General features: G+C 30.6%; 63 protein-coding genes (2 of these 63 running past the window's edge). 20 read left to right on the forward strand and 43 right to left on the reverse strand.

Going from position 1 to position 57671, the window contains the following annotated elements:
* Positions 1-1042, reverse strand: the 5' portion of a protein-coding gene (locus tag IM744_RS16735; RefSeq protein ID WP_194509319.1) for an efflux RND transporter periplasmic adaptor subunit. 35 nt of this gene lie to the left of the window's left edge; 1042 of the gene's 1077 nt are visible here — the first part of the coding sequence; the start codon lies at positions 1040-1042; its stop codon lies off the left edge, out of view.
* Between the two features lie 11 nt (positions 1043-1053).
* On the reverse strand, positions 1054-2361 hold the full coding sequence (locus IM744_RS16740; protein ID WP_194509320.1) for a TolC family protein: 1308 nt from the start codon (positions 2359-2361) through the stop codon (positions 1054-1056).
* 458 nt (positions 2362-2819) lie between these two features.
* Between IM744_RS16740 and IM744_RS16745 the strand changes: the two genes are divergently transcribed.
* The 3 genes from IM744_RS16745 to pncA all read left to right on the forward strand — a co-directional run bounded on the left by IM744_RS16745 (position 2820) and on the right by pncA (position 5925).
* Complete coding sequence (locus IM744_RS16745; protein WP_194509321.1) at positions 2820-3818, forward strand: metal-dependent hydrolase; 999 nt, start codon at positions 2820-2822, stop codon at positions 3816-3818.
* Between the two features lie 33 nt (positions 3819-3851).
* On the forward strand, positions 3852-5249 hold the full coding sequence (locus IM744_RS16750; protein ID WP_194509322.1) for a nicotinate phosphoribosyltransferase: 1398 nt from the start codon (positions 3852-3854) through the stop codon (positions 5247-5249).
* A 70-nt stretch (positions 5250-5319) separates the two neighbouring features.
* Positions 5320-5925 (forward strand): bifunctional nicotinamidase/pyrazinamidase, encoded by a 606-nt coding sequence (gene pncA, locus IM744_RS16755; protein ID WP_194509323.1) that lies wholly within the window; start codon positions 5320-5322, stop codon positions 5923-5925.
* 328 nt (positions 5926-6253) lie between these two features.
* On the opposite strand, the gene IM744_RS16760 is transcribed toward pncA, so the two are convergent.
* From IM744_RS16760 to IM744_RS16785, 6 genes are all read right to left on the reverse strand, one after another.
* Positions 6254-7711 carry an NAD(P)/FAD-dependent oxidoreductase gene (locus IM744_RS16760; protein WP_194509324.1) on the reverse strand — a complete coding sequence of 486 codons (1458 nt, stop codon included), beginning with the start codon at positions 7709-7711 and terminating at the stop codon, positions 6254-6256.
* Positions 7712-7819: 108 nt separating this feature from the next.
* Positions 7820-9433, reverse strand: coding sequence for a T9SS type A sorting domain-containing protein (locus IM744_RS16765; protein ID WP_194509325.1), 1614 nt, complete (start codon positions 9431-9433; stop codon positions 7820-7822).
* Positions 9434-9514: 81 nt separating this feature from the next.
* Positions 9515-9823 (reverse strand): hypothetical protein, encoded by a 309-nt coding sequence (locus IM744_RS16770; protein WP_194509326.1) that lies wholly within the window; start codon positions 9821-9823, stop codon positions 9515-9517.
* Between the two features lie 15 nt (positions 9824-9838).
* Positions 9839-10912, reverse strand: coding sequence for a cytochrome d ubiquinol oxidase subunit II (gene cydB / locus IM744_RS16775; protein ID WP_194509327.1), 1074 nt, complete (start codon positions 10910-10912; stop codon positions 9839-9841).
* A 3-nt stretch (positions 10913-10915) separates the two neighbouring features.
* Positions 10916-12247, reverse strand: a complete 1332-nt coding sequence (locus IM744_RS16780) for a cytochrome ubiquinol oxidase subunit I (protein WP_194509328.1) — start codon at positions 12245-12247, stop codon at positions 10916-10918.
* A gap of 110 nt (positions 12248-12357) precedes the next feature.
* Complete coding sequence (locus IM744_RS16785; RefSeq protein WP_194509329.1) at positions 12358-13080, reverse strand: peroxiredoxin; 723 nt, start codon at positions 13078-13080, stop codon at positions 12358-12360.
* 198 nt (positions 13081-13278) lie between these two features.
* Between IM744_RS16785 and IM744_RS16790 the strand changes: the two genes are divergently transcribed.
* Both IM744_RS16790 and IM744_RS16795 read left to right on the forward strand, forming a co-directional pair.
* On the forward strand, positions 13279-13656 hold the full coding sequence (locus IM744_RS16790) for a hypothetical protein (protein ID WP_194509330.1): 378 nt from the start codon (positions 13279-13281) through the stop codon (positions 13654-13656).
* 66 nt (positions 13657-13722) lie between these two features.
* A complete protein-coding gene (locus tag IM744_RS16795) occupies positions 13723-15825 on the forward strand; it encodes a TonB-dependent receptor (RefSeq protein WP_194509331.1) in 2103 nt (700 codons plus the stop codon).
* A gap of 118 nt (positions 15826-15943) precedes the next feature.
* On the opposite strand, the gene IM744_RS16800 is transcribed toward IM744_RS16795, so the two are convergent.
* From IM744_RS16800 to IM744_RS16835, 8 genes are all read right to left on the reverse strand, one after another.
* The gene (locus IM744_RS16800; RefSeq protein WP_194509332.1) at positions 15944-16150 is read right to left on the reverse strand and encodes a YgaP family membrane protein; all 207 of its coding nucleotides are present in this window, start codon (positions 16148-16150) and stop codon (positions 15944-15946) included.
* Between the two features lie 34 nt (positions 16151-16184).
* Complete coding sequence (trxA, locus tag IM744_RS16805) at positions 16185-16481, reverse strand: thioredoxin (RefSeq protein ID WP_194509333.1); 297 nt, start codon at positions 16479-16481, stop codon at positions 16185-16187.
* A gap of 15 nt (positions 16482-16496) precedes the next feature.
* Positions 16497-17513 carry a c-type heme family protein gene (locus IM744_RS16810; protein ID WP_194509334.1) on the reverse strand — a complete coding sequence of 339 codons (1017 nt, stop codon included), beginning with the start codon at positions 17511-17513 and terminating at the stop codon, positions 16497-16499.
* A 10-nt stretch (positions 17514-17523) separates the two neighbouring features.
* Positions 17524-17793: a heavy-metal-associated domain-containing protein gene (locus IM744_RS16815; RefSeq protein ID WP_194509335.1), complete on the reverse strand. Its 270-nt coding sequence runs from the start codon at positions 17791-17793 to the stop codon at positions 17524-17526.
* A gap of 7 nt (positions 17794-17800) precedes the next feature.
* The gene (locus IM744_RS16820) at positions 17801-18160 is read right to left on the reverse strand and encodes a rhodanese-like domain-containing protein (RefSeq protein ID WP_194509336.1); all 360 of its coding nucleotides are present in this window, start codon (positions 18158-18160) and stop codon (positions 17801-17803) included.
* A gap of 123 nt (positions 18161-18283) precedes the next feature.
* Positions 18284-19699 carry an MBL fold metallo-hydrolase gene (locus IM744_RS16825; RefSeq protein WP_194509337.1) on the reverse strand — a complete coding sequence of 472 codons (1416 nt, stop codon included), beginning with the start codon at positions 19697-19699 and terminating at the stop codon, positions 18284-18286.
* 135 nt (positions 19700-19834) lie between these two features.
* On the reverse strand, positions 19835-20632 hold the full coding sequence (locus tag IM744_RS16830; RefSeq protein WP_194509338.1) for a sulfite exporter TauE/SafE family protein: 798 nt from the start codon (positions 20630-20632) through the stop codon (positions 19835-19837).
* 68 nt (positions 20633-20700) lie between these two features.
* The gene (locus IM744_RS16835) at positions 20701-21333 is read right to left on the reverse strand and encodes a Crp/Fnr family transcriptional regulator (RefSeq protein WP_194509339.1); all 633 of its coding nucleotides are present in this window, start codon (positions 21331-21333) and stop codon (positions 20701-20703) included.
* Positions 21334-21450: 117 nt separating this feature from the next.
* Between IM744_RS16835 and IM744_RS16840 the strand changes: the two genes are divergently transcribed.
* Complete coding sequence (locus tag IM744_RS16840) at positions 21451-22083, forward strand: hypothetical protein (protein WP_194509340.1); 633 nt, start codon at positions 21451-21453, stop codon at positions 22081-22083.
* 41 nt (positions 22084-22124) lie between these two features.
* On the opposite strand, the gene IM744_RS16845 is transcribed toward IM744_RS16840, so the two are convergent.
* The 23 genes from IM744_RS16845 to IM744_RS16950 all read right to left on the reverse strand — a co-directional run bounded on the left by IM744_RS16845 (position 22125) and on the right by IM744_RS16950 (position 38775).
* Positions 22125-23048, reverse strand: coding sequence for a mechanosensitive ion channel family protein (locus tag IM744_RS16845; protein WP_194509341.1), 924 nt, complete (start codon positions 23046-23048; stop codon positions 22125-22127).
* A gap of 10 nt (positions 23049-23058) precedes the next feature.
* On the reverse strand, positions 23059-23355 hold the full coding sequence (locus IM744_RS16850) for a chaperone modulator CbpM (protein ID WP_194509342.1): 297 nt from the start codon (positions 23353-23355) through the stop codon (positions 23059-23061).
* Between the two features lies 1 nt (position 23356).
* On the reverse strand, positions 23357-24241 hold the full coding sequence (locus IM744_RS16855) for a DnaJ C-terminal domain-containing protein (RefSeq protein ID WP_194509343.1): 885 nt from the start codon (positions 24239-24241) through the stop codon (positions 23357-23359).
* The gene (locus tag IM744_RS16860) at positions 24241-24453 is read right to left on the reverse strand and encodes a hypothetical protein (RefSeq protein ID WP_194509344.1); all 213 of its coding nucleotides are present in this window, start codon (positions 24451-24453) and stop codon (positions 24241-24243) included. Before IM744_RS16860 ends, IM744_RS16855 begins: the two co-directional genes overlap by 1 nt.
* A gap of 255 nt (positions 24454-24708) precedes the next feature.
* The gene (locus tag IM744_RS16865; protein ID WP_194509345.1) at positions 24709-25557 is read right to left on the reverse strand and encodes a restriction endonuclease; all 849 of its coding nucleotides are present in this window, start codon (positions 25555-25557) and stop codon (positions 24709-24711) included.
* Positions 25558-25571: 14 nt separating this feature from the next.
* Positions 25572-26465 carry a hypothetical protein gene (locus IM744_RS16870; RefSeq protein ID WP_194509346.1) on the reverse strand — a complete coding sequence of 298 codons (894 nt, stop codon included), beginning with the start codon at positions 26463-26465 and terminating at the stop codon, positions 25572-25574.
* Positions 26466-26485: 20 nt separating this feature from the next.
* Entirely contained in the window at positions 26486-27064 is a 579-nt protein-coding gene (locus IM744_RS16875) for a cytochrome b/b6 domain-containing protein (protein WP_194509347.1), read from the reverse strand.
* 16 nt (positions 27065-27080) lie between these two features.
* Positions 27081-27476, reverse strand: coding sequence for a hypothetical protein (locus tag IM744_RS16880; RefSeq protein WP_194509348.1), 396 nt, complete (start codon positions 27474-27476; stop codon positions 27081-27083).
* Positions 27466-28230: an LOG family protein gene (locus tag IM744_RS16885; protein WP_194509349.1), complete on the reverse strand. Its 765-nt coding sequence runs from the start codon at positions 28228-28230 to the stop codon at positions 27466-27468. Before IM744_RS16885 ends, IM744_RS16880 begins: the two co-directional genes overlap by 11 nt.
* Before the next feature lie 11 nt (positions 28231-28241).
* Complete coding sequence (locus IM744_RS16890) at positions 28242-29363, reverse strand: ABC transporter permease (protein WP_194509350.1); 1122 nt, start codon at positions 29361-29363, stop codon at positions 28242-28244.
* A gap of 96 nt (positions 29364-29459) precedes the next feature.
* On the reverse strand, positions 29460-30566 hold the full coding sequence (locus IM744_RS16895; protein ID WP_194509351.1) for an ABC transporter permease: 1107 nt from the start codon (positions 30564-30566) through the stop codon (positions 29460-29462).
* A 137-nt stretch (positions 30567-30703) separates the two neighbouring features.
* Complete coding sequence (locus IM744_RS16900) at positions 30704-31432, reverse strand: ABC transporter ATP-binding protein (RefSeq protein ID WP_194509352.1); 729 nt, start codon at positions 31430-31432, stop codon at positions 30704-30706.
* 41 nt (positions 31433-31473) lie between these two features.
* A complete protein-coding gene (locus IM744_RS16905) occupies positions 31474-32376 on the reverse strand; it encodes an ABC transporter ATP-binding protein (protein ID WP_194509353.1) in 903 nt (300 codons plus the stop codon).
* A 6-nt stretch (positions 32377-32382) separates the two neighbouring features.
* Complete coding sequence (locus IM744_RS16910) at positions 32383-32841, reverse strand: OsmC family protein (protein ID WP_194509354.1); 459 nt, start codon at positions 32839-32841, stop codon at positions 32383-32385.
* A 20-nt stretch (positions 32842-32861) separates the two neighbouring features.
* The gene (locus IM744_RS16915; protein WP_194509355.1) at positions 32862-33770 is read right to left on the reverse strand and encodes an HlyD family secretion protein; all 909 of its coding nucleotides are present in this window, start codon (positions 33768-33770) and stop codon (positions 32862-32864) included.
* Between the two features lie 10 nt (positions 33771-33780).
* Positions 33781-35031 carry a TolC family protein gene (locus tag IM744_RS16920; protein ID WP_194509356.1) on the reverse strand — a complete coding sequence of 417 codons (1251 nt, stop codon included), beginning with the start codon at positions 35029-35031 and terminating at the stop codon, positions 33781-33783.
* A 1-nt stretch (position 35032) separates the two neighbouring features.
* Positions 35033-35647 carry a TetR/AcrR family transcriptional regulator gene (locus IM744_RS16925; protein ID WP_194509357.1) on the reverse strand — a complete coding sequence of 205 codons (615 nt, stop codon included), beginning with the start codon at positions 35645-35647 and terminating at the stop codon, positions 35033-35035.
* Positions 35648-35821: 174 nt separating this feature from the next.
* Entirely contained in the window at positions 35822-35944 is a 123-nt protein-coding gene (locus IM744_RS20815) for a hypothetical protein (RefSeq protein WP_262893015.1), read from the reverse strand.
* Positions 35945-35946: 2 nt separating this feature from the next.
* On the reverse strand, positions 35947-37032 hold the full coding sequence (locus IM744_RS16930; RefSeq protein ID WP_194509358.1) for a site-2 protease family protein: 1086 nt from the start codon (positions 37030-37032) through the stop codon (positions 35947-35949).
* A gap of 3 nt (positions 37033-37035) precedes the next feature.
* The gene (locus tag IM744_RS16935) at positions 37036-37668 is read right to left on the reverse strand and encodes a WG repeat-containing protein (protein ID WP_194509359.1); all 633 of its coding nucleotides are present in this window, start codon (positions 37666-37668) and stop codon (positions 37036-37038) included.
* A 9-nt stretch (positions 37669-37677) separates the two neighbouring features.
* The gene (gene trxA / locus IM744_RS16940; RefSeq protein ID WP_194509360.1) at positions 37678-37974 is read right to left on the reverse strand and encodes a thioredoxin; all 297 of its coding nucleotides are present in this window, start codon (positions 37972-37974) and stop codon (positions 37678-37680) included.
* The gene (locus IM744_RS16945; RefSeq protein WP_194509361.1) at positions 37964-38362 is read right to left on the reverse strand and encodes a DUF302 domain-containing protein; all 399 of its coding nucleotides are present in this window, start codon (positions 38360-38362) and stop codon (positions 37964-37966) included. The genes trxA (IM744_RS16940) and IM744_RS16945 overlap by 11 nt, the downstream gene beginning before the upstream one ends.
* Before the next feature lie 2 nt (positions 38363-38364).
* Positions 38365-38775, reverse strand: a complete 411-nt coding sequence (locus IM744_RS16950) for a hypothetical protein (protein ID WP_194509362.1) — start codon at positions 38773-38775, stop codon at positions 38365-38367.
* A 159-nt stretch (positions 38776-38934) separates the two neighbouring features.
* Between IM744_RS16950 and IM744_RS16955 the strand changes: the two genes are divergently transcribed.
* The 13 genes from IM744_RS16955 to IM744_RS17015 all read left to right on the forward strand — a co-directional run bounded on the left by IM744_RS16955 (position 38935) and on the right by IM744_RS17015 (position 50841).
* The gene (locus tag IM744_RS16955; protein WP_194509363.1) at positions 38935-40437 is read left to right on the forward strand and encodes a sensor histidine kinase; all 1503 of its coding nucleotides are present in this window, start codon (positions 38935-38937) and stop codon (positions 40435-40437) included.
* The gene (locus tag IM744_RS16960; RefSeq protein ID WP_194509364.1) at positions 40437-41489 is read left to right on the forward strand and encodes a response regulator; all 1053 of its coding nucleotides are present in this window, start codon (positions 40437-40439) and stop codon (positions 41487-41489) included. Before IM744_RS16955 ends, IM744_RS16960 begins: the two co-directional genes overlap by 1 nt.
* An 85-nt stretch (positions 41490-41574) precedes the next feature.
* Positions 41575-42417, forward strand: coding sequence for a universal stress protein (locus IM744_RS16965; protein ID WP_194509365.1), 843 nt, complete (start codon positions 41575-41577; stop codon positions 42415-42417).
* Between the two features lie 13 nt (positions 42418-42430).
* Positions 42431-42817 carry a hypothetical protein gene (locus IM744_RS16970; protein WP_194509366.1) on the forward strand — a complete coding sequence of 129 codons (387 nt, stop codon included), beginning with the start codon at positions 42431-42433 and terminating at the stop codon, positions 42815-42817.
* Between the two features lie 489 nt (positions 42818-43306).
* Positions 43307-44155, forward strand: a complete 849-nt coding sequence (locus IM744_RS16975; protein WP_194509367.1) for a universal stress protein — start codon at positions 43307-43309, stop codon at positions 44153-44155.
* Positions 44156-44173: 18 nt separating this feature from the next.
* Entirely contained in the window at positions 44174-45019 is an 846-nt protein-coding gene (locus IM744_RS16980; RefSeq protein ID WP_194509368.1) for a universal stress protein, read from the forward strand.
* A gap of 75 nt (positions 45020-45094) precedes the next feature.
* The gene (locus tag IM744_RS16985) at positions 45095-45928 is read left to right on the forward strand and encodes a universal stress protein (protein ID WP_194509369.1); all 834 of its coding nucleotides are present in this window, start codon (positions 45095-45097) and stop codon (positions 45926-45928) included.
* Between the two features lie 70 nt (positions 45929-45998).
* Entirely contained in the window at positions 45999-46853 is an 855-nt protein-coding gene (locus IM744_RS16990; protein ID WP_194509370.1) for a universal stress protein, read from the forward strand.
* A gap of 13 nt (positions 46854-46866) precedes the next feature.
* Positions 46867-47274, forward strand: coding sequence for a hypothetical protein (locus IM744_RS16995; RefSeq protein ID WP_194509371.1), 408 nt, complete (start codon positions 46867-46869; stop codon positions 47272-47274).
* Positions 47275-47315: 41 nt separating this feature from the next.
* Positions 47316-48155 carry an ATP cone domain-containing protein gene (locus IM744_RS17000; RefSeq protein WP_194509372.1) on the forward strand — a complete coding sequence of 280 codons (840 nt, stop codon included), beginning with the start codon at positions 47316-47318 and terminating at the stop codon, positions 48153-48155.
* Between the two features lie 15 nt (positions 48156-48170).
* Positions 48171-49544, forward strand: a complete 1374-nt coding sequence (locus tag IM744_RS17005) for an MBL fold metallo-hydrolase RNA specificity domain-containing protein (RefSeq protein WP_194509373.1) — start codon at positions 48171-48173, stop codon at positions 49542-49544.
* A gap of 174 nt (positions 49545-49718) precedes the next feature.
* The gene (locus IM744_RS17010) at positions 49719-50168 is read left to right on the forward strand and encodes a hypothetical protein (protein WP_194509374.1); all 450 of its coding nucleotides are present in this window, start codon (positions 49719-49721) and stop codon (positions 50166-50168) included.
* Positions 50169-50184: 16 nt separating this feature from the next.
* Positions 50185-50841, forward strand: a complete 657-nt coding sequence (locus IM744_RS17015; protein WP_194509375.1) for a hypothetical protein — start codon at positions 50185-50187, stop codon at positions 50839-50841.
* A gap of 108 nt (positions 50842-50949) precedes the next feature.
* Here IM744_RS17015 and IM744_RS17020 read toward each other — a convergent pair whose 3' ends face one another.
* Together IM744_RS17020 and IM744_RS17025 are read right to left on the reverse strand one after the other, a co-directional pair.
* The gene (locus IM744_RS17020) at positions 50950-51786 is read right to left on the reverse strand and encodes a universal stress protein (RefSeq protein WP_194509376.1); all 837 of its coding nucleotides are present in this window, start codon (positions 51784-51786) and stop codon (positions 50950-50952) included.
* Positions 51787-51917: 131 nt separating this feature from the next.
* Positions 51918-52862 (reverse strand): alpha/beta hydrolase family protein, encoded by a 945-nt coding sequence (locus IM744_RS17025; protein WP_194509377.1) that lies wholly within the window; start codon positions 52860-52862, stop codon positions 51918-51920.
* Positions 52863-52899: 37 nt separating this feature from the next.
* Here IM744_RS17025 and IM744_RS17030 point away from each other — a divergent pair, with 37 nt between their 5' ends.
* Positions 52900-54021 carry a threonine aldolase family protein gene (locus IM744_RS17030; protein ID WP_194509378.1) on the forward strand — a complete coding sequence of 374 codons (1122 nt, stop codon included), beginning with the start codon at positions 52900-52902 and terminating at the stop codon, positions 54019-54021.
* Here IM744_RS17030 and IM744_RS17035 read toward each other — a convergent pair.
* Entirely contained in the window at positions 54018-55373 is a 1356-nt protein-coding gene (locus tag IM744_RS17035; RefSeq protein WP_194509379.1) for an amidohydrolase family protein, read from the reverse strand. The two genes, IM744_RS17030 and IM744_RS17035, sit on opposite strands and share 4 nt — an antisense overlap.
* A 60-nt stretch (positions 55374-55433) precedes the next feature.
* Positions 55434-57671, reverse strand: the 3' portion of a protein-coding gene (locus tag IM744_RS17040) for a transglycosylase domain-containing protein (protein WP_194509380.1). The gene runs 84 nt beyond the window's last position; only the last 2238 of its 2322 coding nucleotides appear in the window; its start codon lies beyond the right edge, outside the window; its stop codon occupies positions 55434-55436.

The raw sequence follows: 57671 nt of genomic DNA on the forward strand, positions 1-57671 counted from the left end.
TTCCTTCAGCAGAAACAATATAAGTTTCATCTGCATTTAAACCAGATAACACTTCTACTTGGTTTCCAAAGGTTCTCCCTATACGCAACCATCTTAACATAGCTGTATTGCTTTGACTTGGTGTATAAACTCCAGATAATTGTCCGTTGGTAACTATAGCTTCCGTAGGAATTAAAACCATTGCAGATTTTGCTTTTCTTTCTACAGGAAATTGTACTGACGTAAACATGCCAGACAGGATCTTAGCATCTGTTTTGTCTAAAGCTATTTTTACTAAATATTGTCCTCCTGTATTTTTAGCAGATGTACTTACTTCAGTTACTTTTCCTTTAATAGTTTGGTTAATAGATTTCACCAAAACATCTACACTAGTTTCTTTTTTAATATCTGAAATTTCAGTTTCAGGCACCATTGCCATCACTTCAAAATTTCCAGGAGTCTCCATACTGATTAAAGTCATTCCAGGATTAGCCATATTACCAGCTTCTACATTTTTGCTAGTAATTGTACCATTAAAAGGTGCAGTAATATTACTATATGCAAATTGAGCGTTCACTTCGTTTTTCATTTGGTTTGCAGACTCTAGACGCGCTTTTGCCATTTCAAAATTTGCAGTCATATCATCCATTTCTTTTTGGGACGCACTGTTATCTGCAAACAAATTTCTAAAACGGTCGTAATCTTTTTGCGCATTATTAAAAGCAGCTGTTGCTTCAGTAATTCCTGCATTTACTTGTGCTCGTTTTGCTTGTAAATCGGTATTATTAATAGATACTAATAATTGTCCTTTAGTTACTTTATCGCCTACATTGACATGTACTTTATTGATGTAACCCATCATTCTAGTACTTAAATCTGCACTATTGGTTGCTTGAATTTTTCCGCTTACACTTAAAAACGGACTGTTACCATTCGCTTCTACCTGACTTACTTTCACGCTAATAGCTGGTGAATTATCTGCAATTGGCTTTTTGTCTTCACTACCACAACTAGCTAATAATAAAGCTATAGAAAAAGTAAGGGTTGTATATATTTTTTTCATATTAAAAATTATTATTTAGTTAAAAATTGTAAGTATGCTTGTGCGTAATTGTATTCAAAAACGGTTTGATAATATTCAAGCTGCTTTCGTGCATATTGAGTTTCAGCAATTAAAAGATCTGATGTTTTCTCAAGTCCTTCTCCAAATCTATTAGTTCTAATTCTTAAAGATTCTTTAGATTGTTCTAATGCTAATACTGTTAACTTAAGTCTATTTTCAGCATCTAAAAGCATCCGCTTTGCTTTATTGAATTCTAACTGACTTTGAGAGACGTATTGTTCATATTGTAGCTTAGATTTATTATATTCAGCTTTACTTTTTTGAGCTTTTCCAAAACGTTTAGACCCTTGAAATAAATCCCACTTTAATTGCGCACCAAACAGATAACCATTGGCATCACCTTGAAAAATTTGATCGTCATACAACTCATAACTTCCAAAAGCATTTAAGGTTGGCAGAAACGCCATTTTATCTGCTTTATACATAGTTTGATATGCATTAGATGCTAATTCCATTGCTTTGATATCTGCTCTGTTTTCTGATACTTTTTTATCATCTAAACTTAAAATTGCTATCTCTAAACTATCAGTAGGTTGATACACTACATCTACTTTTTCATTCATTAAAAAAGACATATAGTTTGAAGCGTTTTGCACATTACTTTTTGCAGATTGCAATTGATTTTTGACTTCGGTAACACGAACCTCAACAGATAATACATCTGCACGTTGTAAATACCCTTGCTTAAAACTGTTATCAGCTAATTTCTTATTAGCTAAAGCAGCTTCTAATGCTTTTTCAAGTACATCAACTGCTTTATGAGACAACTGTAATTGCATGTAGGCTTTATCAACTTCAAATGCTAAATAATCTGAAGTACGCTCAGTTTGCAAAGCCATAGCATTCATCTTTGTTTTGGCTGCCTTACGTTGATACATACCATCTATATTTATAAGTGGCTGTTGTATTTCAAACTTAGTAGCATAATTCTCTATTTGAGAAGGATTGTTTAACATTGCTGGATTAAAATCACTAGCTGTTAAAATCTCCTGATTTAATTTAGAACCAAAAGCCATCAATGGATTCGTGGTTGCTATTGCTGTATGAGATGCTGAAATATTTGGCAAAAAAACTGCGTTAGTTTGTCTATAATCTGCTCTCGCTTGATTAAATTCTTCTTCGGAAATTTTAATACTCGTATTATTCTCTGAAACTTTAGTTTGGACTTCTGCTTTTGTAATTGGAACTAATTCTTGCCCTTGCAAAAACATAGTGCCAATACATAAATTAAGCATTAATAAGTATATTGTTTTTTTCATTCTATATAATTTTCTGATACAAAAGTACGCTAGTAAATAACCGAAGTCAGTAACAAAGGTTACTTAAGAATTAAGTAACATATTGACATATTATAGTTCTATAAAACTAAGCCTATATCATCTTAATTACACTGATATTCATCATGTTTAGCAACATAAGATTCTTAAAAAATAAAAGGCATTCTTATAAAAAACGCCTTTTAACTAACCAACCAAAATACTGACAACCACATCAGTTTACTTTTCTAGTGACTCCATGTCCTCCAGCTACAACTAACATTATTTTATACTTAAATAAATTTGAAGAACTGGATGATAGGATTCATCTATTATTAATTTATAATACAAATGTACATTAGATAAACACCAAAGTCAGTAACATAAGTTACCAAGCAAAAGTGACTAAAAAACAAAGTATTGTTATAAATATAGTGTTATCACTTACTTTTGTATGCTATATGGATTCATTAACACAAATAGTATTAGGAGCAGCTATTGGAGAAGTTGTTTTAGGTAAAAAAGTTGGCAATAAAGCGATGCTTTATGGAGCTATTGCTGGCACTATACCAGATCTAGATGTATTTGCTTCTTATTTTACAGATACAGTTACAGCGCTTTCAATACATCGAGGGTTTACTCATTCTATTGTATTTTCTATACTATTTGCTCCTATTTTTGGCTGGATAGTATCGCGTTACGAGACTTTTAAAAATTTTAAAAGCTGGTCTTGGTTATTCTTTTGGGCATTTGTGACGCATCCAATTTTAGATGCACATACAACTTGGGGAACACAATTATTTTGGCCTTTTGATTTACGATTGGCATTCAAGACCATATTTGTTATTGATCCTATTTACACCTTACCTTTTTTAGTCTTTTTAATTCTTACCATAAGGCAAAAACGTACATCTAAAAAACGTAATTTTTACAATAAGATGGGATTACTAGTGAGTTCCTCTTATTTAGTACTTACCTTTCTTTTGAAATGGATTGCGTTTAATCAATTTGAATCTGCTTTAGAAACTCAAAACATAGCGTATTTACAATTAGACACAAGACCTTCACCTTTAAATACAATACTTTGGAGTGCTAATGTAGAAACCAAAGATGCATATCTACTTGGTAATTATTCGTTTTTTGATTCACAGCCAATTACATTTGAAACCTATCCTAAAAATCATGAACTCTTAGGTGATCTTGTTATAAATGAAAAAGTACAACGTATGATTAAAATTTCCGAAGGTTGGTACACAATCACTAAAAAAAATGAAAGCCTTTATTTTAATGATTTACGATTTGGACTTTTAAGTTTAACACCAAAAGCTCAAAATTTTGTTTTTCAATTTAAAATAGATGTAGATAACTCAGGCAAGGTTGAATTTATAGAAGCTCCTAAGGACACACGTGATGGCAAAAAATTGCTTTCGGAATTATGGATTCGCTTAAAAGGAAATTAAACAAAAAATCTTGACAAATTAAAACCAAACCCCATGAATATTACAGCAACATATACAGATCTCTATCAACTCACCATGGCTCAAGTCTATTTTAATACTAAACCCAATGGACGAGCGGTATTCGATTATTATTTTCGTCACAATCCTTTTAATAGTGGCTACTCCATTTTTGCTGGATTAGAAGATGTATTGGATATTCTTGAAACACTCGAGTTCTCCTCTTCTGATATTGCATATTTACAACAACATGGATTTGAAAATGATTTTTTAGAATATTTAAAGAATTTTCGTTTTAAAGGAACTATTTTTTCTAGCAAGGAAGGCGATGTTGTTTTTCCAAACCGTCCCATCTTACAGGTCGAAGCTAATATTATAGAAGCACAAATCATTGAAACACTTTTACTAAACATTCTAAATTTCCAGACGTTAATCGCTACAAAAGCTAGCAGAATACGACGAAGTGCGAAAGATGAAATCTTATTAGATATGGGCTTACGTCGCGCACATGCAACTGGTGGATATTACGCTTCAAGAGCAGCAGCAATTGGTGGATTTGACAGTACGAGCAACGTGAAAGCAGCCGAAGATTATAACATTCCGTGTTCTGGTACAATGGCACATTCCTTTATACAAAGTTATGAGGATGAATTACAAGCATTTCGTGATTTCGCAAGAATACGACCTAAAAATTGCGTGCTTTTGATAGATACTTATAATTCTCTAAAAAGTGGATTACCAAATGCTATTACAGTTGCCAAAGAAATGGAACAAAGAGGAGAACAATTGTTAGGAGTTCGTTTAGACAGTGGTGATTTAGCATATTTATCTAAAAAAACTCGAACCATATTGAACGATTCCAATTTGGGTTACGTTAAAATTGTAGCTTCGAACCAATTGGATGAATATGTAATAAAAAGTCTGAAGGAACAAGGAGCGCCAATTGATATTTTTGGTGTTGGTACAAATCTGGTGACCGGAAAACCAGATGCTGCATTGGATGGCGTCTATAAATTATCGGAATTTAATGGAGATCCCAGAATCAAGCTTTCTGAAAATATTAGTAAAGTATCGCTCCCTTATAAGAAACAAGTCTACAGAATGTTGGATAACAATGGTATGTTTTATGGTGCAGATGCAATAGCGATGTTTACAGAAGGTAAAGTAACTAAAATAGAGCATTCTTTTGATGCTACAAAAAGTTTAGATCTTAACACTTATAAGCATGAACCCTTACTTGAAAAGGTAATGAAAGATGGTGAAAGAGTTTTAGCACCAAGAACTGTTGCCGAAATTTCAAAATATTCGAAGTCTCGTTTAGAGCAACTTCCATATGAATACAAACGTTTTCAAAATCCGCATATTTACAAAATTGGTCTTAGTATACAACTCAAACAAGAACGCGATAAATTAGTTCAAAAACATAAATTCTAGATTGAATATTTAATACGTTAAAGGTTGCTGTATATATCACTATTTGATAGCATCTTAAAACAAAAAAAACATGAAAACACTTCTGATAATTGATGTACAGAACGACTTTATGCCAGGTGGCGCACTTCCCGTTCCAGATGGAGACAAAATAGTCCCAGTCATCAATTCGATGCAACATAAATTTGATTTGGTGGTCGCTACACAAGATTGGCATTCCAAAGATCATGCAAGTTTTGCTTCAAATCATAAAGGCGCATCTATTTTTGATGAAATAGAAATTCACGGTAAGCCACAAACATTATGGCCAGACCACTGTGTACAAGGAACTAAAGGAGCTGAATTACATCCCAATCTCGAAACACTAAAATTTGAAGCTATTTTTAGAAAAGGAACAGATAAAGAAATAGACTCTTATAGTGCTTTTTACGATAATAGCCATTTAAAGTCTACAGGACTCACTGGTTATTTAAAAGAGAAAGGAACCTCTCAACTTTTCATATGTGGCTTAGCATCTGATATTTGTGTTTATTATTCCATTTATGATGCCTTTAAAGAAGGTTTTGCCTGTTTTTTTATTGAAGATGCCTCTAAACCATTAAATACTGAAGAATTTAAGGAGATTAAGAAGAAAATGATTAATCTGGGAATCCAGATGACTTCATCAAAATCTATTTAATCCCATTTTTTAGTGGAATATATTTTATCCAAAATAAGATATGCTATTAAACAAGAAAAGCACTCCTGTGAAAGGAGTACTTTTCTTTTACCAACCAATAATCACTGACAACCACATCAGTTTACTTTTCGCGTGCCTCCATGTCCTCCAGCTACAACTAACATTATTTTTATACTTAAATAAATGAATTTGAAAAACTGAATGACAGGATTCATCATTTTAAATCTTTGATATTTTGATATTCTTTGTGTCATTTTGTTGTTTTTAAAAGTTTTAAACTTCTATACTTTTTTTACTGTTTTCTTATGACTGTAACTGAAGACTTATTTTACTCAGGAATCAACCACCAAAAAGGTTTCATTTTTGCTTTATAAATAAAGGCGTAATGCAAAGCCAATTTTAACCAATGACCTGCTAAACCTATTTCTCCGAAGGTTTTCCCTAATTGTCTCCCTTGTGTGTTTGGATATTTTTCGTAATCTGGAACAATTGGGTAGGTCGTAATACTTACACCACTCCCTTTTGTCATACCAAAACCAGCAGAAGCAATACAAGCTGCTCCCATGTTTCCCATAGAACCTTTATGATGTAAGGATTCTTTTCCGTTTTTAATAGTATCAATAATATTGTCTGCTACCAATTTTGCAGTAATACCAGAAGGCATTCCCGTTCTTGGTGGTGCAGGTGAAATATCTGTACCATTTTTATTTTTTCTTGGTTTTGAGATTGCATGTGGTGGTGCAAAGGCAATTCCTGGAGCAAAAATGTTTTTATAACTTGGATTTTGATAGGTTTCTGGCCAATCTTTAACCGACCATTCTTCGTAAGGTTTTGGCGTGTAATCTGCATCAACAATCATGAATCCTTTGAAGAGTTTTTCTGTGATGTCATTTTCGTTTTTATCATAGGCTTTAAAACCATGTCCAGAAAACGAAGGAATTAGCATTCCAAAATCATAGGCTTCTGTTTTATATTCACCTTCAAGGTTTTCATAATGTGCTACGCCATCTTCAATTTTGTTAACACCTGCACCCAGGATCCATTTTATATCTCTGTCTTCAAAAATCATTTCAACCATCTCGCTTGATTTCATAGTCATACTACCATAACTCAATAGCATACCATCCATCCCAAAATCGCCTAATTTGTGCTCATTTGCTATCCAAGTGACTTCTGCCATATCGCGTACATTATGACGACGCAATTCTTGTTCAACATTTAATATGTATTCAAAAGCAGCTCCTTGGCACGTCGATTTTGCATGTCCAGTACCAATTAAAATTTTAGCTTTTTTACCTGCTTTCATTTGTTGGATGACTTCATTTAAGCCTTCCCATGCATGATCTGCATGTGTATAGGTACAAACAGAATAGGTTTTATTTTTTCCTGGAATTAAACCTTCAGTTGCTTCAAAATTTAGTTTTGGTCCTGTTGCATTAATCAAATAATCGTATGTTATTTTTTCTTGCTGCCCTTTATTATTCCCTACTACATATTCAGCTAAAACATATGGTTTTTCTTCACTTTTATCTCCTTCAGGATGAAACGAAATCGCTTTAGCTTGTTTATAACCAATACCTTTCTTTTTATATAAAGGTGCTAATGGGAATAATATTTCCGAAGATTTCATTCTACCAATTCCTACCCAAATATTTGATGGAATCCATTGGTAATTACTGTTTGGTGACACGACAACAACTTCGTGTTTTCTTGGAAGTTTTCTACGTAAATGTGCTGCTGCAACATGACCAGAAATTCCTGCTCCTAAAATGACTATTTTAGACATATTATATGATTTTAATTAAAGGTAAGTTCAATAAAAAATATACACAGCAACTTATGTTACACAACGTTTTCTTTTTAAAAAATTGATTAAATAAAACTGATAACTAAATCAATATTTTATTATTTTCCTTTCAATAAGATTTGCATTATTTTTAAATACTAACATGTATTCTCCAGAAGCCATTTTTGTTAAATCCAAAGAAATTGTTTTCAATCCAATAGATTTATCAATACTAACTGATTTCACTTTCTTACCTAAAAGGTCAAAAATTTCTAATGAGTTTTTTTCAGTATTGGGAATAAAAATTTCAATTAAAAAAACACCTTGAGAAGGGTTTGGAAACACTTTCAAATTATAGATATTATTTGGACTAAGTTCAACTTCATTTACACTTAAAGTCGATTTATTTATAAATACTTTAAACGCTAAATTACTTGCGCTACTTTGTGTACCATTATTAATAAAAAAAATATTTTCTTGGGTGCTTTCAATACCTCCAAAAATATAACCAACTTGTGTTACACCTTCTTGTAAATTATTGATGTCTACTATTTCATTAGTTAAATAATTTGAATTATTATTTAATGGAATAAACTCTGCTCCGGAACCTAAAAATGTTGGCATTTCTATATCCAGACTACTTTCTACCATTGATCCATCACTATACCTTGAAACTTTACTTATAGTTTTCACAAATGGAATGTTATCATCTTGAATTAAATTATCATTTGCATCTAATTTATATTGACTTATTCCGCCAAAAAATATGGTATGCATTACATTATTTGAAGTATCATAAATTGGCGTTTTAGCACTGTGATATTGACTTAAATATTGATTAAAAGTATTGTTTACAGCGTATCCAGAAGCTGTAACATCTACTGTATTTAACCATGGCAAATTTGCTGTATGTTGAAAAACTCCACTAAACATAGTAAAACCAGGCGTTCCATCAGGAAAAATTTGAGGCGCCATATTATAGTCTCTTCTATGTAAATTATTAGAATCGTTTTGAGCAGAATAATTTACTATTGACAGATTTGCACCATCATCATTAATTTCAAAAGTTCTTATTTCATCTGTATAATTTTGAATAAACCCAGGTCCATTATTTGGTCCCATTGGGTTATACCTACCTTCAAAATATTGTCCTCCACACAAATAAAACACATCATTTAAAAACCCTAAATGTCCTCCAGTAACTGCAAGATTTGTACTTGATATTTGTCTAAAAAAAGAAATAATACTTGTATTATTTATAACTGCATTGGCTAATCCATCTATATCTACAGCAGTTAATTTATCATAAGTGATATGATCGTTTTCCGAAGTACTAAAGCCATAACCACCAATTATGTATAACATATTTCCTCTTTGATAAAATTCTTGATTTGTAGATTGTAATTGTTCAAATAAAGATGCTTGCAATACATTAATGGAAGTACTCCATGTTTGGTTTGCTACAGGATCTATAACATAAACACTTTTGTTGTTGTCATTTTCTTGAAAGGCAGCAAATGGTTGTCTTTGGTGCAATCCATCAATTCTTCCTCCTAAAACTACCCATTTGCCATCTGTAGTTTTTCCCCAAGAAAAAGAATGGATGTTTGGTGCATTTGTAATGATTAAAGGTTCTATTTGAACTGTAAATTGATCTTGAGATAATACCCTATTTGATATTAATAGTGTTAAGAAAATTGAGAATAATAATTTAATTTTCATAATTATTGAATTTTATTACTTAATCAAAAGTCCGAAAATATAATATCAATTTATGCAACTTATGTTACACAAAAAAAGCAGCTAATTAGCTGCTTTTTTATTCATTTTATTATGTAAATATTTTATAAACAAGAGTCCTAAAACACCTCCTAAAACGGAGACTAAACAATTGGTTATAAATAATCCAATGTGGAATGTTTCATTTTGCATTATTGACCAAGGATCAAAACCTAGCCTTCCAAAAGATTTAATTAAAAATATGCTTCCAAAAACACCAGCAATAGTGTTTCCTAAAAAACCAAATGAGTGTTTTTTAAAAATAAAACCTATACTGTTAGTTGAAATTATTCCTAGAACAATACTGATTAATGATATTAATGTTCCTGTCATAATCGTATTTTTACACTAATGTCCATAATCCATATTATCAATTTTTCCTCCCATGAGTCTTTTTTGAATAATCATGTAAACAAAAAGAAGAATGAAACCAATAATTCCCCAAGTTAATGCTACAGATAAACCATATTCTGAAGCAGCTGTATTATAAATAGTTAAATGCTCATGAGTATCATTAACTGAAGGTAATATTACTGGAAATAAAGATGCCAATGATGATGTAATTCCTCCAACTATTAGTAAAGTTGATAATACAAAAGCATGGCTATTTTTTTTGATTTTTTTAATAAAGAACAAACCAATTAATCCTGTAAAATAAACAATAGGAAATACAATTAGATAAGGTTTATCAATGAAATTATCTAAAGAATTAGGGTTTACTATTTGCCATACAAATAAAGAAAAAATCGTAAGAATTGTTAATGCAATATTTAGTTTAAAAATGACACCTTTAAGCTTGCTATTTATTGATGAATTGGTTTTTAAAATCACCCAATTAGCACCATGAATTGACAAAGTCACAACAGATATTAATCCAATAATAATTGTAAACCAATCTATAACACCAGGTGTTTCACTCAATGGACTAAAACTACTATCCCATAAGGGTAAGAAAAAATAATGACCTTCATGAGCAGAAACTCCATTTTCAACACTACCTAAATTTACGCCTCTAACGATGTTACCTAAAGCAATACCAAAAAACAAGGCTAATAAGAAACTGGAAACACCAAACGATGTATCCCAAATATCTTTCCACATTTGATATTTGAATTGACCTCTAAATTCTAACCCAATAGCTCTAAAAACAATTAACCACAAAACGATAATTAATGGTAAATAAAAGCCACTAAAAACAGAGGCGTAAAACGTTGGAAAAGCCATAAAAAGCATTCCTCCAGCAGCCACTAACCAAACTTCGTTGGAATCCCAAAACAGTCCTGCTGATTTTGCAATAACTTCTTTATCTTTCTCTTTTTTAGCAAAGAATAAATGAATGATTCCTGTGCCAAAATCATAGCCATCTAAAACAAAAAACACAGCTAAAACAACAGCTATTATTACGTACCAAAATATTTCCATAATTTAATGTATTTGAGGTTTTGGACCTTGATTAATAGTTTTACCAACTAAGACTAAAAACAACAAACCTAGTAGCATATACAAAGCAACAAAACCTAGTAAAGTAAATAAGGTATTACCAGATGAAACTGTAGGCGAAATACCATCGCTCGTTCTTAATAATCCATAAACCAAATACGGTTGTCTTCCTAATTCTGCAGTGTACCAACCCGTAAGGTTTGCTATATAAGGAAATGGGACTAAAAACATAATAGTCCAAAGCAATGGTTTTATGTTATACAATTTTTTTCGCCATAAAAAGAAAAGTGCTAAAGCCATGACACCTATAAATATGGTCCCTAAACCAACCATTATATGATAGGAATAATAGAGTGCAGGAATATTATCTGGTAATTCATCTTCTTCGAACTGATCCATTCCAGTAATTTGTTTATCCCATTCTTGATACGTCAAGAAACTTAATATATTAGGTACTGCAATTTTATTATCTAGCTTTTTTTCAACCATATTGGGTTGTCCAATCAATACAATTTCGGCTCCTGCGTCTTCTGTTTCAAAAATACCTTCCATAGCTGCAAAAGCTGCTGGTTGATATTTTGCAACATTTTTTGCATTCCAATCTCCTGTTGGAAAAGCTACTAAAACACTAGAAATCAAACCAAAAATAACACCTGTTTTTAAAAACAGTTTTCCGTAATCAGTTTGCTTATTCCTTAACACATAAAAAGCACCTATACTTGCTACCACAAAAGAAGAGGTTACAACTGATGCTAATTGATTGTGCAAAAATGCTGGTAAAAGCCATGGATTAGTAAAAATAGCTGAGAAGTTTTCTAATACAAATTTACCATTATCTAAAATTTCATAGCCTACAGGATGTTGCATCCAAGCATTGGTAGCTAAAATAAACCAACCACTTGCCCAAGAACCCAAAAACACTAGAAAACCTGTTAAGAAATGTAATTTTTGTCCCATTAATTTTTCTCCAAAAATGAATAATGCTAAAAATGAGGATTCCAAAAAGAAAGAAAACATACCTTCCATGGCTAAAGTTTGACCTATAATTCCACCTGTTAGCTCAGAAAATTTTGCCCAATTGGTACCAAATTGAAATTCCATTGGAATCCCTGTTACCACTCCCATTGTAAAATTAATAGCAAAAATTTTCATAAAAAATTTTGCAGCATTATTATATTTTTCAATATTATTTCTTAAATATCTCCACTTAAAATAGACGATCAATAATGATAATCCCATTGTTAATTGCGGAAATATGTAGTGAAATGTGATAGTGAATGCGAACTGCAACCTATCATAAAAGAGCATGTCTTCCATATTCTGGTTTTTAGATTATAAAAATACGACACAGATAACAAACACTGTGTAACTTTTATTACAAAAAAGCCTCAAAAAGAGGCTTTTTATATTATTGATTAACTATCTAATTATTTTTTAAGAATGCTATCTAAAACTAAATCTTTTTCTAATTTTTTAGTACAGAAAAACCAATCTTTACAATCTAAATCTTCGGTAGATGTCATGCGTTCTTCTGCGACACCACAAGATCCAGCTGGAGATACAATAACATCGTCTCCAGGATTCCAATCTGCAGGAGTTGCAACATTAAACTTATCAGAAGTTTGCATAGCAATTAAAGCTCTATATAACTCATCAAAATTACGACCTAAACTTAATGGGTAATATATAATTGCTCTAACTGTTTCGTTTGGATCTACAAAAAAAACAGCTCTTACTGCTTGTGTTTTGCTTTCTCCTGGTTGAATCATTCCATATTTTTTTGCAACTTCCATTGAGATGTCTTCAATTAAAGGAAACTTAACTTCAATGTTTTTCATTCCGTTAAATTCAATTTTATCTTTAATGGTTCTTAACCATGCAATATGACTATATAAACCATCAATAGACAAACCTATAAGACTACAATTTGCTTTTTCAAATTTTTCTTCCAAATGTGCAAATGTCATAAACTCGGAAGTACAAACAGGCGTGAAATCTGCTGGATGACTAAATAATATAGACCACTTTCCTTTATAATCTGAAGGATAATTAATATCTCCTTGTGTAGTTACTGCTGTAAATTGAGGTGCTTTATCACCAATTCTTGGCATTGCAAATGTTTCTTGTTGTGTTGTTTCTGAAGTATTCATAATATTAATAGTTTTAAATTATTTATAGTATAAAATTACTTTAGAACTACATTTTGGTTTGTAACATTTGTCACTTAAACTATATAAAAAGCGTATATCATTATAAGGATTAACAATAATGGATAAAAAAGTCCTAATTAATTCGAAACATGATAAAAATCATCTTTAATAAAATTATGAGTTATTATTTTTGTGAGTATGAAAATAAGCACTTTTCTTTTTTCTATTACGTTAACATCTCTATTGCTTTTTAACAGCACAAGAGTATCGTTAAATTATGCTTATTACAATTTAGATCCTGTTAGTTTTATTGAAGCCTTTTGCGAAAATCAAGACAAACCCGAACTAAAATGTAATGGAAAATGTCATTTAAATAAAGTCGCTAAATCTCAAGATAAAGATCAAAAAACACCAGAAAGTATTGTAGACTTTAAAGAGCTTATTTTATTTACAAATACTTTTGAACCTTTTATATTTCAGCAAAAAAAACATCTTAAAAAACAAAATATAACAGCTTACCAAAATCTATATTCCTACAATAATATAAACGATTGTTTTCATCCTCCTCAAGTATAATTTTCCTTCTGTTAATGGTAGTTGAAGCTACCACAAATACTAAAGTTAAATACAAAATTACTATACATGAAAACATTATATAGTGTGTTGTTATGCACACTCATTACAGTCATGTCTTTTGGTCAAGAAAAAAAGGAAACCAAAAAAGACACTACCAAACAAAAAATCACCAAACTTGATGAAGTTATAGTTACTGGAAACATTAAAAATGACCCAGTACTAACAGTTGTTGCTAATAAATATGACGAAAAAATTGTGCAACCTAAAAATGTAGCCGATTTATTTAATAACATCAACGGTTTTTCGGTTATAAAAAGAGGTAATTATGCAATAGACCCTTCGTTTAGAGCTGCGCAATATGAGCAATTAAATATTCAATATGATGGTGGCACAAAAGCAATGCATGCTTGCCCAAATAGAATGGATCCTATAACAACTCATATTATCCCTGAAGAAATCGCGAAAATTGAAATTATAAAAGGACCATATACAGTGCGTTATGGAGCAACCTTTGGAGGTATTGTAAATTTGGTAACACAAAAACCAGATTATGAAGATTATGGTTTACACGGAAAAGTTTCTGCTGGATACGAAAGCAACGGAAACTCTTTAGTGAATTTAGCACAACTACAATACATTCAAGAAAAATATGATATCGTTGCTAATGCTGGTTACAGAGATTTTGGTAATTATGAAGATGGTGATGGTATAGAAATCCCTTCGTCATTTAGAAGTACCGACTACGGAGTTAAATTTGGTTATAATTTCTCTGACGACCAACGTTTACAAGCACATTGGAGACAATCTTTTGGTCGCGATGTGTTACATGCAGCTTTACCAATGGATACGGAGTATGATAATAGTAGTATTTTATCTTTAGACTATAAATTAGATCATATTGGTAAAGTAGTAAAATCATTAACTGCAAAAGCCTATTATAGTTATGTGGACCATTTAATGACCAATGACAATAGACCTTCTTTTATGATGATGGAAGCATCTTCTGCAGTAGATGCAACAACCACTGGTGGGAAATTAGAATTGAATTGGAAACCCTTAGAAAAGCTAAATGTATTTTCTGGATTAGATGCGATGCATATTGCTAGAGATGGTGGGAGAACTAGATTGGTTAAAATAATGAATGGCAATCCATTACCAATGCCAATGACTTTTAATGACAAGGTTTGGCAGGATTCATATATTACAGATTTAGGAGTCTTTACGGAAGCAAAATATTCTATTAATTCTAAAACGATATTTACAGCTGGTATTCGTTATGATAATGTCACATCAGACATACAAGACCCAGAAGCCGATTTTGCAGAAATGTATGATTTAGAAAAACGTACAGAACATAATGTGAGTGGAACTGTTTCGGTTAAAAACAGAGTATCTGATAATTTCACTTTAGAAGCTGCTTATGGTCGTGGAATTCGTTCTGCTAATATGATTGAGCGTTTTATTAATCATTTCACAGTTGGTCAAGATCCTTATGAATATATTGGAAACCCTAATTTAAAAGCAGAAGTAAACAATCAATTTGAAATTGGATTTAAAGGCAGAGAGCCTTTAAAAAATGGTTTTGATAGCTTTACATACGAAACGTCTTTTTATTATTCATTCTTTGAAAACTATATTGTTGGTGTGATAGACCCAACCATTTCAAGAAAATTTAATCCTACAGCAGATCCTACAAGTGTAAAAGTGTTTCAAAATATAGACGAAGCTTACAAAACTGGCTTTGAAGCTATGGCTCAAGTAGATTTCTTAAAAGACTACTATTTTAAAACAGAATTTGCTTATGTCTATGCAAAAAACAAAGATTTAGCAGAGTCTTTACCTTTAACTCCTCCTTTTACTACAAAACTGAGTTTAGGTTTTCAAAAAGAAAAATTTTGGGGGAACATACAATATAATCTAGTATCTAAACAAGATAATATTTCTAGAAGTTTTGGTGAAACTGAAACAGATGGTTATCAAACTTTAGATTTACGTTTTGGCGTAAAACCTATAAAGAATATTACTTTAGGTATTGCTGTGATTAATGCTTTAGATGAAGCTTACAATAACCATTTAAATTTCTCTTTCACTAATCAAGCAGATTTTGGAAGAACTCCAATTACAGAACCAGGTCGTAATTTCTCTGCTTTTTTACAGTATAAATTCTAAAACATTTATAGTTTAAATTAAAAAAGGAGCGCATTTAAATGCGCTCCTTTTTTAATATTGAATATTTCACTAATATGAGAATGTTTTTAAGTTGATTTTTTAATTAAAAACAAAAAGCCTACTTCTTTACTTTACAAGTATTAGTGCCAAATAATGTATATAGTGGACAAAAACTAATTAGACTAGTCAAAACAAATATTGCAGATAAAGCTAAAAGTATATATGCGAGAGTTCCTTCAATAATTCCTTGCCAATAAAGTACTGCAATAACAATTGCTATTACAATTCTTATGACTTTATCATTTTTTCCCATGTTTACTTTCATATCGTTTATTTTAAACTATTGGATCATATATAAATTAACTATTAGCTGTAATAATGTTAATAATTTCATCTTTTTGAAGTACTCCAGATTGTCGCCAAACTTGTTTCCCATTCTTAAACAAAAGCATGGTTGGCACACCTCTAACTTGATATTTTGATGCTAGTTCTTGATTTTTGTCAACATCTATCTTTATAATAGAAACCCTATCTTTTAAATTATCTTTAACTTGTTTTAAAATTGGACTCATCATTTTGCATGGACCACACCATTCTGCAAAAAAATCGACTAAAACCGGTTTATCTTGATTTATTATTTCTGAAAATTTGCTCATACCTGACTTTATTTATTATTCATAAAAAGTAACACTCCAAACACCTCTCACTTCATTAACTCCATAACCTAAAGCATTATCATTTGGATAAAGTTTTTTTAATTCTTCAAGAATAGGTCTTTTAACATCCTGCTCTGGTTTACCATGACATTGTAAGCACATTGTGTTAGTCGTAATAGGATAATATACTTGCGCTTTATTATCCACTTGATCTACAATTGGCTTTGGTTCAAAACCATTTTTAATATCCTTTTTAAAAGAATTAATATACGTTAATTCTTTTTTATTTGCTTGATTATTTTGATTTCTAGGTTTATCTGAAACTCGTTTTATATCTGCATTATGTAATACAGACATACTATCTGTTAATGGATATGCTTTTTCATTACAAAAAGCTAAAGCTTCTAGAGTTCCTTTTTTTTGAATAGTTCCCATTAAATTTTTACCCAAAACCGCTTTTGTACTTAAAGCATATTTTAAACCACGTTCTCCATAAGCTAAAGTGTCAAAATTGGTTTGAGCTTGTTGCTTTTGCATACCTTGACCTTGACCCTTTCTATTTCCTTTTCCTTTTCCTTTTCCTTTTTGATTTCCTTTTTCTTCATTAAAATGGTCTTCAAACCATTCTGGTTGCTCAATATCAAATTGATACATATAGTCTGCTATTTGCTTGATGGTTTCTTCTGGATATGCTTGTTTAGGCATCACTCCAAAGCGTCTTACTGCTCCAAACATTTTAGCGTCTTCTGCATTTGGATTTTTAATCCAAGATTGTATTGCTGCTATAAACTGCTCTTTTGTAGTATCGTCATTTAAGTAATGTTTTTTAATAGCTATCATTGGTGGACCAATTCTATCCTCTTGACTAGCAGAAGGACTATGGCAAGTATAACAATTGGTTTCCATAAGCTTTTTACCTGGATGCTTATTGGCTTCCTGATTTTTTTCTAATGCTGAATATTCTTTATTTTTAGAATTATTACAGCTAAAAATCAATACTGAAAAAATTAATAATATTAAGAGCTTTTTCATTTTATACCTTTTATTTTGAAATCTTACCTGTTGCGCAACTCACAAATGATTTTGCTTTAGACACCAAACTATTATCATCATCTATTGAAGGATAACCTAAATTTTTAAGTTTATCTTTTACAGCCAAAGCATCTGAGTCTTTAATAAAATTAAATGAAACTCTACTTTCATCTATATCGATATGGATATCTGAAATATTTTCAATTTCAGAAATTTTATTGGTGATTGTGTTAGCACAACCACCACATTTTAAGTTTTGTACTATTATTGAAGTATGCATTTGATAATTATTTATAGTTTAAAAAGCCTCCATTTAAATCATAGATTTCAGTGAATCCGATAGCTTCCAATTTGTTTGCTGTTTTTCTACTTCTACTTCCGCTTCTGCAATACACATAGACAGGTTGTTCTTTGTCTAATTTATTAAATTCTACGTTAAACTTTCCGGAGAAAAAATCTATGTTTTTTGCATCTTTTATATGCCCAGAGTTAAACTCATCTGGTGTTCTAACATCTATTAATTGCACTTTTTTATTTTCGGTATGTTCTTTAAATTCTGTTAAAGACAATACTTTAATAGCATTGGTTTGAAAAGTATTTACACCAAATAATGCTGTGAAAAATGATATAATAATTACGTATTTCATTGATTCGTTTATTTATTATAAAATTAATTTAAAATTGCATGTTAATTGGTAACCTATGTTACATAAAAAAGCACGTATTACATTAATGCAATACGTGCTTTCACGAACTAATAAACTAATTTTTTATTTTAATGTTGTCGGACAGACATAGGCTGTTCTTGGTACTGATGTATTTTTAATGGCTCCATAACCTCCTGCAACATCTATTAGATTATGTATACCTCTACTTTTTAAAATGGAAGCTGCAATTACAGATCTATAACCTCCTGCACAATGTATGTAAAAAGGTTTATTCTCTGGAAATTCACTTAAATGATCATTAAGCGTATTTAAAGAGGTAAGTTTTGCTCCCTCAACATGCTCTGCAGTATACTCTCCATCTTTTCTAACATCAAAAACTACGTCTTTATTATCTGCATAACGATTTGCAAATTCTTCGGCAGAAATTGAAGTTAAGGTATCATAATCCATTCCTGCTTTTTTCCATGCTTCAAAACTACCTTCTAAATAGCCTATGACATTATCAAAACCAACACGAGAAAGTCTTGTTATAACTTCTTCTTCTCTTCCTATTGGAGCAACTAATAATATTGGCTGACTTACATCAGCTATTAATGCGCCAACCCAAGGTGCAAAATCACCGTCTATACCAATAAAAATAGAACGCGGAATATGACCTTTTACGAATTCGGTTTGATTACGTACATCTAATACGATGGCTTCCGTTTCGTTTGCAGCAGTTTCAAAAGCTTTAGGTACTAATGGTTTTTGTGATTTTGACATTACTTTATCAAAGCTTTCATAACCTTCAATATTCATCATTACATTTTGTGGAAAGTAAGCTGGTGGCTCAGACAAACCATCTAATAATTCTGCTATAAATTCTTCTTTCGTCATATCTGCACGTAATGCGTAATTGACTTGCTTTTGATGACCTAAAGTATCTGTAGTTTCTTTACTCATGTTTTTACCACAAGCAGATCCTGCTCCATGATTTGGATACACAATTAAATCGTCGCTTAATGGCATAATTTTATTCCGAAGAGAATCAAATAAATAACCTGCTAATTTCTCTTGCGTTAAATCTGAAGCTATTTTTTGCGCTAAATCAGGACGACCTACATCACCAATAAACAAAGTATCTCCTGTAACGATACCATGTTCTTTTCCGTTTTCATCAATCAACAAATACGTTGTGCTTTCCATAGTATGACCTGGAGTATGTATTACTTTTATTTTGTAATCTCCTACTTCAAAAACTTGTCCATCTTTTGCTATTATAGCATCATAAGATGGCTTTGCTGTTGGTCCAAAAACTATTTGAGCACCTGTTTTAGCTTTTAAATCTAAATGGCCTGAAACAAAATCTGCGTGAAAATGTGTTTCAAAAATATACTTGATTTTTGCATCGTCTAATTTTGCTTTATTGATATAAGGCTGTACTTCTCTTAATGGATCTATAATTGCAGCTTCACCATTACTCTCTATATAATATGCAGCATGTGCTAAACAACCTGTATAAATTTGTTCTATCTTCATCTTTAAGTTTATTATAATTTTTCAGTAAAAATGCACTCCCTTTTTAAGGTGGTTCATTTTTTAAATTCTACTTTTAATATGCTATTCAAAAATAGCTTTTATATTTATTTTTTGCTGTAACAAAAGTTACATTTATCATTTAGTTAACTCTTTGTAAATAATATAAATACCCATTATTAATACAAACCATCCAAATCCTTTTTTTAATTTTCTACCTTCAATAAAATTAGATAAATACATACCTATAAAAATTCCTAGTATTGAAATTGAAGTAAAAATCAATAAAAATGGCCAATCCACATCTATATTTACAATATCTCCTGTAAAACCAATTAAAGAATTTATTGCAATTATTAATAGTGATGTCGCAATTGCTTTTTTAATAGGTAATCTAGCAAACAAAACTAAAACTGGTATTATTAAAAAACCTCCTCCTGCTCCTACCAATCCTGTAATTAAACCAATAGTTAGCGCTTGAAAAACGAGCGAAATATAACTTAGTTTTTTCTGCGGATCTAAATTGTTTTCTGATTTACTTTTAATCATTGAAATAGAAGAAAACAGCATTAAAATTGCAAAAAACAACATAATCGCGATATTCTTTGTCACCGTAAAATCACCAATTGTAAATAATTGATTTGGAATTGCAGGCACCAAATATAAGCGTGTTAAAAATACAGAAACAACAGCTGGAATAGCGAAAGAAAAGGCTGTTTTAAAATCAACTAAACCTTTTTGAATGTTTTTAATTGCGCCTACTAAAGAGGTCACGCCAACTACAAATAAAGAGTATGCAGTGGCTGTAATAGGATTAATCAATAGTAAATACACTAAAATTGGAACCGTTAAAATTGAACCACCACCACCTATGAGTCCTAAAACAAGGCCAATTAATAGTGCTCCAAAATAACTCAGTATTTGATGTATTTCCATATTATATAAGTTAGTTTTTTCAAATCTAACCTATGCTGTAATAATAGTTAGTAACAATAGTTACATTATTATAGATCAATAACTTTTATGCTGTTTCTATTCAATTCTATTTTACCATCAATTTCTAGGGTTTTTAGTAATCTAGATATCACTACGCGAGACGTATGTAAATCTCCTGCAATTTGTTGATGAGTTACATGGATAATCTCATTATGGTTAACCATCGCTTTGTCTTTAAGGTATTTAAACAAACGCTTATCCATTTTCAAAAAAGCAATGGTATCTATAGCTTCGAGCAACTCTGTCATACGATTATGGTAGCTTTGCAACACAAATTTCTGCCATGATTTATACTTACCTAACCATTCTTCCATTTTTGCAACAGGAATCATAATTAACTTGGTATCAGTTTCTGCAATTGCTCTAATTTCGCTTTTAGAATTCCCTAAACAACAAGATAAAGTCATTGCACAAGTATCTCCTTGTTCTATAAAATATAAAATGAGCTCGTCACCATCATCATCTTCTCTTAAAATTTTGATGGCTCCACTTATCAAAAGTGGCATTGATTTTATGTAATCTCCAATTTCGATTAATTTAAATCCTTCAGGAATCTCTTTATAAGTTCCTACATTATTAATTTCTTGAAGCAACTCATCTTCAAACAAATATCCATAATGTTGTTGTAGTTCTTCTATCATTTTCCATGTAATCGATTATGAATTCAAAAATAGGCATTTTAAAAAAGATTTACCTGATATATATCATTGTGATACCATTGTAAATAAAATAGTTTTATAAGACAAAATATAGAAATTATGAAATCACTTATGTACATCTTCGTATTGGCTTTATTAGTAAGTTGTTCTACTGCAAGAGTCACTGATAGTTGGATAAATAATGACTACGCAAACTATCAACCAAATAAAATTCTAATTATTGGACTCACTGATAATCTTAGTGGAAGAACATTATTTGAAGAACAATTAAAAAAAGAACTCTCCAACAGAGGTATTGAAGCTGTTGAGAGTTATAAAGTGTTTAAACCAACATTCACTAGTTCAAAACAAACCGAAGAAGAAATTGATGAAGAAATAAAAAGACTCTCTAAAGATGGTTTTGATGCTGTTTTAATTTCTGCAGTAAAAGGTGTAGATGAAAAAATCTCTTATAGTGGAGACGACTTTAGAACAAATTATTATTGGAGACGTTTTGGACGTTATTATTATTTAACGCAGGATGTTTATCATGTTAATGGCTATTACAATAAGTATAAAATTTATCACATTGAAGCATCTTTATATAACTTAAAGGAGGACAATGATAAATCTTTGGTTTGGGTTGCTTCATATGATATTATAGATCCTAAACAGATTAACAAAACAGTTACTAATTATGTAACAGCTATTACTAAATCGTTGGAAAAACATCAAATTATAAAGAGTAATTAAAAAGTTAACCTATAAGGTTTCACCTCATTCTAGTAGCTACACTATTGTGAGGTTTTTTCTTCCTTTAACTTCACTTTCAATTCTGGAATTTTGATCAACTCAATAGTTGTTGAAGCTAAAAGAACCTTTCCATCTGTAGCTTCAATCTCTTTTCTAATACTGTCATTTAAAAGATGCTTTGTAATACGACGTTTCTTAAAATCAACTATATATCTCAAATTAAATTGAATCCAATTATCTGTTAAAGTAATTGCCAAAGTTGGATCTACTTGAGCATCTTCAATATAATACTTGTTGACGACCTCTTTCCATTGTGTCTTTGAATTTGCTGTATATTCTGAAAGTGTTTCCGAAGCAATTTTAATAATAATTGATTTTGCCAAATCAATATCAGAACCATAGCGAATTGGTAAATTGAATTCGTCCCAAATGAACGGAAAATCATTAGAGTAATTATATATTGGTCCTTTAAACACAAAGGCGTTGCTTAGTTTAACAATACGTCCGCTATAATTATCACTACTTACCCATTCACCGATTTCCATCATAGTAGTATAAATACTATCAACATCAATGACATCACCTTTGATACCATTAATTTCTATACGATCTCCAGGTTTGTAAACTTTTACTAAAAAAATATAAATAGAACCTGCAATACTCAGTATTAATTCTTGTAGAGTAAACGCCAATCCTGCAGTGAATAATCCAACAATAAGAGTAAAATCTTTTATTGCACCAGAAAAGTAAGTAATTACTAAAAACACAAGTAATATATAGCCAAAGATTTCTATGCCTTTTTGAGCTTTATAACGTATTACCGTGTTTGATATTTTGTTTTTTAAATAGCGTCTTAGTAACTGAATACAAAGCAAGATTACAATAAGTATCACTAAAAATTTAATCATACTCCAAACAAAAGGATTAGCATTAAGCCATTCTTTTATAGGCTCTATTTCTATCATAGGATTGCTTTTATAATTCCTCGAAAGAATTTAACTTATTTTTGAGTGTTCTTATTTGAGATTGAAGCTGTTCTACCTGCTTCAATAAATTATAAATAGCATCAATGCCTTCAATATTTATATTAAGATCATAATGTAAACGCATCATTTTTTCTACATCATTAAGTTGATTAGTTTGCAAATAATTTTCATTATCTGTGATGGTAATTTCAACCAATTCGTACTCATGAAGCGTATTTATAAAATCTTCTGAAACTTTATAATGTGTACAAAATTGCTGTATTGAGATAAGGTGTGTTGTGTCCATGTTATCGTAATTTTGAAAGTTCAACAAAGAGTTCTTTTTCTTTAGCAGAAAGATTTGTAGGTGTTTTTATATTATAGGTTATAAATAAATCTCCAAATTGTCCTTCTTTTTTATACTTCGGAAAGCCTTTTCCCTTCAATTTTACTTTTGTTCCATTTTGAGTTTCTGGTTTTACTGTTAATTTTACTTTTCCGTCGAAAGTATCAACCATAATTTCACCACCTAAAAGCGCTTTATATAAATCTAAATCTACTGTAGCGTACAAGTTATCTCCATCCCTTTTAAATTGAGAGTTATTGACTATTGAAAACTCTATTAATAAGTCTCCATTAGGTCCACCATTGACACCTTTACCTCCATGACCTTTTATTTTTATAATTTGACCATTTTCTACTCCTGCAGGAATCGTAATGCGAATATTTTTATTATTTACTGTTAAGGTTTGTTTATGCGAAGTGAATACATCCTTGAGATTTAACTTTAATTGCGCATTAAAATCCTGACCTTTAAACTTTACTTCTCTCCCACGACTTCCTGATGCTCTTCCTCCAAACATAGAACCGAAAAAATCTGAAAAATCTTCTTCAGAATAGCCTCCTTGAGAACCTTGTGAACTTCTTTGATACTGCTGTTGTTGTTTTGCCTTATCGTACTCTTCAGAATTTTTCCAATGCTCACCATACTCATCATATTTTTTTCGATTTTCTGGATTACTTAAGACTTCATTGGCTTCATTAATTTCCTTGAACTTCTGTTCGGCAGCTTTATCATTAGGATTTAAATCTGGATGATGTTTTCGAGCCAGTTTACGATAGGCTTTCTTTATATCGCTTTCAGTAGCACTTTTTGAAATGCCTAATACTTTGTAATAATCTATAAATGCCATTACTTTTTATTATGAGTTTTAGTGTATTCTTTTAATATTTCTTTGAGACTTTCTAAATACTCTTCCATGATAGCAACATCCATATCTGGATGAATTTCGGTAGGTATTGTAATTGGGTTTTCATCCAAATTCGCATAGAGTTCTGGGTAATTAACCTCAATACTCGTCGTTAGCCTAATAATTTGATTTTCTATATCTTGTAGTGTTTTCATAACGTCCTTTTAAAATTACGGATTAAAATTAGTTTTAAATAAAAAAAGAACAAATGATTTATATCATTAAAGATAGCTTTACAAATGAATTTTTCCATCTCGTATTTTAAGTAATTCTATCGATTTTTATATATCATGAATTTAATACGTCTTTTATAACTCAAACTGATAATCCATTAATAATTATTGCTTAAAGTAATGTTTTTAATTACTGCGGAAGCATATATATAAAACAAAAACTTTGTCTGATTTTTGTTAAAGTTGTGAAATATCACACAGTTTTTTAACTTCATCTAAAACACGATGAATTCTTTTTTCTGAAATTCCAATATTTTTCATCTTATCAGATGCGTTAATTAACTCCTTAACCAAAACAACATCTTTCTCTATTAGCTGATGTTTTTCTTTTTTGGTTAATGTTGTTAAAGTGGTAACAGGATATAAAGCCATAGAATCAATAGTTGCTTTTAGTCCGTTGTTTTTTGGGTAATCCCAACTTAACAAAGTTAGCCCAACACATTTTGCATAGTTTATAGCATCTTCAGTAAACCTAGTATTGGTAACCAACCAACCTTGTTTTAAATGTGTTTTGTTTTTTGAATTGGTATTCCATTGTTCTTGAATGTCTAAAAATCTGGAATTTATATATAATGGCACTTTTACATTGCTTGATCCTTTAGCATCGGAATGAAACTTACATTCAATAGCATACACGTTTCCATCCTTTTCTGCTAGTACATCAATTTCATGCGTTACACAGGCACCATCTAATATTACGCTGACTTCCGTTTTATATCCTTTTTCTTTTAATAAGGCAGCAACCAATCTCTCAAACGGAAAACCAGTTGGTCCTAAATCAAATATGGCACGTTTTAAACTATAGCGTGAAGCACAAACCTTATTATGCTTTTTTAATAAAGCAAATGCTTTCTTATAGATTTCATTAGATGACATACCATCATAAATAACGGGTTGAATTCCATGTATGATAGTTTCAATCACATTTTTGGGTGCTCCTGCATATTGAAGTGAATGTTTTAATTTTTCGAATGAAAAAAGTTCCATTTCATCATTACCCTTTTTAATGTAAATTTGCTTTTCCATACTTTCTTATTGTATTAAAATCTTAATATTTCAGTCATTATTCCAAAACGTATAATGGATAATTGATGCTCAAAATAAATATTGTAATAATCCATACCATGATAAAACTGGACAAATAATCCAATATCTTCTAAAAATTTTGGATGATAATAAAAGGTAACACTTACATTAAATCTGTCAAAATCAAAAACGTCTAAATCATTATAATTATCTAACATTAGTGTTGCTTCCGCTTTTAATGAAAAATTGGCTCTATCGCTATGAGAATCGGTTAAAGGAAACTTAAACGATGTAAAACTATTATGCCATCGTAATCCACTATATTTACCTTTTAACTCTTTTGACATCCAACTTTTAGGATGGATTTCTATTGAACTTTTTAAAGTTTTAATAGCTTTTAATTGGTTACTATAACCCGTTTTAAGAAAACCTAATTCGAAAAAATTAGTTGCAAAATTTCCCGTTTGTAAGTTGATGGTATTATCGTCATTATAGAAATCACCATCTTGTCCATTAGAATGATGTGCTATTTTACCGAAAAAAACCAAATAATTAAGAGCCTCATATTTATTAGCTAAATAATATAATGAAATCTGTGGAATATAACTAGGTGTACGTACAGGATAGGATTCTTCATTATACATCCTAATTGTGATTTGAGGTTTTAAAATAGCCATTAACTTGGAGTCCTTTCGTTTTCTAATAACAAATGACGGATTTACATTGGCTTCAAACATTAATGGTTCAATATTACCAATATCTGTTGGAAATGTAATGTAACTATCGCTTTGATTGATTAGAGCTATTTTAGACAAATCTAATTGCGGAAGTGTATCTAAATCTTTTTGCGAAAAAGCAAGATGTACCGACCATAATAGTAAAAATAATATGTACGCTCTCGTTTTCATTTATATAGATTTAAGTCATTTTAATCTTTGTCTTTCGAGCCACTAACAATCCTTGAAATAATTCCTTTTTGGTCTGTAAATTCTGCAATTAACACACCTGCCAAATGGATAACTATAAATGCTATCAGATAGTAAATACCAAGCACGTGGATTTCTTCCATTGGCTTTTTCCATTCTTTTGGTCCTAATTCTATTATAAGTCCAGTAACAAGTGAAACAACAACACATAAATAAAAAATAATATATGTCCATTTCTGAATTCTCTTTTTTGTAGACAGGTTTTTATTCAAAGGGTTTTGAATCTTCATTTGTCCGAATGCAGGAAGTATAAAACGAATACTAAATAACCCAACCAATACATAACCTAAATAAATATGCCAATCCCACATGGGCTGTCTTATCTTTTTGGCTAAAACAATGAGTTGATCTTGAGATAGACTCTGTTCAGTGCCAATCAGGTAATTCTCGATTATTTCTGCCATATTATACTTATTCATCCATGTTAATCGCAAAAAAATAGTAATTAACAACAGTATAAATGAAACTGCAATTGCCCAATGAATTATGCGATAAATTTTAGAATATTGTAATTTTTCCATGATGTCTGTTTTTAATTTATTGTACTATTTTTTTTATACTGAAAAATGCTATTAGCGAGAAACTTAACGTCACCAACATTCTAAAAACCATTGCCTTTATTGTTTTAGCTTCGTGAAGTCCGCCATTATTAACATAAAGCAGTAAAGCTATAAAAGCAATAATCAAGATACCTAAAGCAACAATTAACACCCAAAACGTCCACTTTTTACTTTTTAAAAATCCGTAAGCAGCAAATAAGTATAAAATGCTACAGATAAAGTTTACCCAAACTATAAACAAGACATAGTTTCCTTCTTTGGCTCTAATGGCAAACCAATCGAAAATCACAGCGCTACTTAAAAATAAAGTGAGCAATGCAAACAGTGCTAAAATAGTAGCACTCAAAGTCTTGATAATCTTTTTAGTTTTCATTTGATATAGGTTTATTAGACGATTCACCAAGCCACCATTTTGGTTTGTCTTGTTTTGTAACTAAACCGAATTTTTTAATGGAATATGTTTCAATATGCGTTATTACATCTTCGACCGAATCGGTAACAAATAACAGTTTCATATCCACTGGACTAATACTTTCATTTTCTGCCATTAATTGAATATGATGACACAATTCTTTATGGTATTCCGAATCGAAAATAACTATAGGGAAATCTTGAATTACTTTGGTTTGAATCAATATTAAAGCCTCAAATAACTCGTCTAGTGTGCCAAATCCTCCAGGCATTACAACAAAGCCATAAGAATATTTTACAAGAATAACCTTGCGTAAAAAGAAGTATGGTATGTTGATCCATTTATGCAAATACAGATTTGGTTTTTGCTCGAATGGTAGAATAATATTACAACCTACAGAGTATCCTCCAGCTTCATAAGCCCCTTTATTAGCAGCTTCCATAATTCCTGGACCACCACCTGTCATTACTGTAAATCCTATTTTTGCTAATGCTGCTCCAATTTTTTCAGCACTTTTATAGTGTTCAGAATCTTTTGCAAATCTTGCAGACCCAAAAACAGTAACACAAGGTCCAATAAAATGCATTTTCCTAAAGGCTTTTATAAAATTAAAAAACACTTTAAAAGCAAAAGATAATTCCTTAAAACGAGATAAAGGACCTCGAACAAACAAAGATTCATCTTTTGATAACTTTATTTTATTATTAGTCTTCATAGCATGATTTTTTATGTTGTCTTTTTATAACTCCAAACCGCTAAGCCATTCATTACAAAAGCATAAAGTGCTGTTTTTAATAACTGTGGAAGAATATCGTTAAAACCAGAACCTTTAAGCATCACCATACGCATCACTTCTACAAAATATCTTATTGGGTTAAATTCTGTAAGCGTTTGTGCCCATTTTGGCATACTTTCTATTGGCGTAAATAAACCACTCATCAAAATAAAAATAACAGTAAAAAACCAAGCAATAAACATAGCTTGTTGTTGTGTATCTGTAAAATTTGAAATGAATAAACCGATGCCTAAAATGACTAAAATATAAATTGAGGTATATAAATACATGAGCGGTAAACTCCCAAGCATTGGGACATTAAAGATGACTTTTGCTAAAATTAAGCCTACAGTTAATAAACCCATTCCTATGACCCAAAACGGAAAGAGTTTCCCGATGATAAACTGACTTTTTTTAATTGGTGTGACGTTGATTTGTTCTAGAGTACCAATTTCTTTTTCGCGGACAATATTCATTCCTGAAAGGAAGAGCGTAATCATTGTTACTAGTAAAACCAATATTCCAGGCACCATAAAGGTTTTATAATTTAAGGTTTTGTTATACCAAAATAAAGGAATGGTTTCTATTACAGCTGGTTGTACTTGTTGATCTGAAACTTGCAATAATTCTACTTTTATGTTTTGATTAAAGCGTTGTACAATTTGTGTGACATATACATTTTCAACACCTGCTGCTGCGCCATCAATTGCATTTATTATTACGCCTAAATTGTTATGTTTTTCTTTTTGCAAATCGCGTTCAAAATAGTGTGGAATTTGTAAAAGCACATCAACTTCTCCTTTAAGCATTGCTGAACTTGCTAATGTTTCCGAAGGAAAATCTGTTAACACATTAAAATAAGTAGAGGCATTAAATTTTTCAACTAACGCTCTAGATGTTGATGTGTGATCATTATCAATATAACCAAATTTGATATTCTTTACTTCAAAAGTAGCTGCATTAGATAATATAACGAGTTGCAATAATGGTAAAACAAAAATGATAGGAAGCATGCCTTTATTTCTAAAGATTTGCTTAAACTCTTTTTGTATGATGTATAAAATTGTTTTCATATCACTTCCTGCGTAGGCAGGAATCTTTTTTTAAATTTTATTTTTTAATAAACGTCTTGACTTCGCTTGACAAGACAACTTTACTCTTTTACTATTTTACTCTAATCTAATTTTATATTTCTTCACACTTAATCCTATAAAAAAGATAGTCATACCGACTAAAATCAAGGTCTCTTTCCATAGATATTGTAATCCTACACCTTTTAGCATAATGCCTTTTATGATGATGATAAACCATTTAGCTGGAATAATATTACTAATGATTTGCAATGGCAAAGGCATGCTTGAAATAGGAAAAATAAATCCAGAGAGTAAAATTACAGGTAGCATTAATCCCATTAAAGAAATCATCATTGCAGTTTGTTGGGTTGCTGAAATAGTTGATATCAAAATTCCTAAAGCTAAGGATGTAATGATAAATAACACACTCTCTAAACCCAATAAAAACAAGCTTCCTTGTACAGGCATTTTAAAGATAAAAATGCTTAAAACTACAATGACGATGGCGTTTACAATAGACAGAAAAATATAAGGAAACACCTTACCTACAATAACCTGAATTGGTTTTATTGGTGACACCAAAAGAATTTCCATGGTTCCCAATTCCTTTTCTCTTGTAATAGAAATAGATGTCATCATTGCAGAAACTAACATTAAAATAATAGTCATAACACCAGGAACAAACATGTATACACTTTTTAATTCTGGATTATAAACCATTCTTGTTTGTGGTACAATTTGATAGGCGATTGTGATGTCATTATTCAATCCTTTTTGATATTGCTGAAGAATAGCGTTGACATAATTACTTATGGTATTTGCAGTATTAGGATCTGTAGCATCTGTAATAATCTGAATAGTTGCTTTATGATCTTTGATTAGCTTTTTACTGAAACCTTCTTCAAAATTTAAAACTGCTTTTACTTTTCCTTTTTTGAAAATAGTTTCAATATCTGATTCTCTATCAATAAATTGATTGATACTAAAGTATTTTGAAGCTGAAATTTTATTAATAATTTCTTTTGTTGTTGCGTCTTTTGAATGGTCCAAAACTGCAATATCGACATTGTTTATTTCATTGGTAATTGCGAAACCAAATAGCATAATTTGTGCTATTGGCATTCCGAAGAGAATAAACAACGAGCGTCTATCTCTAAAAATGTGATAGAATTCTTTTTTTATGAAACCTATGAATCTTTTCATTTCTTTATTCCTGCGAAGGCAGGAATCTCATTTTAAGTTATAAATTATTCTTTCACACATTTAGGTGATTTCAACTAATCTTTTTGAGCTATTACACAGAGTTTTTAAACTGTAAACTGTGACAGGAAACTCTTCCTTTACCCTCTCGCCAATTTTAAAAACACATCGTTCATATTTGCAACGTTAAATTGTTGCTTTAGGTTTTTAGGTGTGTCTAAAGCTTCTATTTTCCCGTTTACCATAATAGACACACGATCGCAATATTCAGCTTCATCCATATAGTGTGTCGTAACAAAAACGGTTGTGCCTTCGCTGGCAGCTTTGTAAATCATTTCCCAAAACTGACGTCTCGTTATTGGATCGACTCCACCTGTTGGTTCATCTAAAAACACAATTTTAGGATCGTGAAGTAAAGACACTGAAAAGGATAATTTTTGTTTCCAACCTAAAGGCAAAGAACCTACTAATTGGTTTTCCACTTCTTCTAATCCTAATTCTTTAATTAAGAGTTTTGATTTTTCTTTTATTCGTTTTCTTGATAAACCATATATCCCTCCGAAAAACGTAATATTTTCTTTAACTGTTAAATCGTCATACAAAGCAAATTTTTGACTCATATAACCAATGTTTTTCTTAATGTCTTCGGCTTGTTTATAAACATCAAATCCTGCAACTTTAGCTTTTCCTGCAGTTGGTTTAGAAATACCAATTAGCATTTTCATAGCTGTGGTTTTTCCTGCTCCATTTGCTCCTAAAAACCCAAATATCTCTCCTTTTTTCACTTCAAAAGAAATAGCATTTACTGCTGTAAAGTCACCAAACATTTTGGTAAGGTCTTGAGCTTCTATGACGTTGTTATTGTTCATTTTTTTTATTTAAACCTACAAGGTTTTTAAATTCTCGCAGGTTATTTAGCTAATTCCATAAAGGTGTCTTCAATGGTTGGTTCAGTTTTTTCGATTTCAATATTCGATAAATTTTTAGATTCTAAATAGTCTACTAAATCTTTCGGATTAAAATCTGCTCTACTATCTGTATAATGCACAAACTCACCAAAAGGAAATACACTATGGTTGTGTCTATATGCATTTAAGCTATTTAGCAACTGATACGTATTATTTGCACGTACGTTATAAATTTGTTTTGGATAATGTTTTACAATAGCTTGAGGTGTATCAATCTGCAAAATTTTCCCGTCTTGAATTAGTGCAATTCTATCACACAAAGCAGCTTCATCCATATAAGGTGTCGATACCAAAATGGTAATACCTTTTTTCTGCAAGCGTTTCAACATCTCCCAAAATTCTTTTCTAGAAACTGGGTCTACTCCTGTAGTTGGTTCATCTAAAAACAACACTTTAGGCTTATGTATTAATGCACAACATAAAGCCAATTTTTGTTTCATTCCTCCAGATAATTTTCCTGCTCTACGATCTTTAAAAGGTTCTATTTGAACGTAAATCTCTTTGATTAACTCGTAGTTTTCTTCAATGGTTGTTCCAAAAATAGTTGCGAAGAAATTTAAGTTTTCTTCCACTGTTAAATCTTGATAGAGTGAGAATCTCCCAGGCATATAGCCAACACTATTTCGAATCTTCTTATAATCTGTAACCACATCAAAACCAGCAACTGTCGCTGTACCTTCATTAGCTATTAAAAGTGTTGTAAGAATTCTGAACAATGTTGTCTTTCCTGCACCATCAGGACCAATAAGTCCAAAAAGCTCGCCTTCTTTAACTTCAAAAGAAATGTCTTCTAAGGCTTTTACGTTTTTGTACGATTTGCTAATATGGTTGACAGTTATACTCACTAGATTTTAATTTTGAATTATAATTTTAGGTTCCATTGTAATTTTTGAAGTCACAGAATTTGAAATTAAACAGGCTTTTTCCGATTTTTCTAAAATACGTTCTGCGCGTTCTCTTTTAGATTCGTCTGTGATCACAACTTCCGGAAATAATAACACTTCACTAATTACAAACTTGCCATCTACTTTATCAAGAATCCCTTTTGACTCACATTTAAAACTCACGAATTCTAATTTTGAATATTCTGAAATAGCTAAAAAAGTAGTCATTAAACAACTGCTTATTGCTGCTGTAAATAAATGCTCTGGAGTCCAAATATTTGGCATTCCACCTGGGAATTCTGGTGGTGTTGCAACTTCGATACAATTACTTTCAGTGGTTGCATTATTTTTTAATTCTGGTGAACACAAGGTCCCTTTTCTGTCTTTGGTCCAATTAACATTGACGTTATATGTATGTTTTTCCATGATACTATATTTTACTTTTTTTATTTCTGATTTTCTTCTGAATTATTCAACCATAGTTCTGCTGGCATTCCTATTTTTAGACTACCATCATTTTTAACGTCTACTTTTACCGCGTATACTAAAGCGACACGCTCTTCTTTTGTTTGAATAATTTTTGGTGTGAATTCTGCTTCCGAAGCGATCCAACTAATCGTTCCTATGTACGATTTCATCTCATCTACATCATCAATTTTAACCGTAACTTCTTGCCCTATTTTAATATTAGCTAATTGTGTTTCGCTGATATAAACACGTAATTGCATGGTGCTTAAATCTGCAATTTTATACAATGGTTTCCCAAAAGCAGTAATTTCATTTTGCTCTGCATATTTGGTTAAAACTGTACCATTTAAAGGATTTGTAATTTTACTTTTCTGGATTTGATCGTCAATTTGTTTTAACTGCACATCAATAGATTTAAGCTCATTAACAACAGGTGCATTTTGAATTTCAACACTTCTAATCTGGCTTTTAATAACATCCATTTCACCAAGAACATCATCCAATTGTTTTTGAGTTCCTGCGTTGTCTTTAATGAGATTTTCTGCTCGTTTTTTATTAGTGTTTGCTGTTTTCAATTTAGAATTTAAAACTGCTATTTGAGAGAGCACTCCTTTAGACTTTGAGCTTATTACACCCTTAGATACCTCTAACTGCTCACGTTTTAATGATAACGGAATAGTGTCGATATATCCAATAAATTGTTCTTTTTGAAGCTTATCTCCTTCGTCAAGATTAAACTGCATTAGTTTACCATTACTTTCTGCTGAAATGATTATTTCTGTCGCTTCAAAATTTCCGTAGCCATCTGCTTTTCCGTTATCATTTCCGCAGGAAAATAAACTAAAAGCTATGATACTTAATCCTAATATGTATGTGTGATTTTTCATGTGTTTATTTTTATAGCCCCTTAATGACATTATAATTTGCTTTTGCGAGTTGTAACTGAATTTCATGTTTTACCAATGTATTTTCGTCTTCATATAAATTAGTGAGTTCTGTAATATATGCTGAAGACGTAATCACACCATTTTTAAGTTGTGAATCTGCAGATTTAAGCACTTCTTTCCTAAGGTTTATTATTTCTAAATCTGAAATAATAAAAGTTTCAATTTTATCGATTTCTTTTTTCTGTTGATTCAGTTTTATATTGGTATTTAGTTTAAAAATTTCGGTTTCGTTATCTAGAATATCTTTATTGATTGCTATGGATTGTCGTTGTTTTTTGTTTGAATCCCAGTCAAATACGTTCCAATTTAATTTAGCGCCAACAGTATAAAATGGTTGAAACGAATTATCGAGCATATTCAATCCTGGATTACCATAACCTCCCGTTGCAAAACCAAGTAATTTTGGAGAATTTTGTTTGGCAATTAAACTTTCAGAGTTTTCTATTTCTTCTTTTTTGAATTGAAACAAGTCTAATTCAGGTCTTTTTAATTCTGAATTTAATTGAGTTTTTACAAGTGGGTTTTGAAATTGAGTAGAAACGTCTAATGGTTGACTTATTAAACTTGAAAGTGTCTCAATAAGTGACATTTTATTGCTTAACAGTTCTTGCGATTGTTGGTTTATTTTTAATAATTCGGCTTCTAGAACTTTATCAGATGAAGGTAAAACTACTCCGTATTTAATACCTGATTTTACTTCTTTAAGTTTAGCTTCTAGTTGTGTTTGTTTTGCATTTAACAACAACTCCGACTCTTGTGCTAATAAAACAGAAAAATAAAGTTGATTGATTTGTTGCTTTAATTGGTACAGATTGACTTCAATCTGCTTTTGTTTCGTTTTTAATTGAGTAGATTTTAAATTTAAAGAAGCATCTGTTAATCCACCATTATAAATTAGTTGATTGACAGAGAGTGTTGCACGATATTGGTCTTTATTTAATGGCTCGATATTAGCATTGGGGATAGGGATTTCAATAACATCAGACTGATATGTTGCTTGTGCATCTAAACTAAATTGTGGTAATTTTGAAGTAGAAATAATAGCTTTATCCAGTTTGTTTTGTGCATCTAATAGTTGCGACTGTTTTGCTAAAGGGTAATTTGCGGTCACTAAATTATAACATTCTTCCAAAGTGATGCTTTGCTGTGCAACACTTGGTAATGTGATTATAAAAATTAAAATGATTGTTAATTTTTTCATTTTATGTGTTTTTTATCGAATTAATAATAAAGTCGGAAACTTCTGTTCTACGATCTTCAATTAATTGTTCGTAAGCTTCATCATCTGTATTTGTAAATGCCATGATTAATGGTTTAGCTACAAATGGAAAAATATTTAAAGCCATAATATTCATAAACAATTGTTCTGCACTAATCGGTTTTATAATGCCATTTTCAACTTCAATTTTAACTTGTTTCTTAAATTTTTCAAGATTCGGAAAACCTGGATTATCTTTCATTTTCAAAATAAAATCAGGATTTCTATTAAGTTCTTGGATAATGAAATTAGGTAAATAAGGATGCTTAACAATAAACGTTATATAGTTTAACGTAAAGTTTTTCACCTTATCTTCAATAGAAGAATCATCATTTAAAACCGCATTTAATTGTGGAGCTAATAGTGAAAACGCATTTTTAAAAACTGCTTCAAATAACAACTGTTTATTTCTGTAATAGTAATGAAGCATAGCTTTGTTAATACCTGCTTTGTCTGCAATTTCTTGCATACGCGCTCCATTCATTCCTTTAGCCTGAAATATATTTTTCGCAGCATTTAATATTTGTTCTTCGGTATTTTCGTTTTTTGTTTTTTTCATTTCAACTATATGGTTTAACCAAACGGTTAACAAAGATACAAAAATTTTATATTCAAGCAAACAACTCTAAACTAGAATTTTACCATCTTAAATTGAGTTGATTCTATTCGTTTTATTTGCTAAATCTTTATCATGAGTTATCAGTTAAAGCGATTAATTTTTGTTGGCACTCAACTACATGAAAATATTGAATACGTTTTCTGCATTATGACAATCCAATTTCACCCTAGATTCATCTCCCATAATTACTGAAAGGTTATTTATTAGAATAGAAGCAATAGCAACGTATTGTTTCATTTTTAATACGCTAATTTTGATTGTAACAATATGTATTCATTCAAGTTTACAAAATCAATAGCTCCAACTAGTTTACCTTGATTTACTACTGGAAGAAATTTTTGTTTCTTATCATAAATAAGAGGATATATTGATTTGAGATCATCTGTGTTTTTGACCGTTTTAAAATCTGTATCCATCACATTTTCAACTAAAGTATTCTTATTAGAATTTTCAATTATTTGTCTATGATATAAAAGTCCCTTAACGACACCTTCTTCAACTACAGCAAAGTTAATTTCAGTTCCAGAAATTATCTTATTAACAACAAGGTCTAAAGAATCTTTAGGATTGAATGTTGTTATATTAAGTAACATTGCTTCTTCAACAGTATGACCTTTAAGTAATGCCATATGTTGTACCATTTGATTTTCGCCATAAGCTCCTAAAAAAATAAACAAAGCAATAAAAATGAGAAACGGATTATAAAGCAAACCAACTAATAAAAATACAACTGCGATAAATTGACCTATACTTGCTGCTATTTGTGTGGCTTTTGCTCGATTTATTTTTAGAGCTAATAATGCTCTTAATAATCGTCCGCCATCCATAGGAAAAGCAGGAATCAAATTAAACAACACCAAACCAACGTTAACTATAAACAGAAAAAATAAAAAATTCTGAAATGTAAAACTCACAAATAGTTCATAAGTATCTGTAAAACTTTGATTGAATATGTCTCCTATTGGAACTACAAAATACAGTAAAACAGCTATAGCAACATTAACTAAAGGACCTGCAATAACTATGAGAAGTTCTTGTTTTGGAGATTCTGGAATTTTATCAAAACTTGCCATACCACCTATTGGAAGCAATGTTATTTTTTCAGTTTTAACACCAAAATATTTTGCTGTTAAAGCGTGACCCAATTCATGTAGCACAACGCAAAGAAAAACTGCCAATATAAAAGATACATTAAATAAAACACTTTCTGTGCTACCACCTCGTTTTAGCTCATCAAAAATAACCCAAGCAATTAAGAAGAAAAATGTCCAGTGGATTTTAATTTTAATTCCAGAAATACTACCCAAACTTAAATTACTTTTCATGCTTTAATTCTTGATAGTAATTAATGACCATTTTTTATTTTTATTCAGAATAGCATATAGATTATCTGATAGTCGTTTTGAATTGATTTTAGGTGGTTCTCTCAAAAATTCTCTGTCCAAAACGATATTAACACCTGGTGGGTTCAAATACCTTTTTATTTCGCCATTCTTATCTATAATGGTTTCAAAATATTTATAGTAAACAATATCTTTTTTTAAAGCTGCATTTCTACCCGTAATTTCTTTTACCAATTCTAATACTATTGCATTTCCATTATTAAAATTGGTGGCATTTAAAAATTGAGGTTCAATAATGGTTTTACCAGAAGGATCTATATAACCAAAATAAGAAATGCCATCTTTTTTTTCCTGAATTAAACATCTATTCTCTACAAAAACCGGATAACTTCCTTGGTCTAATTTAGTAGTAACTAAATCATTTCTAAAACTCACAACCATATCTCCATTAGCATTAATGAATGCCCATTGGCCATCTTTTTTGATCGCTGCAAAACCATCGTGGATAGGTGAGATATAATCAAGATGTTCAATAGATTGTGTAAAACCAAAGATTGGAATTAATACAATAACTATAAATAAAATGATTGCTTTTTTAAATTTTCTATAAGTTTTCATAATATCGTTTTAATTTGAGTTAATACTATTAATAATATCTTGTTTTTGAAGTACTCCAGATTGTCGCCACACTTGTTTCCCTTTTTTAAACAATAACATAGTAGGCACACCACGAACTTGGTATTTAGCTGCTAAAGGCTGATTTTTATCTACATCAATTTTTATGATTTTTATGTTGTCTCCCAATTCTTCTTTAACCTGCTTTAATATTGGCGCCAACATTTTGCATGGTCCACACCAATCAGCAAAAAAATCTACTAAAACAGGTGTTTCAGAATTTATTATATTGTTAAAACTATTTTTCATTTTCTATCTTATTTATAACATTCTCTAATTTAAGACTTACCTCTTGAGCAACTTCACCAAGTGTTTTACTATCTACAGCTTGCATAGAAACCATAGGGTTAATTGCAGAGACTTCAATTACATTAGGCGAATGCTCTTGTATAATAACATTACATGGTAACATCGTCCCTATCTTATCCTCTGCCAGCAATACTTTATATGCAAATGGTGGGTTGCAAGCGCCTAAAATTGTATATTTTTTAAAGTCAACTTGCAGTTTATCACTTAAGGTTTGTTGTATATCAATTTTTGTAAGTACACCAAATCCTTCATTTTTTAGTAGCTCTACTACCCTCTTTTCTATAGCCTCAAAACGACCATTAACAGTCGTCGTAAAATAATAACTCATAATTAAGATTTTTTTAATTCCATGTCTAGTTTTGCGAGCATGATTAACTCTCCTTTATTGATACCTGAAAAAGCATACGCTATTGAAGAAGCTGTTTTTAAAATCATTTTTTTAACCTCTTCAGTAAATAGATGGCTTTGATCATTTTTATAAGTTATAAAATCATCATAACATGCTTGAACGTTAAGTTCATTCCCGTTTTTTAGCCAATCAAAAACAATTTCGATTTGATAGGCAGCATCAGTACTAAATGCGTCTTCAATTTCATCAATGTTTAACCATTGCTTTTTCACAAACTCCTTTAATGTATCAAACTCTACATCTCTTACATTACCATCAGATGCTGCAATAGCATAAAATAGTTTTCCTAGGTTTTGATAAAATGTTAGCGTTAATTTCTTTTGAGTTGTCATGTTATGCATTTTCATTTATACAGTAAAAATAGATGTATCATTGCATTAAAAGAATGATATAAATCAGTTAAATAACACATCAAAACTTAAGATTAGTAATTGCTTTTGTTATTGAATAGGATTAGTTATCTTTAAATTTCTTTAAATCAACCCTCAAAAATGTTCAAACAAGATAAAGAGATTTTTAATATTTTACTGGGCTCCATTTCAGAAGGTGTTATAGTTGTTGATGAATATCAAAATATTGTTGAAACCAACAAATCTGCAGAGCAAATGTTTGGATACAACAATAAAGAACTGCTTAACCAACCACTTAATATTTTAATCCCACAAAATTATCATGCAAAACATGGTGACCACTTTAAAGGTTTCGTAAAAGACCATAAACAACGTCGAATGGGACATGGTCGGGATATTTTTGGTGCAAAAAAAGACGGTAGTATTTTTCCTATTGAAGCTAGTTTAAACCCTTTTACTGTTTATGGCAATAATTTTATCATGGCCTTGATTGTTGATATTACTGAACGAAAAAAATTAGAGCAAGAAAAAAATCATTTAGCAAAAATTATTCTAGAATCATTGAATGAGATTTATGTGTTTGATGCTAAAACACTACATTTTACAAATGCGAACTATGGCGCTCAAAAAAATATAGGTTATAGTTTAGAGGAAATTATTACTATGACTCCTGTAGATATTAAACCTAATTATACAGAATCTCAGTTTAGAAAAGAGCTCGAATTACTTAATCAAGAAAATATTGAAAAAATTGAATTTGAAACGGTACACCAGCGAAAATCAGGAAGCACATACCCAGTGAACGTTCATGTGCAACGTTCTAAATTAGGTGATAGAGAAGTGTATGTCGCTATTATTTTAGACATCACGGAACAAAAAAATTATACAGAAAAACTAGAAAAAACAGTTTCGATTAGGACTGAAGAATTAAAAGCTGCCTTAGTTGTTGAGAAGGAACTCAACGACCTAAAAACTAAATTCTTATCTATGGTGTCTCATGAGTTTAAAACACCTTTGAGTGGTATATTAACTTCTACAATATTATTAAACAAATATAAATTAACCGAGCAGCAAGAAAAACGAGAAAAACATATAAAAACGATTACTGACAAAGTACAATATCTTAACAAAATTTTGAACGACTTCCTTTCCATAGAAAAACTAGAAAAAGGCAAAATCAATTATAATTTCACCACATTTAAACTAAGTAAGGTTTTAAATGAAGTCATTTATAGTGCAAACATGTTATTAAAAGATGGTCAGAAAATTAATTATCCAAAAGATATTGATGAACTTTCATTATATCAAGATGAAAAAATTTTAGAATTAGTTTTATCAAATTTGATATATAATGCTATCAAATACTCCTCCGAAAACACGGTTATAGATATTGATATTACTCAAAACATAAACAATACTATTTTCAAAATAATAGATAATGGAATTGGTATTCCAAAGAAGGATCAAAAGAATATATTTAATCGTTATTTTAGAGCAGAAAATGCTTTACTATTACAAGGCACAGGAATTGGACTAAATATCGTTAAAGATCATTTGGAAAACTTAAATGGCTCTATTACTTTTGAAAGTGAAGAACATAAAGGCTCAATTTTTACTATAGAACTTCCAAACAAAGCGCAATAATGAAAAAAGTACTATTGATTGAAGACGATACAGTATTAAGAGAAAATACTGCCGAGATTTTAGAACTGTCAGACTATGAAGTGCTAACAGCAAGTAATGGACAAATAGGTCTTGAAATGGCAAAAAAGCATAAACCAGACATTGTTGTTTGTGACATCATGATGCCTGTTCTTGATGGTTATGGTGTACTTGAGGGATTATCTAAACAAGATGAAACAAAGTTTATTCCTTTTATATTTTTGTCTGCAAAAACCGAACGTCAAGATGTAAGAAAAGGTATGGATTTAGGTGCAGATGATTACATCACAAAACCCTTTAGTGAAGATGAAATTATAAGCGCTATTGAAAGTAGGATTGCTAAAGCGTCTATCTTAAAAGATGAGAGGGAATCTTTTGGAAATACGACTTCTAATGCTGAAAATGAATTAAGAACATTAAATGATTTAAAAAATTTCTTTGATGATAATGGAACCATTTTTAATTATAAAAAGAATGATATAATTTATAAAGAAGGTCATAATTCTAATTTCATATATTTAATAACTAATGGGGCTGTAAAGTGTTTTAAATTTGATGAAAAAGGAAAAGAACTCACTACAGCACTTCATAAAGAGGATGATCTTTTTGGCTACACCTCTTTTACACAAAACACCCCTTACAGGGAAACAGCAACAGCTATTAAGGATTTAGAAATGGTAGGTGTTTCTAAAACAGATTTAAAAGAGGTTTTAGATAACAATCATAAATTAACTTTAGAAGTTATTCAAATGTTAACTGATGATCTTACAGGTGTTAAAAATCAACTTTTACAAATGGCATACAGTTCTGTACAAAAAAAGACCGCTTCTACTATTTTAAGGTTTGCTGATAAAATAAATTCAAAACCAGAAGATCCCATTAAAATTTCACGGAATGATTTGGCTAGCGTTGCTGGCATAGCTACAGAAACATTAATTAGAACCATATCTGATTTTAAAAAACAAGGTCTTATAGAAATGGAAGGTAGAAATATTAGAGTTTTAAATCTTCAGAAATTACAAGATATTTCCTAAGTATATTGCATATTTTTCTAATATGACGAATATCATTCTTTTTTAACTGACTTGCATTTAGATTTGTTTATACAAAGAAATTTAAATGATGAATATTTTAATGCCTACAGATTTTTCTGACAACTCATGGAATGCTATTGAGTATACACTAGCATTATTTAAAAATACAGCCTGTAATTTTTATGTAATTCATGTTAATAGATTAGAAAATGTTATAATTGGAGATGCTAGCTACATACCTAATCAAGAGGTCATAGAAGACATCTACACTAAACCATCTAAGAAAAAACTAAGAGAATTATTAAAGAAAATTAGCGATAACCTTGAGCATAACAAAAAGCACAAATTTTACACCATGGTTGATTACAGCTTTTTTGTAGAGTCTATTAGAAAGTATGTTGATGACAAAAAAATTGATATGATAATAATGGGTACTAAAGGTGCCTCAGGGCTCAAAGAATATATTATTGGTAGTAATTCTGGCGATGTTATTACCAAAGTAAAATGTACCACTCTAGTTGTTCCAGAACATGCTAAATTTTCTAAATTAAATGAAATAGCATTCCCAACAGATTACGACTTCACTTATAATATAAATATACTTCAACCTTTTACAGATATTCTAAATACTATAAAAGCTAGTTTGCATATTATTCATATAAATAAAAAAGACATAAAACTAAATACTGAACAACTCACAAATAAAGATGTATTGAATGATTATTTTGAAGATTTCAACACAAGTTTTCATTCTCTTATTAATAAAAAAGTAGAAGATGCTATTCAATCTTTTGTTGAGAGCAAAAACATTGATATGATAGTTATGGTTGCCAAAAACCTAAATTATTTTCAAAGTATATTATTCCATTCCAAAGTAGAAAAAATAACATATCATACACATATTCCATTTTTAGTATTACACGAATAAATAACTTTAAATTATGAATGAATCAATTTTTTTAGCAAAGTTTTGGGGCTGGTATCTTATTATTTTCTTTTTAATATTAAGCCTAAACCCAAAACGTATTAAACAAATATTCAATGATCTTAATGATGAAAAATTCTTAATCATTTTTTCTTTCTTGGCTATTATTGTTGGATTACTAAATATTTTATTTCATAATATTTGGGAATCAAACTATAAAGTTATTATCACTTTAATAGGTTGGTCATCACTATATCTAGGTTTAGCTTTATTTGTGTTTCCAAAAAAAACAGTGGTTTGGTTAGAAATCACAAATATTAAGCTTGTGCAAGTGGTTTATACCTTATTATTTCTTGTAGGTATCTTTTTGCTTAACGTGGTTTATAATATCATTCCCGTGTAAACCTTAAAATTAAGACACACAAATAGAACTTAAATATAATAACAGTAAATACAGAAACGCGAGAGTTAACCAAAGCGTTAATATTTAACTATATAAAGAAGCAAAATTCAAACTGATATATATCATTTCAATTAAATTTATAAGTCCTAAATTTACTATGTTATTAAGAATAGGGATTCTTAAAAAGAAGTTGCTATTAATTTTAAAGGAATCCAAAATATTAATATTTGGGTTCCTTTTTTTAATAATATTCCCAAAAACTCATCTTCGTTTATTATTTATTTCTGAAAAAAATAGCTTCATTTAAACAAAATACTACAAACTAAAAGGAATTACCATCTATAGATATGAAAGCAAAGATTATAAAGTTCCTCAAAAAAGTGGTTGTAATAATAGTAAGGGTTACTTAATAATGTACATCTGATATATATCATAGTTTTTATGTAGTTAACTATTTAATTTTACTAATGAATACTAAAAATAATCACGATGTTATCTATACTACTTCCTACCGATTTCTCTGAGAATTCAATGAATGCTATTAAATATGCCTTAGAGTTTTTTAAATACCAAAAAACTAAATTCTATTTTATGCATGCATATCAAAATGAATTTTACGACCATGACGAATTGCTTTCTCGTGAAGTTTACGACGACATTTTGAACAGCGTTAGAAACGAATCTCAAAACAATTTAGAGAAGCTACTAAAAACGGTTAAAGAGATTGCACCAAACCCTAGATTTACTTATCATATCATTTCGGCATATAACACTCTTGTAGAAGAAGCTAACCTAATTGCTCATGATAAAAATATAGATTTGATTATCATGGGAACAAAAGGCAAATCTGATGAACGTCATATCGTATTTGGAAGTCAGACATTTCAAGTTTTAAAATATGTAGAATGTCCAGTATTAGCAGTTCCTTCCAATTATACCAATACACAACCTAAACGTATTTTATTCCCAACCAACTACCTAATTCCTTATAAGCGTCGTGAGCTAAAACTATTATCAGAATTAGCAAAATCATATAGAAGTACAATAGACGTATTGTACGTATCTAAAAGTAATAATTTATCGATACGACAAGAAGATAATAAAGACTTCATAAAAGATACACTACGTGACAATGAAGTTAATTTTTGTCATAAAGACAGTAAGAAAATAGCAGATGCTATAAAAACTCATATAAAAGAAAATAATATTGATATGATCACAATGATTAACACTCAACACTCATTTTTAGAGGATATGCTATTTCCTTCTACAATTGATAAAGTAAGTCTTGGGTTAGAAATACCAATATTAGCAATGCAAAATACAGCTAGATTTTAAAACTTAAAAATCACTATTATGAAACATATTCTTTTACCTACAGATTTTTCTGAAAACTCTTGGAATGCCATTAAATACGCAATACAACTATTTAAAAATCAAGAGTCTACGTTTTATTTACTAAACACATATACACCTGTTGTTTATCATGCTGAATATGTACTTGGCTATCCAGCACAATTAGGATTAGGTGATGTTGTTAGAAACACCTCTCAAGAAAACCTGAAAAAGTTTGTTTTAAAAATCTCAGATGAGTTTGGAAACAATGCAAAGCACAAATTTGAAAGCTTTGCAAGATTTGACACTTTAACTTCGGGTATAAAAGAGTTTGTCAATACACACAATATAGATCTCATAGTCATGGGAACTAAAGGTGCTACTGGATCAAAAGAAGTGTTGTTTGGCTCAAACACAGTACATGTATTTAAACAAGTAAAATGTCCAATTTTAGCGATTCCTTCAAATTTCACATATGAAGCACCACATGAAATCTTATTTCCAACAGATTTAGAAGTAAACTATAAAAACACACAAATTAATATTCTTAATGAAATAGTTGTAAATAATCAGTCTAGATTAAATGCGATGCACATTTCAACGGGTAATGAATTAACTGAAGCTCAAAAAAACAATAAATCAAATTTAGAATCCATTTTCAAACATACTGCCTTTTTGTTTCACGATGTTAAAAGCATGAATATTACAGAAGCAATTAATGAATTTCAAATAAAGCATAAAATAAATTTACTTGCGATGATTAATAATAAACATTCATTTTATGAAAATTTATTTTTTAAGAATACCATAAGCCAAATTGGATTTCATTTAAATGTTCCGTTTTTAGTATTGCCTTCAAAAATATAGTTCATTACTGATTTACATCATTTCAAAATGTAATTATAAACTCTAATTTCCGAAGATAAATTAAAGCTTTTAGCCATGAAAAAAAACATATTACTACCTACAGATTTTTCAGACAATGCATGGAGTGCTGCTGTTTATGCATTAAAGTTATTTGCCAATGAGGAGTGCACATTTTACTTTCTAAACTCATGGTCCTTTTCCAAATCAACAACTAGAACCTATATCACTTCACATCTTATAGATGAATTAAAGCAAGAAGCAAGAAAAGAATTAATAGACTTGAAAAAACAAGCAGAAATTGTTAATACAAATTCGAATCATGAGTTTCAAGTTATTTTTAGTTCTGAATCACTTCTAGACACTATTGAAACTGCTGTTAAAGAGCACAAAATAGATCTTATAATAATGGGTACAAAAGGTGCCACAGGTGCTAAGGAGTTTTTATTGGGAAGTAATACTATTCAGGTTGTAAAAAAAATAAAAGACTGTCCTGTTTTAGTCGTTCCAGATGAGTTTGATTTTATAGAACCAAAACAAATTGCATTTCCTACAGATTTTAGTCGCTTTTATAGCGATAAGGAATTAACACCATTAAAAGAATTAACAGCATTATACAATTCTAAAATTATGCCAGTTTGTATTCTTACCAAAGAAAAACTTACTGATATTGAAGAGTATAATATGGCTACACTAAAAAGCCAATTAGAGAACTATGATACAAGTTTTCATTTCATGCCAAATTATGCAAAAAAGACAGTTGAAATTACTGATTTTATTGAAGAACTAGGTATAAATATACTTGTTATGGTCAACTACAAACACAGTTTTATTGAAAATTTATTTAAAGAACCTATTATAAAAAATATTGGATTTAATCCATTAATTCCTTTTTTAGTTATTCCAGCCTAAAAATCTGATATATATCATTTTAAGCGTGTTTTATGTGATGTATTTTTATGTACAAACTAAAACAATCAGCATGAAACGAAAAATTTTAATACCAACAGACTTTTCAAAGAACGCTACTCAAGCTTTACATTATGCGATAGAGCTGTACAAAAATGACCATTGTATTTTCTATTTACTTAATGTATTCTCTTCTCCAAGTAATTTTATGGACAGCATAATGAGAATGGAACCTGGAAGCGAGTTATACGAAACTGCAAAATTAAACTCAGAAAATGGCTTAGCAAAAACATATGATATGATTGCTATGACTGAGTATGAAAACCCAAAGCATGAATTTAAAACAGTCTCTGTCTTTAACAACCCAATTGAAGCTATTAAAAACATTGTAGATCAAAAGGATATTGAGATGATTGTAATGGGTACAAAAGGTGAAACACATTCTAGAGCAACAGCCTTTGGCAGTACAGCAATATATGTCATGGAAAAAGTACGTAATTGCCCTGTAATAGTTGTGCCTCAAAAAGCAAAAATAGAATTGCCAAAAGAAATTGTTTTTCCTACTAATTACAAAATGCATTATAAAAGAAGAGAGTTAAGCTACTTAATAGACATCGCTAAAAACAGTGATGCCACAATCATTATTCTACATGTATGTGAAGAAAATGAGTTAGATCAAACTCAAAAAGCAAACAAACAATTATTAGAAGATATTTTGGAAGGATGCAATTATAAATTTCATGATTTATCCCATAATAATGTAATGAGTTCTATCAATATTTTTGTTGAAAGTAGAGGCAGTAACATGGTTTCTTTTATTAACAAAAAACATACTTTTTTTGGAAGTATACTCACAAATGCTTTGGTAAAGGAAATCTCATTTCATCTAAATGTACCCATATTAGCAATGCACGATTTAAGAAACTAAAACATAAATAAAAATGAAAAAAACAGGTATCTGGTTAGACAAAGACAAAGCACTCATTGTAACCATAGAAAATGAAAATGAAACCTTTCAAATTGTTTCATCAAACGTAGAGCACTATAAAATTCATGGTGGCTCAGGAACACGACAAAAAGGTGGACCAGAAGACGTTGTGCAAGACAGTAAATATTTAGAACGAGAAAAACATCAACTAAAACAGTATTTTAAGGATATCACAACTAAAATTGATGATAGTGACGAATTGGTCCTTTTTGGTCCTGCAGGAACAAATGAAAAGTTTAGTGATGAATTACATGAAAACTACAAACTTCTGAGTACCAAAATAAAAGGAATGAGAAAGACAGATAGCATGACAGACAATCAAGTAAAAGCCTGGACAAGAGATTTCTTTTTATCAAATTAAAATTTGATAACTTTATTAGTTAGCGAGGCTAAAATGTAAGTATGGACATTCAGAATATAGAAATCATTAAATCGTCTGGTGAAAAAGTAAAATTCTCACTAGACAAACTACGATCCTCCCTAAAGAGAACTGGAGCAGATGACACTATTGTTAATCAAATTCTAGATAAAGTTCGTGATGAGTTATATCAAGGCATTTCTACCAAAGAGATTTATAACAGAGCTTTTGCTTTACTTAAAAAAAACAAAAGTTTCCTCGCTTCAAAATACAAACTCAAAAAAGCTATTTATGAGTTAGGACCTACTGGTTTTCCTTTTGAGCGTTTTGTGAGTGCTATTTTAAGATATTCAGGATTTGAGACTAAGGTTGGTACCATTTTACAAGGTGAATGTGTATCACACGAAATAGATGTTATAGCTTTTAAAAATTCCGAAGCAACTATTATAGAATGTAAATTTCATAGTGAACAAGGTCTAAATTGCAATGTCAAAATCCCATTGTATATCAACTCACGATTTCAAGACATTAAAGCGCATTGGATTAAAAGTTCAAAAAATGAAGAAGTACTCACTCCTGGATGGGTTGTAACTAACACTAGATTCACAAAAGATGCATTACAATATGGTAATTGCTGTGGTTTGTATTTATTGAGCTGGGATCATCCAAATAACAATGGTCTAAAAGACAGAATTGATAGATTAGGATTATACCCAATAACAGTATCTACACTACTTACAAATAGAGAAAAACAGTTTTTATTAAGTAGAGATGTTGTGCTCTGTAGAGAACTAAAAAATGATAGTTTTTTCTTAGATCATTTAGGGGTTTCTGAAACAAGAAAAGAGAAAATTCTAAATGAAATTTCACAACTATGTGGTTAAATAAATAGAAAAAAAATGGAACAATTTGTAAAAATTAACTTTCTAGGAGCAGCTGGAGTTGTCACTGGTTCAAAGTATTTAATCGAAACTTCAGAAAAAAACATACTCATTGATTGCGGTATGTTTCAAGGTCTTAAAGAGCTTAGAGAATTAAACTGGAGTGACCTTCCTATAGATGTGCCATCTATTGATATTGTTCTATTAACTCATGGCCATTTAGACCACGTTGGGTATTTACCTCGCTTATTACAGCAAGGCTTTACTGGGAAAATTATTGGGACAGCTCCCACTCTAGCAATAGCAGAAATCATACTAAAGGATAGCGCTAAAATTCATGAAGAAGAAGCCAATAAAGCAAACAAAGAAAAGTATAGTAAACATAATCCTGCTCTGCCCTTTTACACTATTAAAGATGCTGAGAATACTATAAAATTATTTCAGGTAGAAATTGAAGATAAATGGATTTTTCTATCAGAGCACATTTCTTATCGCTTTCAATATAATGGTCACATCATAGGTGCAACATTTATAGAAATTGATATTAATGGTAAGCGTTTTGTGTTTTCTGGAGATATTGGTCGACAAAATGACTACTTGCTAAACGATCCCAAAACTCCAGAATGGGCAGACTTTTTATTTATAGAAAGTACCTACGGAAATAAAATTCATCCAATAGACAATGTTGAAGATGTTTTATCTGAAATCATTAAAGAAACCATTCATAAAAAAGGAAACTTAATTATCCCAAGTTTTGCTGTTGAGCGACTCCAAACACTCATGTATATTCTTTGGAAACTGTATAAGAAGAATAAAATTCCAAATATTCCAATTTTTATAGACAGTCCTATGGGTAATAATGTATTAGACGTATTTAAACGTTTTCCTAAATGGCATAAATTATCTATGGACGATTATAATGCCATGTGTAATCATGTTAACATCATCCAATCCTATAAAGAAACGTGGGAAACCATTGATGATAAGCGCTCTAAAATAGTCATTGCAGGAAGCGGTATGGTTACAGGAGGAAGAGTACTCACCTATTTACAACAACTCATTGATGAACCATCAACCACAGTTTTGCTCGTTGGTTATCAGGCTGAAGGTACTCGTGGAAGACAACTTCTAGAAGGTGCTCACGAAATTCGTTTCTTCGGAAAGTATTACCCTGTAAACGCTACGATTAAAAATATTGAAAGTTTATCGGCTCATGCAGATCAAAAAGATTTAATTAATTGGATGAGTACTATAAAAAACATACCAGAGAAAATCTATCTAGTACATGGAGAACCCACAGCACTAGATGCGTTTAGAGTGAAAATAAAAGATGTTTATGGTTGGAATGTAACTATTCCTAAATTGACAGATGTTGAAAAAGTAATGATTTAAAAAACATAAATAATAAGTTGTCATACTGACATTTATCATTTTATAAGGCAAGTTTAATTAGTAAATTACTACTTATTAATCGATTTAAAAAAATGATTAAAATTTTATAATAATCAAGAAAGCAGACTGTAGTTAGAGGGACTACTTTCTGCTTTCTTATCTAAAAATCACACTATGAAAACGATACAAACACAGGTAAAATATGTAGAATGGCTAAGTGCAGAAGAAATGCACGACGCTTCAAAAGAGTGGTTATCTGAATTAAGATTCATAAAAGATGAGCACCTATTTTTTGAAGATTTAATAACAACCTATACTTCTTTAATAATTGAATCTGGAAAATTTTCTGATACTACGGAAATTGCTGATGCCATAAATAAATCTGATAAACAAAATAATCTGCTTATTGAGGCTGTTAAAGTTCATGAAAATAAACTTCAAATTATGGTTGATGGGATAGATCAGCTAAAAGAAGAAAAAGCATACACCAAAGAACACAGTGATTTAATTATTGCAATTTCCGACTTTTTAAAAGAATATAAATCCTTGAAAACACAACTCTTTGATATTATAAAAAATATTAAAAAGGAAGATAAATTTAGACACATGATTGATAAAAAATAGCTAAAATAAATCTGTGATGAAAAAATCAATCTCAATACTATTAATTGCATTTTTAATGAGCTGCTCTTCTACTCAATTAGTAGAAAGCTGGAAAAATCTAGATATTGAAACCTACGAGCCATATAAGGTTCTTGTGATAGGATTAACCTCAGACGAAACAGCAAGACAGCAATTCGAAGAAAAACTAAAAAGTGAACTAGCGCTTAGAGGTTATGAGGCTATGGTAAGTTTTGATGTGTTTGATAAAACTCCTAACACAGACAAAATGACTGTAGAAGATTTAGATGCTTTAGAAAGCAAACTTATTGCAGATGGTTTTGACACTATTTTACTCACTAAAATTGTAGGTGTTGAAAATAAAACACCTTATCGTAGAGATTACAAAAATTATGATGAAACGTATAGGAGATTTAAAGATGAGTATTTAAAGTATCAAGAGATATCTCATAATCCTGATTACTATGAAGAATTTCAAATTTACAAAGCAGAAACCACTGTGTATTGTATTTGTCCAACTAAAGACAGAGAACTCATATGGAAAGGTTATATCAACATCACAGACCCAAGATCTATTGAAAAAACGGTGACAGATTATGTTAAATTAGTTATAGTTGTTCTAGAGGAAGAGCTACTTATTAATCCTTTAGAAATAACAAAAGAAGAAAAAAGTTAAGCTATTTTTAATTAGTAAAAGCGACTGCACAATTATTTCAAATAACAAGATAAAGCCTCAATAATTACTTACTGAGGCTTTTTTCAGTTTTAAAATTAAAATTTTCTATTACTTGCTATGGAAAACTAAAAGGGGAACTTCAAGATTGTTTCCTATTTTTGTGGTTGTTGAACCCATAAAGAAACGCTCAAACAGTAATTCTTTCTGCTCGATTAGAATGGTTAAATCAATAGCATTGGTTTGTATATAACTACTTACAGCGTAATGCATAGGCACATTATTAATGACATGATAAGTACCAGGAAAATCTTTTGAGAAATACTCCATATGCTCAAGATCATTAGTTTGAGTATCTGGTATGCTTCCATTTTCATTTACTCTTAAAACATGTAATGTATTAGAATACGTTTTAACAAATTTCAAAATATTGGTAAAAGCTTTTCCGCTCATAGAATCAATTGAATCAAGAGGAAGTAAAACTTCGCTAGGTTTCTTGTATTGAAAATCTTCAGGGATAACTAAAACATTACAATCAACTTTTCTAATAACATTAAGTGTGTTACTGCCAAAAATAACTTCTTTTGCTCCAGAAACACCATTGTTTCCCATGACTACTACATCTATATTTTTTGATGTTTTAACTTGCTTTATAGCATCTGTCAAAACATCATAGTCCACAATAGTTTCATATTTAAAATTCTTATTGTTAATTTTTTTTTTCAATGCAAAAACCAAATCATCTAATTGGTTTTCAACGCCTTTAACTATAGAATCATAAACACTTTCATTTCCAGCTAACATTAAGTCATCTGTAGTATATGATGTTGATTTTTGAACATGAAGGATAAAAAAAGTGCATCTATCCTCTTCAAATAAATTTAAAGCATAGTGTATAGCATTTACCGAGTTTTGGGAAAAATCGGTAAGTAAAAGAACATTTTTCATAATTGATTTTTTGATAAACTAAAATAGTAAACAAAATCGAGAGTCTCTATGATATTAGTCAGTATTGAAGTTAAATCATTTAAGATAAAAAAGAAACCTTAATGAATTTCTAAATTAAAAATTAGTTCTTATTAGTATTTCAAATATGTATCAAGCCATTGCTTTGTTTGATAATTCACTTCTGTTCTGTGTTCACTTAATCCATGATTTCCATCTTTAAAAAGTATCAATTGATGTGGGATTTTTTTCTTTAGAAATTCATAAGATAAATCCAATGCCATCTCAGGCACCACACTCAAATCATTAGTTCCATGAAGCATTAAAACAGGTGTTGTTTTACACATCTTATCCACTTGCTGTATTGCAGATCGAGCGTTAAGGGCTTCTTTTGTGTTTATCGCATAGTTAGGGATATTCTTAGCATAAACAGTCTCAATGGTGTCGTTTCTGGTTTCCATCCATTTCCATAAATCAGACAATCCTCCACCTACAATTGCAGCTTTAAATTCGCAACTCTTTGTCAATGTTAAATACGTCATCATACCTCCACGACTCCAACCATACAACGCCATACGACTCGTATCTGCTTTTTCCAATTCTTTCAACACAGGAATGAGATTTAATACATCATTTACATCTTCTCCTCCAAACTCTTCAACACCTTCACTACCAACATTACCACGATATTGACTACCAACAACAACATATCCCCAACTTGCTACTTTAGCTAAAATGAAAACTGCTTTAAATTCATTAAGTGATCCAAACTCACCATTTCCGCCACGATTGTATATAACTGATGGGTGTTTTACACCAAAAAGCGGAGTTGAAAGATATCCTTTCACCTTGAGTCCGTCACTTAAATAAGTGATTTGTTCAATCTTAACACTATCTAAATATCTAAAATTTGGTTTTAAAACACGCTTATCATTTTTCAACACACTAATACGATTTGCTAGCTCCTCATTTTTAAATATATTTAAAGGTTCTCTTGATAAAATTTTAGTATTTTGTCCAAACAAACTTGCGACTGATAGCGTCACAATCAGTAATAAGATATATTTTTTTTGCAACATAGTAAGATGACTTCGAGATTATTAATGATATAAATATATGGGAAATATTCTTCTTAGAATACAAGATCTAAATCAACATGTAGTTGATCAAGACACGACCAATGAAAAGTTAGAGGTGAGTTTAAATTTTACTTCAGATGGTCTACAATTATCTCCAGTTTCATATGCTAAATTACTAGTTTATCTTACCCAAAAGCAGCAATTTAAAGCAGATGTTTACGGTTTAGGAACTATTGTCCATAATTTTGAACAAAAGGTGGCTCAAGTTCTTGGGAAGGAAAAAGCTATTTATATGCCAACAGGTACGATGGCAAATCATATTGCTATGCGATTGCATTGTTCTAGAGAACAAAATGCGGTTGTTCATGAGCAAAGTCATATGTATAGAGACTGCGGAAATGCGATTTCTCATTTAAGCGGAATCCCTTTAATTCCAATTTCAACTACTAATTTTTCTTTTTCTGCGGAACACATTGAAAAAATAATCAAAGATGCTTCCGAAGATAAAATCACAACACAACTTGGCGCTATAGCTATTGAAACACCTGTAAGAAGAAACAATCTAGAGAATGTTAGTTTTGATACAATGAGAGATATTTCTGTTTTTGCAAGAAAAAATGACATCGCTTTACATCTTGATGGTGCAAGAATTATAGGTGCTGCAGCTTTATCAAACAAGAAAGTTGAAGATTTCACATCTTTATTTGATACCGTTTATCTTTCATTGTACAAACATTTTAACTCGATATCTGGTGCAATTTTGGCTGGTTCAAAAGAGCAAATCAATGATTTACATAATGAAAGACGCATGTTTGGTGGTGGATTAAGATCTTGTTGGGAAAATATTATTGTAGCAGACTTTTTTCTAACTGGTTTTGAAGAGCGTTTTGCAAAAGCACAAGAGATTGGAAAAACTTTTTTAAACCTACTTTCTAAACACAGTAACTTCAGTTTTGAAGAACTTGAAAATGGCACAAATGTTTACAAACTATGTCTAGACAATGAAAATCCAATTGTTTTCCGAGAAAAATTACTAAGTAAAGGAATAGACTTTCCAGAATTTAACGCTAAAAACAATTGCTTCTACATTAAAATTAATGAAAGCATTTTACATTTCGGTATAGAAAAAATGATAGCGTTATTTACTAATAAAGATTAGTTTAATAGTTGCGCTGTATCTATTATTTCACCATTTAATAACAAAAATTCAATATCCTTTAAATGGTCTAAATCTTCTAAAGGATTTTCATTTAAGATTAAAATATTAGCTGTATATCCTTTTTTAATAACACCATTTTCCCAACCAAATGCTTTTTCAAAATTAGTGGTTGCAGCAGCAATAGTTTCTCTTTTAGTCAATCCCATTCTATGAAGAAGATTCAATTCTGTATGTAAAGAGATTCCTGGCATTGTTCCCCAAACGTCTGTACCACTTCCTGCCAAATACTTTGCTCCATTTTTGTAATAGACAGGCTCAATAGTATTTAATTCGTTCATTATTAAATTAGTATATGCATTTTGCTCTAAACTATCAACCTTATGATTTCCTGTTTTAGAATCTGCAGGACGATTAATATCTTCAGGATTTAAAATAGAAGATACTGTTTCATCCCAAGGGTTTTTATGGTCTGGTATATCTAAATAAGACAAACTTAAAGTTGGTATAATAAAAGAATTAGATTGTCCTAGATTTTTGGCATGTTCTTGAAGTGGTGGATAGTCTTTTTTTAGTTGCGTTAAAAACTTATAGTAGGTCCATTTAGGACTATCAAGCTCGTTGCTAAATGGTTCATTAGCGATACTTTTTGCCATTTCTCTTGAGGCTACATCTAATGAATATCGAGTAGTATGAACAAAAGCGTGAATTCCCATATCCATACCTTCTTTATATGTTGTATTACCCATTTCGCCAATGGTTGCCATGTTTAATTGCTTTGCTTTTTCAATCGCAATTTGTATTTGATCAGGAGTTAAACCATACATTAATAAAAGCACATCATAACCTCTAGCTTTTAAAGTATCTATTTCACTAATCATAGTCTCAGTAGACATTTTTTCTAATCCAACGCCTTCTAATCTATACATATTAGGAGTTGGTTTGCCTTCTCCATAAAAATCGCCTCGTCTTCCTCCATCTACAGAAATGATATTTGTAACTCCCATATAGAGATAAGCATTACAATAGGATTGATTATTAATGGCTGCGAATCCATCAAAAAGACCCGGAATTATATACTTATCACTAGCATCAATAATTTTTGTGTGTTCTGGTATATTAGGCTTATCTGCACATTTCCCAACCCATTCAATTTGGTCGTCTTTAATTAACAAACAGCCTTTTACAATATCATTTGTAGTAGAACCAAGATTATCCAAATCTAGAATTGTCGCGTTTTCAAGCAGTATATAATTTGAATCAGTTGATTCTGTGACAATACTTGTAGCCTTTTGTTCTTTACATGATATTGCAACAATACATAATACTAAAAAGGAATAACGGAAAAACTTCATACCAAATCAATTTAATTATAAAAATTGTATGATAAATATAAGCAATGGAGTTTGAACTATTTAATTATTTTTTTCTTGCTTATCTTTCTTCTTTAAAAACCCAAACAAACCCTTTTTCTTTTTCTCTTTGTTTTCTTCGGAAGTTGCATCAAACTCACGTTCCTTTTGGTCTTTTTTGAAGAGACGTTTTAGGAATCCGTCACGTTTTTCAGTTTCACATGCTAATGCGTTTAAAATATCTTCTGAAGGTGTTTCAAATTTAGCCTTTGTAATGGTATTGAATTTTTGATCTCCATTCATTTGCTTCAAAAATAAAGCAACTATTGGCAATGCAGAATTTGCACCTTGACCAATACCTGTGTTACTAAACCCTATACGATGATCATCATTACCAACCCATGATAACATCACCAGTTTAGGACTAATGCCTAAAAACCAACCATCCTTATTATTTTGAGTAGTTCCTGTTTTTCCTGCTAAATCATTTTTGAGTCCGTATTGAGAACGCATACGTAAAGCTGTTCCAGAATTGATTGTAGATTTCATCATCTCAACCATCATTTGTTGTGTATCTTTAGAAAATGCTTCTGGTAAAGCTTCTACTGTTTCACTTTCGTATATAACTTTTCCAAACTTATCTTCAATTTTAGTGATATAGAATGGTTTTGAAACTTTTCCTTCATTAGCAAAACTTGTATAAGCGCCAATGAGTTCGAGCATGGATAATTCCGCAGTACCTAAAGCTAGAGATGGTACTTCTGGTAAATCTGAAGTGATTCCCATTTTTCTCGCTTGAGCAATCACAGCATTAATCCCAACATCTTCAAGTACTTTTACTGCGATGGTATTTACAGATTCACTTAATGCTTTTTCTAAAGAATAATTAAGATGCCTATCGGTTTCTTCTTTTCCACCATTGGTTGGTGTCCAATTTTTTTGATTGGTATAAGTCACTTCTTTTACTGAATAATATGTACATGGTTCAATTCCATTCTCTAAAGCAGTTGTATAAACAATAGGTTTAAATGTAGAACCAACTTGACGCTTTGCTACAGAGACATGATCATATTTAAAATGTTCAAAATCAATACCTCCAACATATGCTTTTATCGCTCCTGTTTGAGGTTCTAACGCTACAAAACCTGTATTTAAAAATTTTAAAGTATGTTTTAAACTATCTAAAATTGAGCCTTCAAAGACCTCATTTTCTTCCCAAGAAAAGCCTGTAAACTTAGATATCACATTTAAGCTATCCATGATGGCTTTGTCTGAAAGCTTTTGTTTTTTAAGCGTTTTATAAAGCGCTAATTTCTTAATTTGATTTTCAATTAATGCATTGTTCTTTAGCCATGGTGCGTTTTTTCCGTAGGCATTTTCAAATTGCTTTTGGAGTTTTTTCATATGCTGCTGCATGGCATTTTCTGCATAGCGTTGCATATTGATATCCAATGTGGTGTGTATTTTTAATCCGTCTTCATATAAGTCGTACGATGTATCATTACTCGTATTCAAACTATCAAGTAACGTTTTTACCTCTAATCGTATTTTCTCTCTAAAATATGGAGCAACACCCTCTGTATAATTGAATTTTTGGTATTTTGTTTCTAACGGAATCTCATTAGTTTCCTTCTTTAAAGCTTCATCGAGATACTCATACTTCTCCATTTGCTGTAACACAACATCACGTCTCAATTGGCTTCGCTCAGGAAACAATCTTGGATTATAGCCATGAGGTGCTTTTAAAGTCCCAATTAAAGTTGCAGATTCTGAAAGATTTAACTCACTTGTCTTTTTACTAAAAAAACGTTGTGATGCACTTTCTATTCCGAAGACATTTTCACTAAAAGGAACTGTATTTAAGTATAATGCGATGATATCTTGTTTTGAATAGATACTCTCAAAACGTTTGGCTATAATCATCTCCTTTACTTTATTCACTGGCATTGAGAACCAACCATGACGCTCTCTTCCGTAGATATTTTTAACCAATTGCTGACTAATAGTACTTCCACCACCCGAAGAATTATCTTGCATTAAGATAGATTTAAAAAACACACGCAATAGGCTTGTATAATCTACTCCACCATGTTCATAGAAACGAGAATCCTCAGTAGCCACTAATGCATCTACCAAATGTTTTGGCAAATCTTCATACTGCACAATTTGTCTATCAAAAATGAAATATTTACCGAGTAGTTCACTTTCAGCATCTAATAATACAGAAGCTTCTGCTTGTTTGATATCTTTTAAATCGTCTTTAGTTGGTAGTTTTCCCCAAAGACCTGCATATACCGAAAA

It is taken from the genome of Psychroserpens luteus, assembly GCF_015319355.1.
Classification (GTDB): Bacteria; Bacteroidota; Bacteroidia; order Flavobacteriales; family Flavobacteriaceae; genus Psychroserpens; species Psychroserpens luteus.

Bases quoted from the DNA above. Each gene is read 5' to 3' on its own strand.
- IM744_RS16740 (WP_194509320.1), bottom strand. From the start codon at position 2,361: ATGAAAAAAACAATATACTTATTAATGCTTAATTTATGTATTGGCACT.
- IM744_RS16745 (WP_194509321.1), top strand. From the start codon at position 2,820: ATGGATTCATTAACACAAATAGTATTAGGAGCAGCTATTGGAGAAGTT.
- IM744_RS16750 (WP_194509322.1), top strand. From the start codon at position 3,852: ATGAATATTACAGCAACATATACAGATCTCTATCAACTCACCATGGCT.
- pncA (WP_194509323.1), top strand. From the start codon at position 5,320: ATGAAAACACTTCTGATAATTGATGTACAGAACGACTTTATGCCAGGT.
- IM744_RS16760 (WP_194509324.1), bottom strand. From the start codon at position 7,711: ATGTCTAAAATAGTCATTTTAGGAGCAGGAATTTCTGGTCATGTTGCA.
- IM744_RS16765 (WP_194509325.1), bottom strand. From the start codon at position 9,433: ATGAAAATTAAATTATTATTCTCAATTTTCTTAACACTATTAATATCA.
- IM744_RS16770 (WP_194509326.1), bottom strand. From the start codon at position 9,823: ATGACAGGAACATTAATATCATTAATCAGTATTGTTCTAGGAATAATT.
- cydB (WP_194509327.1), bottom strand. From the start codon at position 10,912: ATGGAAATATTTTGGTACGTAATAATAGCTGTTGTTTTAGCTGTGTTT.
- IM744_RS16780 (WP_194509328.1), bottom strand. From the start codon at position 12,247: ATGGAAGACATGCTCTTTTATGATAGGTTGCAGTTCGCATTCACTATC.
- IM744_RS16785 (WP_194509329.1), bottom strand. From the start codon at position 13,080: ATGAATACTTCAGAAACAACACAACAAGAAACATTTGCAATGCCAAGA.
- IM744_RS16790 (WP_194509330.1), top strand. From the start codon at position 13,279: ATGAAAATAAGCACTTTTCTTTTTTCTATTACGTTAACATCTCTATTG.
- IM744_RS16795 (WP_194509331.1), top strand. From the start codon at position 13,723: ATGAAAACATTATATAGTGTGTTGTTATGCACACTCATTACAGTCATG.
- IM744_RS16800 (WP_194509332.1), bottom strand. From the start codon at position 16,150: ATGAAAGTAAACATGGGAAAAAATGATAAAGTCATAAGAATTGTAATA.
- trxA (WP_194509333.1), bottom strand. From the start codon at position 16,481: ATGAGCAAATTTTCAGAAATAATAAATCAAGATAAACCGGTTTTAGTC.
- IM744_RS16810 (WP_194509334.1), bottom strand. From the start codon at position 17,513: ATGAAAAAGCTCTTAATATTATTAATTTTTTCAGTATTGATTTTTAGC.
- IM744_RS16815 (WP_194509335.1), bottom strand. From the start codon at position 17,793: ATGCATACTTCAATAATAGTACAAAACTTAAAATGTGGTGGTTGTGCT.
- IM744_RS16820 (WP_194509336.1), bottom strand. From the start codon at position 18,160: ATGAAATACGTAATTATTATATCATTTTTCACAGCATTATTTGGTGTA.
- IM744_RS16825 (WP_194509337.1), bottom strand. From the start codon at position 19,699: ATGAAGATAGAACAAATTTATACAGGTTGTTTAGCACATGCTGCATAT.
- IM744_RS16830 (WP_194509338.1), bottom strand. From the start codon at position 20,632: ATGGAAATACATCAAATACTGAGTTATTTTGGAGCACTATTAATTGGC.
- IM744_RS16835 (WP_194509339.1), bottom strand. From the start codon at position 21,333: ATGATAGAAGAACTACAACAACATTATGGATATTTGTTTGAAGATGAG.
- IM744_RS16840 (WP_194509340.1), top strand. From the start codon at position 21,451: ATGAAATCACTTATGTACATCTTCGTATTGGCTTTATTAGTAAGTTGT.
- IM744_RS16845 (WP_194509341.1), bottom strand. From the start codon at position 23,048: ATGATAGAAATAGAGCCTATAAAAGAATGGCTTAATGCTAATCCTTTT.
- IM744_RS16850 (WP_194509342.1), bottom strand. From the start codon at position 23,355: ATGGACACAACACACCTTATCTCAATACAGCAATTTTGTACACATTAT.
- IM744_RS16855 (WP_194509343.1), bottom strand. From the start codon at position 24,241: ATGGCATTTATAGATTATTACAAAGTATTAGGCATTTCAAAAAGTGCT.
- IM744_RS16860 (WP_194509344.1), bottom strand. From the start codon at position 24,453: ATGAAAACACTACAAGATATAGAAAATCAAATTATTAGGCTAACGACG.
- IM744_RS16865 (WP_194509345.1), bottom strand. From the start codon at position 25,557: ATGGAAAAGCAAATTTACATTAAAAAGGGTAATGATGAAATGGAACTT.
- IM744_RS16870 (WP_194509346.1), bottom strand. From the start codon at position 26,465: ATGAAAACGAGAGCGTACATATTATTTTTACTATTATGGTCGGTACAT.
- IM744_RS16875 (WP_194509347.1), bottom strand. From the start codon at position 27,064: ATGGAAAAATTACAATATTCTAAAATTTATCGCATAATTCATTGGGCA.
- IM744_RS16880 (WP_194509348.1), bottom strand. From the start codon at position 27,476: ATGAAAACTAAAAAGATTATCAAGACTTTGAGTGCTACTATTTTAGCA.
- IM744_RS16885 (WP_194509349.1), bottom strand. From the start codon at position 28,230: ATGAAGACTAATAATAAAATAAAGTTATCAAAAGATGAATCTTTGTTT.
- IM744_RS16890 (WP_194509350.1), bottom strand. From the start codon at position 29,363: ATGAAAACAATTTTATACATCATACAAAAAGAGTTTAAGCAAATCTTT.
- IM744_RS16895 (WP_194509351.1), bottom strand. From the start codon at position 30,566: ATGAAAAGATTCATAGGTTTCATAAAAAAAGAATTCTATCACATTTTT.
- IM744_RS16900 (WP_194509352.1), bottom strand. From the start codon at position 31,432: ATGAACAATAACAACGTCATAGAAGCTCAAGACCTTACCAAAATGTTT.
- IM744_RS16910 (WP_194509354.1), bottom strand. From the start codon at position 32,841: ATGGAAAAACATACATATAACGTCAATGTTAATTGGACCAAAGACAGA.
- IM744_RS16915 (WP_194509355.1), bottom strand. From the start codon at position 33,770: ATGAAAAATCACACATACATATTAGGATTAAGTATCATAGCTTTTAGT.
- IM744_RS16920 (WP_194509356.1), bottom strand. From the start codon at position 35,031: ATGAAAAAATTAACAATCATTTTAATTTTTATAATCACATTACCAAGT.
- IM744_RS16925 (WP_194509357.1), bottom strand. From the start codon at position 35,647: ATGAAAAAAACAAAAAACGAAAATACCGAAGAACAAATATTAAATGCT.
- IM744_RS20815 (WP_262893015.1), bottom strand. From the start codon at position 35,944: ATGAAACAATACGTTGCTATTGCTTCTATTCTAATAAATAACCTTTCA.
- IM744_RS16930 (WP_194509358.1), bottom strand. From the start codon at position 37,032: ATGAAAAGTAATTTAAGTTTGGGTAGTATTTCTGGAATTAAAATTAAA.
- IM744_RS16935 (WP_194509359.1), bottom strand. From the start codon at position 37,668: ATGAAAACTTATAGAAAATTTAAAAAAGCAATCATTTTATTTATAGTT.
- trxA (WP_194509360.1), bottom strand. From the start codon at position 37,974: ATGAAAAATAGTTTTAACAATATAATAAATTCTGAAACACCTGTTTTA.
- IM744_RS16945 (WP_194509361.1), bottom strand. From the start codon at position 38,362: ATGAGTTATTATTTTACGACGACTGTTAATGGTCGTTTTGAGGCTATA.
- IM744_RS16950 (WP_194509362.1), bottom strand. From the start codon at position 38,775: ATGACAACTCAAAAGAAATTAACGCTAACATTTTATCAAAACCTAGGA.
- IM744_RS16955 (WP_194509363.1), top strand. From the start codon at position 38,935: ATGTTCAAACAAGATAAAGAGATTTTTAATATTTTACTGGGCTCCATT.
- IM744_RS16960 (WP_194509364.1), top strand. From the start codon at position 40,437: ATGAAAAAAGTACTATTGATTGAAGACGATACAGTATTAAGAGAAAAT.
- IM744_RS16965 (WP_194509365.1), top strand. From the start codon at position 41,575: ATGATGAATATTTTAATGCCTACAGATTTTTCTGACAACTCATGGAAT.
- IM744_RS16970 (WP_194509366.1), top strand. From the start codon at position 42,431: ATGAATGAATCAATTTTTTTAGCAAAGTTTTGGGGCTGGTATCTTATT.
- IM744_RS16975 (WP_194509367.1), top strand. From the start codon at position 43,307: ATGTTATCTATACTACTTCCTACCGATTTCTCTGAGAATTCAATGAAT.
- IM744_RS16980 (WP_194509368.1), top strand. From the start codon at position 44,174: ATGAAACATATTCTTTTACCTACAGATTTTTCTGAAAACTCTTGGAAT.
- IM744_RS16985 (WP_194509369.1), top strand. From the start codon at position 45,095: ATGAAAAAAAACATATTACTACCTACAGATTTTTCAGACAATGCATGG.
- IM744_RS16990 (WP_194509370.1), top strand. From the start codon at position 45,999: ATGAAACGAAAAATTTTAATACCAACAGACTTTTCAAAGAACGCTACT.
- IM744_RS16995 (WP_194509371.1), top strand. From the start codon at position 46,867: ATGAAAAAAACAGGTATCTGGTTAGACAAAGACAAAGCACTCATTGTA.
- IM744_RS17000 (WP_194509372.1), top strand. From the start codon at position 47,316: ATGGACATTCAGAATATAGAAATCATTAAATCGTCTGGTGAAAAAGTA.
- IM744_RS17005 (WP_194509373.1), top strand. From the start codon at position 48,171: ATGGAACAATTTGTAAAAATTAACTTTCTAGGAGCAGCTGGAGTTGTC.
- IM744_RS17010 (WP_194509374.1), top strand. From the start codon at position 49,719: ATGAAAACGATACAAACACAGGTAAAATATGTAGAATGGCTAAGTGCA.
- IM744_RS17015 (WP_194509375.1), top strand. From the start codon at position 50,185: ATGAAAAAATCAATCTCAATACTATTAATTGCATTTTTAATGAGCTGC.
- IM744_RS17020 (WP_194509376.1), bottom strand. From the start codon at position 51,786: ATGAAAAATGTTCTTTTACTTACCGATTTTTCCCAAAACTCGGTAAAT.
- IM744_RS17025 (WP_194509377.1), bottom strand. From the start codon at position 52,862: ATGTTGCAAAAAAAATATATCTTATTACTGATTGTGACGCTATCAGTC.
- IM744_RS17030 (WP_194509378.1), top strand. From the start codon at position 52,900: ATGGGAAATATTCTTCTTAGAATACAAGATCTAAATCAACATGTAGTT.
- IM744_RS17035 (WP_194509379.1), bottom strand. From the start codon at position 55,373: ATGAAGTTTTTCCGTTATTCCTTTTTAGTATTATGTATTGTTGCAATA.